This is a genomic window from Bacillus sp. BD48 (assembly GCF_046566805.1).
In the GTDB taxonomy this organism is placed as follows: domain Bacteria; phylum Bacillota; class Bacilli; order Bacillales; family Bacillaceae; genus Bacillus; species Bacillus safensis.
Map to the genome: position 1 here is coordinate 167,865 of NZ_JANGFM010000006.1, position 57,671 is coordinate 225,535.

Genomic DNA, 57,671 nt, shown 5'->3' on the forward strand with positions numbered 1-57,671 from the left:
ATGCCGTTGAAAATATTGTCGTATTTTTCGGCTAGTTGTTTTTTTGAAAAGTCATTGGCTTTCAAAGATGCACTTGTCACCTCATCTGCCAGCTTCGTAAAGTCTTTCTTCTCCATATGTTTCGTAAAGTTTTGAGCGGCTTTTAAAGCCTCTTTTTCTTTTGAGAAAAGAGTATCTTTTAAGAAAAAGAAAGCAGCAGCAACGACGATGATGCTAAGAAGAGGGATGATGACTTTTTTCTGTTTCCAAAATGATTTTTTTTGATCCGTATACAATGAAAACACCTCAATTTTTGATTAGATCCTCTATATTTTACAGTGATTGGTCATGATTTGTATAGTTTCTCCTATGAAAATAGACCAAGGGATCAAGTCATGGTTTGGGTAATGGGAGTAAAATAACAGCTATTCCTAATGAAATATATCTTCATTTTTTCTTATGATTTAAAGGATTTCTTAAAAGATCATCGAATGTGGAAAATTAGAAAAAATATGACAAGCGCTTTCATTAGGGGGAATTGTTATCGTTTATAAAAAGGTGAATTTGATTGGACTTGTTCTTGGACCGACACTCTTTTTAATCGTTCTTTTTCTCATACCTGAAGATGAATTGACCTATGCTGCGAGGGTAGTCTTGGGCATTACGGCTTGGACGGCCACATGGTGGGTGACTGAAGCACTTCCCATTCCTGCTACATCTTTATTGCCCATCATCCTTCTGCCGACACTTGGCGGGCTTTCTATGGAACAGACATCAAGGTCTTATGGAGATCCAATCGTCTTTATGTATATGGGAGGATTTATGATCGCAATTGCCATTGAAAAATGGAAATTACATAGAAGAATGGCCTTACACATTTTGAGGGTGATTGGCACAAGAAGTGACCGCATCGTATTAGGTGTCATGATCGCGACTGCTTTTTTATCTATGTGGATTTCGAATGCAGCGACAGCACTAATGATGCTGCCAGTGGCACTTGCAGTGATTAAAGAGGTTAAGACAAATGAAATTTTATCTGGTCCATCTCTCGATCGATTCAGTAAAAGCATCTTATTGTCGGTAGCGTATTCAGCTTCAATAGGTGGTTTGGCGACACTTGTCGGGTCTGTGCCAAATGCGGTGTTTGCTGCGATGTCAAAAAAACTGCTAGATCGAGAGATTATGTTTTTCGAATGGTTTTTGTTTGGTTTTCCTGTTGCGATGATTCTGCTCATTCTCTTATTTTTGTATCTGACGAGGGTACAGTTCAAGGTAGAGCACAAAGGTGAAATGAGTGCAGCGTTCATTCAAAAAGGATTAGAGGATCTAGGAAAAATGAAAAGAGAGGAAAAATGGGTATTTGTTGTTTTTCTCATGACGGCGTTCTTATGGATTTTTAAGCTCTTTTTGTTTGGAGGGGTGACTGTATCTGATACGTCTATCGCCATTTTCGGTGCCATGCTGTTGTTTCTCATTCCAGCAACAAATGGAGAGAGAATATTAGAATGGCAGGATATGAAGGAATTGCCGTGGGGACTTTTGCTTTTGTTTGGAGGAGGGCTTTCGCTCGCTACTGGCTTTGCAGAAACCAATCTAACAGGATGGATCGGAGAAAATTTACAGCATTTAAACGGGCTTTCGTATATCATGCTGTTGATTATTTTAACGGGAGCGATTCTGTTTATGACTGAAATTATGTCAAATACGGCTGTTGCCAATATGATTATTCCGATTACGGTAGGGCTTGGGCTTGCGATCGGAATCGAGCCGTATGGTTTAATGGCCGCGGCTGCTTTGGCTTCCTCCTGTGCGTTTATGCTGCCGATTTCCACACCGCCAAACGCCGCTGTCTTTAGTGCGGACGTGCTGAAAATATCTGATATGGTCAGGGCGGGTTTTTGGTTAAATATCATCAGTATTGTGGTGATTGTTCTTGCGGTTTATTTCTGGCTGCCGATTGTGCTGAAAAGCTGAGCGTCTTAAGAAGAGGAAGGCTTTGATCGAATCGAGACGACCGGTGTTTTTGTTTCTTTTGGCTTCGGTGCTTGTGTGGACTTTTTGATGCGCGTTTCCTTTGGCGTGTAATAGGTTGCCCCAATATTGAGCCTGCCTTGAAGCTGGTCAATAGAAAGCTCCCCAAATTCTAAGTGGTAATCAATTTTGTCCACGCGCAGGGATTCGATATGGATGTGTGTATCCTCTGAGACAGGAGCAGCTGGTGCAGACATTTTTTGCTCAAGAGCAGCGAGTCTTTTTTCTAGTTCAATGACAGATGGGGATGGATTGGATTCAGTTTTTTTAAAGAGTGATTGAATGAAATGTTTCAAGTAGACCACAACCTTTTCTTCCGCCTTGCTCTAGTCTATGGAAAAGCTGCCCGGTATATACTTATAGAGATGACAAGAAAGGGGAGAATCATATGCTGCCTACTCAGATTCACATTGCCCATATGAAAACGAATTCAATTGGCACAGGATCATCTATGACGTTTAGCTCGACGTTTGTTCGCAATCATTGCAGTACGATCAAACGAAACAATGGCTTTGGGGAACAGAATGCTGATGGCGTGATCACGATCCTGCCGATTGAAACAATTGATGATCGTGATCAAATAGACGCAGTGAGTATCAATATTCGTCATCTATGATGATAGCAGTCGCCTTTCCTTCATCCTTTTGCAGACGGATGTAAAGTACACCGTCTTTAAAGGCAGCATTCATTTGACCAAGAATCATTTCTGGAAGGCGGATTTTCTTTTCAAACGGACCATACTTCCCTTGCTTTTGGCGAAAGTCCTGCTCGTTAAAAAAAGAAAAACGCTGTCCTTTCACAACCAAATATTCACCATATGATAACACCTGCACATCTTCCTTTCTGTAGCCAGGCAAGTAAATTAAGTATTGAATTTCTGCATGGGTTTCTACCATGTCGATTGGTGGAAACGACGCATCTGATCCCCGCTGATCCTGCTGTGTGAATGTAAATGGAGATGGACCGTTTGCCATAAAGGGGGATCTTTGCTCATCATCGAAGATCATTTTCCAAAAATCATCTCCATGCATTTGCTGGGCAATATCCATCCACTGCTTCATTTTTTCGAAGTCCATGTGAAGACCTCCCGTTAACATACTTGATGGGTGCTTGCATATACCTATAAAAAGGAGGTTTATCTGTGGTTCAACCAACTCCGTATATCAATATTAATATTTTCATGTTAAAAATTAATTCCTTTGAAAATGCGTCGGCGGTGAATGTCGGACAAAATTTGTTAGCAGAGTGGCAAAACTCAGATAAAAAAAATCAGGGTTACGGACAGAATTTTGGAGATGCCAGCGGTTTTGTCGGTACAAAAAGCCATGTAGATGATCGAGATCAAGTGGACTCACCTGCCTCTTTTTCGCCAGCAGCTAAACCCATTCAAAGGAAGTGACGTGTGATGTTATTCTCACCCTCAGTCGTCAATGTCGGTGCTTTTAAAATCAATGCAATGGATCGAGGTGCATCACTGACGCTAGGACCTTATCAGCAGATTGATTATTTTCTCTCGATGAAATTGAATCAAGGTTTTGGTGAGGACAATGGAGATTGTTCACCGCTTGTCATTCCGATTTCAAGCGTGTTAGATCCAGATATGGTGGACTCAAATTCAGTCAAAAACAGCGTGATTTAAGCAAAAAAAGAGACCGGGAATCCCCGTGTCTCTTTTCTAATGTGTTTCATTGAGATGGCTTTTTCGTCTTGCATAGGTGAAATAAACAACAACACCGATGGCGATCCAGATGAGGAAGGCTCTCCATGTGACCCAAGAAAGTGTTGTCGCAAGTGTGATACAAATGATCGCACTGATAATCGGAAGCACAGGCACGAATGGCACTTTAAATGCTGCTGTCACATTCGGGTGTTTTTTCCGTAAAATGATGACCGCAATGGAAATCACCGTAAAGGCTGCAAGTGTACCGATGCTGACTAAATTCGCAAGCGTCGACAAATTCACAAAACCTACGATACATGCTGCGACTGCACCTGTCAGCCAAGTGTTGGTAACAGGTGTTTGTGATTTTGGATGAACCTTTGAGAAAACCTTTGGCATAAGTCCATCGCGGCTCATCGCAAAGGTTAAGCGAACCTGTGCATATACTAGGGCAATGAGTACCGTTGTAATCCCGATAATGGCACCGGCTGATATGATACCCGCCACACTATTTAGGCCAACGACTTGAAGAGCAAATGCGACAGGATCACTGACATTTAGTTTCGTATAGTGAACCATGCCTGTTAAGACAAAGGAAACACCGATGTATAAAATGGTACAAACCCCGAGCGCTCCCATAATCCCAATTGGCATTGCTTTTTGCGGATTTTTAACCTCTTCAGATGCATTGGCGATTGCATCAAATCCGAGGTAAGCAAAAAAGACCGTTGCTGCGCCTGCGACCACGCCTTCAAATCCCATTGGCATAAACGGTGTCCAGTTTTCAGGTTTGACGTAAGCAAAGCCTGAAATGATAAAGAGAAGGACGATGGCAATTTTGATCAGCACAATAATGTTATTCAGCTTTGTGCTTTCTTTGACGCCTCGTGAGACGATAAAGGTGATGAGCAAAATGATAAGTGCGCCTGGAAGGTTAAAGACGGCCCCATCAGCGGCTCCAGGTGCAGCTGATAAAGCCTTCGGTATGTGCAGACCGAATCCGCTGAGCAGTGATTGAAAATAGGACGACCATCCACTTGCTACAGCAGAGAGCGCAATGACATATTCAAGCATGAGATCCCAGCCCATTAAGAAGGCGAGAAATTCCCCAAGTGTTGCGTAGGAATACGTATAGACGCTTCCTGACACAGGAATGGACGAGGAGAATTCAGCGTAGCAAAAAGCAGCAAGGGCGCATGCAATCGCAGCCAAAATAAAAGATATAATAATCGCAGGTCCCGCATCATTTGCCGCAGCAACCCCCGTAATGACAAAAATTCCAGTCCCGACCACACAGCCAATGCCAAGCAAGATTAAATCAAACGTATTCAAGGAACGGCTGAGCCGCTTCGTTTGACTTTCAAGCATGAGCTGGTCGAGAGATTTTTTTCGAAATAAAGAACTCATGTTGACCTCCTAATGGATAAATCTTTTCGTAAGACGAATGTTAGTATATGCGCAAAAGACAATTTAGTCAATTGGTTGAAAAACGCTTTAAATCACTAAAGTGTTGAACGTCACAACCGAATAAGTGTATAAAAAGAGACATCCGCCGGAAGATCGAAGGCGGATGTGTGTCAGACGATCTATGTCTGTTCAGCAAATATTTTTTCATTGTACAGCACACTTGGATGAGTCGGGTAATGGGCGGATGAGGCAAGGTGATGTGTTTTGGCTTGCTCCAGATCGCCGAGCTGATAATAACAGTAGCAAAGCTGAAGATGAGGATACCATGTTTTATATTGTGTAAGTGTGAAGGCTGTTTCATTTTCAGGAGCCTTCAGCGCCTGCTCATACCAAAAGATGGCTGCCTGATGTTTATTTTGTATTTTTAGATGATCCCCGATCCGGCAGCAAAATTCTGGCCGGGGCTGATCATATAAGAAGGAACGTAATAATGAGGATAAGGCCGCTTCCTCAAAGCCTGCCGCATAATAGCAGTCCGCTAAATATTGGCATGTGCGAATTTCGTCCTCAATCCAGCACTGTTTTGTGTTTAAAAATTCATGATAAAAACGAATCGCCCTGACATGCTGTCCGTTGTCTCTTAATTCATTGGCAAAATAAAAGAGATCACGGGGCGTCATATCCTCTCCTTTTGCCAGCATGTCTTCATAAATTCGCAAGTTGCGCCCAGGCTCTCCAGCGGTTGTTTTCTTACGCTTTTGATGGGTGACGGCGATGTCAGCCGGTAAGATGTTTCCATACACTTGAAGAAACTCATGAACGGCTCCATACCACTGAAAGTTCAAGGCACGCTTGACGAGCCGATTTCTTCTATATTTAAAATTCACCTGACCGTCCTCACTAAATCCAACGTGGTAAAACATCGAGACGGCATCTACTGCGGGATCAAGCGTCTGTTTGAGCTGAAGCAGTTTTTGCTGATCCTCTTCAAGTAGGACATCGTCGGCATCCAGCCATAAGATATACTCTTTTGTCGCATGGGAAAAAGCGAAATTACGTGCTTTTGCAAAATGCTGGACCCATTCAAAATCCAGCACCTTTGCTGAAAAGGAATGAGCGATCTCCTTCGTTTGATCTGTTGATCCCGTATCAACGATGATCATCTCATCGACAATGTCTTGAACAGAAGAAAGACAGTCCGCCAGCACTTCCTCTTCATTTTTCACAATCATACATAAGCTAATGGTTATCATCTTTAGATCACCTCTTCATAGTGTATCGAGCATCAAAAGGAAACATTCTTTTCAGCAGCGGGTTTTTTAAAACTAGTTTTCTGCTACTGGCTGATTTAAAATAAAGGAAGAATCTATGTAAGGGCTGATAAAATGAGTTTATTGAATGTTGAAGGATTATATAAAACCTATGGCGAGAAAACGCTGTTTGATCATATTTCTTTTCATATAGAACCGAAGGAACGCATTGGTTTGATTGGACCAAATGGAACAGGGAAGTCAACGCTTCTAAAGGTTATCGCAGGACTTGAATCGTTTGAGGAAGGTGACATCACGAAAGCAGGGACACTTGATATCGAATTTCTTGAGCAAGATCCTGAAATGACCGGAAATGAAACGATTCTTGACTACATTTTTTCTGGAACGGCACCAATGATTCAAACGATGAAGGCGTATGAACAGGCACTCGCCGATTTAGAGCATGACCCGCAAAATGAGGCAAAACAAGAGGCGCTGATGCGCATGCAAAACCGAATGGATCAGGAAGACGCTTGGGATGCGAACCTTTCAGCAAAAACGATTTTGACAAAGCTTGGCGTGAAAGATGTGGGCCGCTCTGTACATGCATTATCAGGCGGACAGAAGAAGCGTGTCGCCATTGCTAAAAATTTAATTCAGCCTGCAGGTTTGCTGATTTTAGATGAGCCAACCAACCACCTTGATAATGCCACCATTGAATGGCTTGAAGGATACTTAAGCCAATATAGCGGTGCTGTCATTCTCGTGACGCACGATCGTTATTTCTTAAACCGGGTGGCCAATCGGATTTATGAGTTAAATCAAGGACAGCTTTATACGTATAAAGGAAATTATGAAGTCTTTTTAGAAAAGAGAGCGGAGCGAGAAGCAGAAGCTCAGGTGAAAGAAACGAAGCGTCAAAACTTGCTTAGACGAGAGCTAGCATGGCTCAGGCGAGGAGCAAAAGCAAGAACGACAAAGCAGAAAGCACGTATCGGGAGAGTCGAAGAGCTGAAGGATCAAAAAGGACCTGATGCGAAGGGAGAGCTTGATTTTGCCATCGGCTCGCACCGCTTGGGAAAACAAGTGATAGAGGCAGAAGACTTATCGATTTCATTTGCTGGCCAGACCCTTGTGGAGCGGTTTACAGATTTAGTTGTGCCGGGTGATCGTATCGGATTTATTGGACCGAATGGAGTCGGCAAAACTACTTTACTGAACTGTTTAGCGGGTAAAATCGAACCGACCTCAGGACAATTGACCATTGGACAAACCGTTCGTATTGGTTACTACACGCAGGATCACAAGGAAATGAATGATGAGCTGACCATCATTGAGTATATCAAGGAAACAGCTGAGATCGTCAAGACGTCTGATGGCGCCATTGTCACAGCAGAACAGATGCTGGAGCGCTTCCTTTTCCCAAGATCGATGCAGCGGACGTATATTCGTAAGCTGTCAGGGGGAGAACGCCGCAGATTGTACTTATTGAAGGTCTTAATGGAAGAGCCGAATGTTCTCTTTTTAGATGAGCCGACGAACGACCTTGATACAGAGACCCTCAGTATTTTAGAGGATTATTTAGAGCAGTTCCCTGGCGTCGTCATCACCGTGTCCCATGATCGATATTTCTTAGATCGAGTGGTTCACCGCCTGCTTGTCTTTGAAGGAAATGGCCGCATTTCACACTTCCAAGGTGCTTACAGCGATTATATGGAACAGGAAAAAGAGCAGAAGCGGACAGAGACAAAGCCTGCTGAGAAACAAGTAGAAGCCGCACCTAAAAAGAGAAAAAAACTTTCTTATAAAGACCAGCTTGAATGGGACGGGATTGAAGACCGGATACAGGCATTAGAGGAAAAACATCAGCAGCTTGAAGCCAGCATTGCAGAGGCAGGCAGTGATTTTGGAAAAATTCAAGAGCTGATGGACGAACAAAAAGCCGTCGCGGAAGAATTAGAACAAGCAATGGACCGCTGGACAGAACTGTCTATGATGATTGAGGAATTAGAAAGTAATTAATTGTATCGACAAACCGCAAAAATAAAACGAAGTGCTCTTAATGAGTCCTTGATCAACTATTTCGAACTGTAGAGAAGCTCTACAGTTCTTTTTGATAAGAGGACTTGGTTAAGCGTTGTGCTAATAAATGGATTCTTCCTTTTAGCACTCGACTTGAAAGTCTATGAGCCAGTTTTAAAAGCATAAATGAATTAAATTGCAATTTGGAAGTTTTATATCACATTAGGAGTACTATTATTTAGACATGCAAACTGTGCTAACAACTGAGGATTTGAATTCACGTACTAAAATTTAATTTGGATAAATAGAAAATAAGGTATATACAAAATTTCTAAAGAATAGAAATTCAGAAAAATATGTCGATTATAATGATATAGGAGCAAAATAAATGTGTGACCACAATAATTAAAGGAGAATTATATGTATATATCTAATGTTCATATTGAAAACTTCAGGTGCTTTAATGATTTTAAAATAAGCTTAAATAAAGGATTATCCATAATAATAGGTGAAAATAATGTTGGGAAATCAAATTTTTTAGAAAGCCTCAATTTAGTTTTTAATAGAAATTATTCATTAGCTAAAAAGACTTTACAGCAAGAAGATTTTTGGAGTGGTTTAACCATTAAGGATAAATGGCCAGAGATCAAAATAGAGATAACGCTGAGTGGCATTAAAACAGAAGATGAATTAGCTGTGACTAGTAAGTGGTTAACTAGGAATCCAGAAGAAGCAAAGCTCACTTATAAATATAGACCTAAGTCAAATATTTCTGTCAAACTGCCCAAAAGCCCAAAGCTTATTAGTGAAATCCAACTTCCATTACACGAATACGAGTGGGTGATTTATGGAGGGGAAATTGAAACAACTGATGCATTTGATTTTAACATGTTAGCTAAGTTTGGGATTGAGTACGTAGGAGCACTAAGAGATGCAACTTCTGAATTAAAAAAGTCATCCGGACAGTTACAACAGATATTAAAAAGTCTGGAGGTAAAAGAGAGTGAATTAGATAAAATAGCTAAAAAGTTAGAAGCACTTAATAAAGAAATTATAAAAGGCAAAGGTGTGCAAGAGACACAAGCTTATATTAATAGCTTTTTGGGGAAAATTACTGGTTTTTCGAGACAAGAAGTAAAGATACAAATGAGCGAAAATGATTATGCTTACCTCTTAAAGGATTTGAAAGTTTTAATTGGATCGGTTGGTGAAAATGCACATCCAGTTAATATAAACGGATTAGGCTACAATAATTTACTTTACATAAGCATGCTATTAACAAAGTTTACAACCTTAAAAGAGTTAAACCGGAATTCAAACTATCTTTTTCCGATTTTAATCGTTGAAGAACCAGAAGCTCATCTTCATACGCATTTACAAAAATACTTGGCTAAATATTTTTTTGGGCAAGAAGTAGTTGGACAAGTAATTATGACAACCCATTCTACTCATGTGAGCGCTCATGCAGATTTAGATAGTTTAATAGTTTTTTATAAGAAATCTAAAAAAACCTATTCAAGACGAATTGGTACAATTTTTGATTCAAGCATTAAAGAGCAAAGGGAATATAAACAACACTTGAAAAGATGGCTGGATGCAACTAAATCCGACATTTTCTTTGGAAAAAAAGTTTTATTATTAGAAGGGATTGCAGAACGACTATTAATGCCAAAGTTTTTTTCTATATTGTACAACACTAAAGATAATGTTTCGGGATGGGAGAATTCTTTAGAAAGCGAGGGAATATCTTTAATTTCGGTAGACGGGGTAGCATTTAGGCCATTCTTACAGTTGTTTAGCGATAAAGGATTAGATATAAAATGTGCTGTTCTAACAGATAGTGATCCTGAAGCTATTCCAGTAACAAATGAAAACGGAGAAGAAGTTCGAGGAACTGATGGTAAGGTTCTTAAGGAAAAAGTTTATCCATTTGAAGAAGGTCAATTCGAAATATGCTCAAGAACAGCGAATCTTAAAGCAGACTATTGCGAACAAAAAAATGTATATATATCATCTAATTTAAAAACATTTGAGTATGATTTGATTTTAGAAAATAATCAACAATTCTTTCTTGAATTAATTGAGAAACACAAAATAGGGACAACAAAAGATCGAGCAATGATTAAAAGTTTAAATAGTCATGAGTTTGCCAAAGAAGCTTATGAATTAATCTCAAAAGAAAAAGGGCAGTTTTCTCAGTATATATTAGATGAAATAAATGATGGGAAAGTTATTAATATACCTTTATATATTAGAACAGCGTTTGAATTTCTTATGGAACGGAATGAATATGATGCTACTAGCAGATAATGAAAAGTACAGGCGAGAAATTATAGAACAACCAATAGAGAATTCAATTGTTGTACATGCAGGACCTGGGAGTGGCAAAACAACTCTATTGATCCAAAGGTTGAAATATATTATAGAGAATCGTGAAAAATCTTATTCTGGAATTGCATGTATTACTTATACAAATGCAGCGAAAGACGAGATTATATTAAGATTGCAAAAGGAACAAATTGTACTGCCAAAAGAGTTATTCATTGGAACAATTCATTCCTTTCTATATGAGTATGTTATAAAACCGTATTCTCATTTGTTCAATCAGAATGAACAATTTAAGGTTACTCCAATTGGTTTTGCAAGAGCGTTAAAGAAAGAATTAGGCGAGTTGTTAAAGAAGTCTCAATTCACTATAAAAGAAAGTGAGTTTGCTGCTATTGAAAGTTTGGGGCATGATGAAGCAGGCCATCCTCATTGCTTTAGGGGGAAAATATCTTCACAAGTAGCTCGGAAATGGAAAGAAATATTGAAACAGAAGGGGTACATAGATCAACAAACAGCGATTTATCTGACTTATATAATTTTGAAAAAATATGAGCATATAAAAAAAGCTTTTAGTTTGCGTTTTCCTTTTATATTAATGGATGAATATCAAGATGTTACATATTATCAAGATAAGGTGTTTTCCTTGTTGACTCATTCTTCATTTTTTTGCGTAGGAGATGCTAACCAATCTATATTTAGTTTCACTGGAGCAGATCCATTTATTTTTACTTCTAAGGATAAGGATAAAAAATTCAAGAGGTACAATTTAATCAATAATTATCGAAGTACGAGTGATATTATACATTTTACCAATCGGAAAACGAATATTATTCAAAATAATGCTAGTGAACATAGATCATTTGAGGGGAGCGTTTTGTTTATAACTAATAAAAAAGAAATGAAAGATGTTATCGAAATTTTTCAAAGAGAACAAGCAAAGATAGACATTGATGAAGGTAGAATTCCGTTTCTAATATTAACAAGGAGAAACAAACTTCATAAGCAGATAAACCAAATTATTAAAGAAAATAATTTAGAAGTGAACCCTTTTTTAGATAAATTAAAGAATAATCACTATAGAAGATATCTTATATTAAAAAAACTATTAATTGCTATTGCTCATAAAAGGAGCAACAAATTGGATGAGGCTATAAATTATATTTCAGAAAGTTTGAGCTATCTCTTCTTCAATACTCATCCAGCTTATATTAAGTTAACCGACATTCAATATGATGCTTTTATGTGGAAGAGATTAAATGTATACACACTTCTCTATATAGATAGCTTAGACATTAATCAAGTTACCCCTGATAAACTGTTTGTAGAGTTGAAAGAATTTATAAGTAAAACATCAGAAAAAGTATTTGAGAGAAAAATAAATAGAAAGTTACGGATGCTCGATTATGATTGGAAGGGGACAAAAAGAACAGTAAAAGCAATTAAGCTGTCTGAACTGGTTGAAAGCCTAATGCATGAAGCTCAGTACACTCAGAAACTGAGTAATATTATGAGTATACATACAGCTAAAGGTTTGGAAGCAGAATGTGTATTAGTAATAGCTGAATCACAAAGTGAAATTAACGAGTGGTTGGCTTTTAATCAAAAATCAGAAGAGGCCAGAATAGGGTATGTAGCTTTTTCTAGGGCAAGAAAACTCCTATGTATATGGGCGCCATCATTAGAAACTGAAAAAATCGAGTGTTTGTATGACAATGTAAAGTTTATATAGCTGTACTAAATGAGAATCAATTTTCTTAACCATATTTGGGTTAAATAACAAACGAAACGATCTTCTAAGTATACCCTTAAAGAATATAATAAGATGGTGGAATCATGAAATATATTAATGACGATGAAATGTGGATGGAAGTTACTAAAAGAATAGAAAGACAACTTCATGAACAATATGAAGCCAATAGAAAGTATCAACAAAGTTATCCAATTGATATTCCGAATGATGTATGTAATCATGCTATCTTAAATGGAATTCAGATTGACAATAATTTTAATCCTAAAGTACATGACTTTGTGCCATTTATGAAATTGGATGATGAAGAATTATTCATTTGGACACATAAAAAAAATTCGTATTCCGCACTTGTTTCCAAGGTTTCTAAAGATGTAAAGAATGAAAATTTGTGGAAAAATATTGGGGCTGTCATTAGTCTAGCATACTCTTATTCCACAACTTTTGAGCACTCAATGAAGCTGGATTATAAGTGGTGTTATTATTTTGATTCGAATAAATTATTATTAGAACACACTATATATAATAAAGGTTATTATGAAAGTTTACCTATTGGGACTGTTCTTAAGCTTAATGACTTGTACGCTATTTCACCACTTATAGAATTGCTTTTACGAGACGAAAAGGCTTTTACTTCTATAAGTCTTTTTTATGCCTCATTGAATACTCACTTCTGTTGTTTAATATGTGAACTCAACAAAAAAACGTTAAAAAGTCACCCGAGTCATGAACCGGAATTGTGGGAGCAGGCAAGTCAAATATCCGATTATGAGGCAGCAATTGTACAGGCATGTAGGTGTGTAGAAGCACTTTTAGGAAAGCCACCTAATAAACAGAAACAAAAGCGTTTTTCAGAACATAAAGAAAAGTGGATTAAACAATTTGATATAGAACCTGATGAAGATTTTTTAGAGACTGGAACTACATTTATAGATTTTTACTATGAACTTTTTAATCTTAGAAACAAAGCAGCACATAGTTATGGAACGATTTCTTTTGAATTGGAAAGAAAACAAACTGTAGATGCACAATGTTTTGCATACTTAATACTTAGAGCATATGTTGAAAAGCACGTTTTAACACATGATAGAGTAACTAAAGCTCTAAGTATTGATTATCAGTTAATAAAGAAAACTGACGACCGCTGGGGGACCAATCAGACGTTTAAAGGTGATAACTAACACTGGCTTTCTTTCATCAGGTCTTTTGAGTACAGGATACAGCGGTGCGCTCGTATTTGATTCAATGATATGTAAAAGCGCTGTTTTCGTGTCGTCTGGAAGTGATGCTTGTTCAAACAACTCTACCTGAATGGACACAGAGCTACGCTGATTATGTGCACCATATTCGCTTATTTCTTTAGAACAAGGACACAATGTTGTGACCTGTGCATCACAGCCAATGTGACAGGTCCTTCCCTCCTTTAAAATTAATGTTATATGTGATCGTCACATGCATCAAAACTGATTTTGTACCAAGGGAAGTAAACTTGAACCGAGGCAGATGGCTGTTTCATTTGGCGAGCAAGCGCAGCAGTCAATTTCACATCAAGTGGCTTCCCGCTTTCATAAAACGAGTGCAGCTGTTCAGTGAGAAGGCTCTCATACGAATGCCTTTTTCATGAGCTGGCAGGGACGTACTCAGTGCAAAGTCAGCAGAAGTTGTTTGGTCCTGCGGCTCCGTTTCGATAAAATTCGTACATGAGAAGATACACGGCAGATTCCGACTTGTTCAAGATGAAAATAAAAGTCCTGTTCTGTTTTTTGAATATCCGTCATGTCTTCTTTTTGCCAAGGCTTTGTGCCAAGACTTGGCGGTACAGATCCGAATAGCTGGTGCCGTTCTTCTTTAGATGGAAATGAGCGCATATTGTACCTCCTTCAAATCGTAATTATTCCTATTTATTTTGCGATAAAACACGAAGGAAATCAAGGGTTAAAACTTTGACGTTTACGTTAAGGTTATAAAGGTGTATAATAAAACATGAATTGATGAGCAGGAGGCACTGGCGATGGAATGGATGAAAATTGATCAAGTGGCGAAAAGAAGCGGACTAACAAAACGGACGATTCGTTTCTATGAAGAGATTGGTTTATTATCAGCACCAAAGCGGACAGAGGGCGGCGTCAGACTTTACTCAGAAGACGACATGGAAGAGCTAGAGAAAGTGATGCAGGCAAAAGAGGTACTCGGTTTTTCTTTACAGGAGCTTCAATCGTTTATGGAAATCGGAAAGCAGCTAGAGCTGAATAAAGAAGGTTACTTGCTGTCGCTTGATCCGAAGGAACGATTAGAGAAGCTGTTAGATATTGATGCTCAGTTGGCTATCCAGCATCAATTAATTACAAAAAAGCTTGAAACGATTCAATCCTTTAAAAAGGATCTTGAAGCGATGAAAGAAAGAGCGGCTCATGCAATTGAGCAATTACAAAAATAAACACCTCTGCGTGTTTATTTTATTTTGTCAACATTTGAAGGAAAGGTTCTGATGGAATGAAGGAAGAAGAAGTGTTGAAACAGCGTACAAGTCTGCTTAGGCAGCCAAAAGCCGTTTGGGCTGTTGCCTTTGCGTGTGTGATTTCGTTTATGGGAATAGGACTCGTCGATCCGATCCTGCCAGCCATTGCATCACAATTACATGCATCTCCAAGCCAGGTGTCTCTTTTATTTACTAGCTACTTACTTGTGACCGGCTTTGTGATGTTTTTTACCGGCTTTATTTCTAGTCGGATTGGTGCGAAATGGACGTTATTAGTAGGACTCATTTTTATTATTGTTTTTTCTGCTTTAGGAGGTACTTCTTCAACGATTAATGAATTAATTGGCTTTAGAGGCGGATGGGGCATTGGGAATGCTTTATTTATTTCAACTGCACTCTCTGTCATTGTCGGTGTGTCTGTTGGAGGAAGTGCGAAGGCCATTATTTTATACGAGGCAGCACTAGGTCTTGGGATATCGGTTGGACCGCTGCTTGGCGGTGAGCTTGGAACAATTTCTTGGCGCGGGCCATTCTTTGGCGTTGCCGTGTTAATGCTTATTGCTCTTTTAGCGATTACCTTTATGCTACCACCTATGCAAAAGCCTCAGAAAAAAGTGAAATTATTTGAGGCTGTCGGAGCATTAAAATATAAAGGACTTTTAACGATGGCATCTGCCGCTTTCTTATACAATTTCGGTTTCTTTGTGCTTTTAGCGTATTCGCCATTTGTGCTCCATCTTGATGAGCATGGTCTTGGCTATGTCTTTTTTGGATGGGGATTATTTTTGGCTGTGACATCTGTCTTCTCAGCGCCGGTCATTCATCGCAAATTGGGTACATTAACAGCTCTTGTGGTTCTCTTTGCTTCGTTTGCTGTGATTTTATTCGGCATTGGAATTTGGACGTCTCATGTTGTGGTCGTGATCTGCGGAATTGTCATTGCTGGGGGAATTCTCGGTATGATTAATACGGTGCTCACAACAGCTGTGATGGGGTCAGCACCGGTTGAACGTTCAATTGCTTCATCCTCCTACAGTGCTGTACGGTTTATTGGGGGCGCGATTGCTCCTTGGATTGCCGGAGTTCTCGCTGAATCGTATACAGCAAGTACACCTTATTATGTCGGGGCTGCTGTTGTTCTTCTAGGCATGATTATTCTGCTCCTTGGACGTAAGCATTTGGTGAATATTCAAGCAGGTCATTAATTAGAAAAAAGCTCAGCGTGTAGACAAACCCTCGCATTCGGTGTCAGTCCTGTGCGCCGATGCTCACGAATGTCAAATTCGCTCCGCTTCGGTACTCGCCCTTCCTAGGGCTGCAAAGGTTTTCTATCACGCTGAAAGAAGACAAAGGGCTAAAATAAAGATCATTTTAGCCCTTTGTCACAATCATCTGAGCCTTATATCTTTAGAAGATATAAGGCTTTTTTGCCGTTATAATACTTTTGTCGTCCAAGATTCGCAATTCCAAGTTACGGTTGCCACATCTTGATAAAATTCAGGCTCGTGAGAAATCAATAAGACGCTGCCTTTATATTCTTTTAACGCACGTTTTAGTTCTTCTTTTGCATCGACATCTAAGTGGTTTGTCGGCTCATCGAGAACAAGTAAGTTGGTTTCTTCGTTGATCAGCTTGCAAAGACGGACCTTTGCTTTTTCTCCTCCGCTTAAAACAGACACACGGCTTTCAATATGTTTTGTCGTTAATCCGCATTTTGCAAGAGCGGCTCTGACTTCATATTGCGTGTAAGAAGGGAAGGTGCTCCACACTTCTTCAATACAAGTATTACTGTTTTGCTCTTTTACTTCTTGCTCAAAGTAGCCAATATGCAAGAATTCCCCACGTTCCACCTCACCAGAAATAGGTGTGATTTCCCCAAGAAGACTTCGGAGCAGCGTCGTTTTTCCGATACCGTTAGCGCCGTACAACGCAATTTTTTGCCCGCGTTCCATTTTCAAATTCAATGGGCGGGAGAGAGGTTCATCATAACCGATGACTAAATCTTTCGTTTCAAAAATCAGTTTCCCAGACGTACGTGCCGGTTTAAAGTGGAATTCTGGTTTTGGCTTCTCTGCTGCCAGTTCAATCATATCCATCTTATCCAGTTTCTTTTGACGGGACATTGCCATATTTCTTGTGCTGACACGTGCTTTGTTTCTTGCAACAAAATCCTTTAGTTCAGCCACTTCCTGCTGCTGTCTTTTATAGGCCGCTTCAAGCTGCTGCTTTTTGACTTCGTACACTTGTTTAAATTGGTCGTAATCACCAACATAGCGCGTGAGCTCTTGATTTTCAACATGATAAATCAAGTTAATAACACTGTTTAAAAACGGAATATCATGTGAAATGAGGATAAACGCATTTTCATATTCCTGTAAATAGCGCTTCAGCCACTCAATATGCTGCTCATCCAAATAGTTGGTCGGCTCATCGAGAAGGAGAATTTCTGGCTTCTCTAACAGCAATTTCGCTAGCAGCACCTTCGTACGCTGACCACCGCTGAGCTCCGTCACATCACGATCCAGTCCGAGATCCGTTAAGCCAAGACCTCTTGCAATCTCCTCGACCTTAGAATCAATGATATAGAAATCATTGTTTGTCAGTGCGTCCTGAATGACGCCCACTTCCTCTAACAGCTTTTCCAGCTCATCAGGATCGGCTTCACCCATTTTGCCATAAATGTCATTCATCGCGGCTTCCATGGAAAATAAATAATGGAATGCATCCTGAAGGACTTCACGGATCGTTCTGCCCTTTTCTAGCACGGTATGCTGATCAAGGTAGCCGACACGGACATTTTTCGCCCATTCGACTTTTCCTGCATCTGGCTCCAGCTTGCCAGTAATAATATTCATAAACGTTGACTTTCCTTCACCGTTGGCGCCGATTAAGCCGACATGCTCGCCTTTTAATAAACGGAAGGACACTTCGTGGAAAATGGCTCTGTCGCCAAAGCCATGACTTAAATCTTTAACAGATAATATCATTTTTTACACCTCAAATAGATTCAAAACGGCTAGTGCCTCTCATGATTATATCGAACTGTCCGGCTCGATAAAAGCATCAAAAGAAAAATTGCGTTTCAAAGCTGATTTTGAGATACTAAAGGATAGATTGAATGAGGATAAAGGAGATCGACATGACGGAAAATTGGGCATTTTTGAAAGAAGCAAAGCCATTTATTCAGGAAAACTTTCAAGCGGCTGGCTTCGAAAAACCAACAGCTATACAAGAAAAAACAGCAGAGTGGATTACGGAGAAGCGTGATGTGATCGCAGAATCACCAACTGGAACGGGGAAGACACTTGCGTATGTACTGCCGCTTTTAAATAAAATTGATGTCAATATCAAGCATCCGCAAGTCTTAATCTTGGCACCTTCAAGAGAGCTTGTCATGCAAATCTTTGATGTCGTGCAAGAGTTCAAACAAGGATCAGACATCAAAGCAGTTTCCTTGATTGGTGGAGCGAACATCAAGAAGCAGCAAGAAAAACTAAAGAAACACCCGAACATCGTTGTGGCGACACCTGGCCGTGTACAAGAATTAATCAAAATCAAGAAACTGAAAATGCATGAAGTCAAAACGATTGTATTAGACGAAGCAGATCAGCTTCTTGTGCCAGAGCATATGAAAACGATCCAAGGGATCATTAAGTCCACATTAAAAGAAAGACAAATCCTTTGTTTTTCTGCAACTTTGAAAGAAGAAACCGTTCAGCTGATCAAAGAAATGACAACTGAACCAGAAGTATTGAAAATTGCTAGAAGCGAGGAAGAAGCGCAGAAAGTGGGTCACTATTATCTGTTATGTGATCAGCGTGACAAAGTGAAACTGCTGCAAAAGCTATCACGGCTTGAGGACATGCAGGCGCTCGTTTTTGTGCGTGACATTACGAACTTAAGCATTTATGCAGAGAAATTAGCGTACCATCATGTCGACCTTGGTGTCCTTCATAGTGAAGCAAAAAAAGCTGAGCGTGCTGTGATCTTAAAATCATTTGAACAGCGTGAATTCCCGCTCCTCCTTGCAACAGATATTGCAGCAAGAGGAATCGATATTGATGATCTGCCATATGTAATTCATGCAGATATGCCAAATGAAGAGGGCTACATCCACCGTTCAGGCAGAACCGGACGCGCAGGAAAAGAAGGCGCAGTCATCAGTCTTGTCACACCTCAAGAGCAATCAATGCTGAAAAAAATGGCGAAAAAGCTGAATCTTTCGCTTGAAGAAATTGTGTATAAGCAAGGCCAGCTACACCTTGCGCCCAAGCAAGCATAAGAAAAGGACCCTCCATTATTGGCAGGGTCCTTTTTTGTTATGAAATTTTGACTAGCTGTTTTCCGACATTTTCCCCTTTGAATAGTCCAAGGAATGCATCAGGAATGTTGTCAAAGCCTTCTATGATTGTTTCTTTATATGTGAGTTTGTCTTCTTTTACCCATTGTGCGAGATCCTTCGCAGCCTCTCCAAAACGATCTGAATAGTTGGCAACGATGAAGCCTTGCATCAATGCGCTTGTTTTAATGAGTTTTGTTTGCACACGCGGTCCGATGTCCTCGCTTGCACTAATGTTATAAGAAGAAATGGCGCCGCACACTGGAATGCGTGCAAAGCGGTTCAAATGATTCATCACCGCATCTGAAATCTCGCCGCCCACATTGTCAAAGTAAACATCAACGCCGTTAGGACAGGCTTTTGCAATGGCATCATCTAAATTCTTTGTTGTTTTATAATTGATCGTTTCATCAAAGCCCAGCTCTTTTAAATAAGCGAGTTTATCATCAGATCCGGCAATTCCCACGACGTGTGCGCCTTTGATCTTAGCGATTTGCCCCACAACGGAACCAACGGCACCTGCGGCTCCAGAAATGACAACCGTCTCGCCTTCTTTTGGCTGGCCAATCGCAAGCAGGCCGAAGTAAGCGGTTTGCCCTGGCATGCCCAAAATCCCTAAATAATAGGACAATGGCGCAATGGACGGATCAATTTTAGTCAGAGATTCAGCTTTGGCAGTGGAATATTCTTGCCATCCAAGGAATCCAAGGACAAAATCACCTTTTTCAAATTGAGGCGATTTCGACTCAACGACTTCTCCGACAACACCGCCCTGAATCACTTCATTTAGCTTGAACGGAGGTGTATAGGATTTTGTATCCTGCATTCGCCCTCTCATATAAGGATCTACAGAAACATATTTCGTTTGAATCAAGACCTCTCCATCTTGCGGCACAGGTATATCGACTGTTTCAAAATGAAAAACATCTTTTGTAGGTAATCCTTTTGGACGTTTCGCTAATTGAATTTGCTTTTGTTGACTCATGTCAAATCCTCCCTTTCACTTGCAGCCTAGATTTACATTAACATGATGCTTCTTTTCGTTCAAAACATACGGTCTTTTCAAAACACATACAAAAAAGCAGCCACCATCTCAACGAAGGGGACTACTTTTTCTGAAAAGATACAGAGAGGAGCGGCGGGAGACAGCCAAACAGCTGATACACATCCGCATCACGTTCTTTTAACAAATATTCGTTTGCATTTTGCATGGAGGCTTTCATCATATCGCGCGTCACAAAAGGGAAAAGGATATTCAAGTATGAGGACAACAGGTCTTGTGGATCTTGTTCAATTGACTCGATATCTCCAATGTTAATAATGATGGAAAAGAGATAATCAATGGAGATGCGAAAGTGCTGTTCGGCAAACAATGTAAGCGGCTTTGAATTTGCTTCTTCAGGATTCCACTTTTGAAAAAGCTGTTTCACCAAATCACTGACAACCCAAGCATTAAACTGCTGCTCCGCTGAAAAGTAATACATCAGCTCTCCCTCATTTCTAGCCTCCAGTATAAGAATTGTACAACAAATCCACAGCAATGAACACGATATTTCAGAAAATTTAGTCATTTTTAAGCGATTTTTGTCAAAAATAAGCCAATAGGCACGGTCAGTACATCATGTAAATTGGATGTGCTCGTAGAAGGTTTAATGGCAAAAGTGACGGGTAAAAGATTCGTAAGACGTTAAAGGAGGAATATAAAATGAAACCTGTTGTAAGAGAGTATTCAAATGATGAAACACTTCAAAGAGATGTAGAGCAATTAAAATCACTCGGTGTTGCAAGAGAGGACATTTATGTTCTGTCCCATGACGATGACCGAACAGAGCGTATTGCAAGTAATGCAGATGCCAATACGATAGGTACAAGCGAAGTTGGACTTAAACATGCGGTTGGAAACATCTTTAGTAAAAAGGGAGATGAGCTCCGCAATAAAATTCATGAAATTGGTTTCTCCAAAGAAGAAGCTGAAACATTTGAAGAACATTTAGATGAAGGGAAAGTGCTTCTCTTTGTGACAGATCATGAAAAAGTGAAAAACTGGGCATAAACGCCAGCTGAAAAAGCCTCTTACTTTTGTAAGGGGCTTTTTTTCATGCCGCCATGTCTGAAGGAGAGATGACCATCTTTTTTACTATAATAAGTAAATACTGAAGTATGGAATAAATAGTAAACTCTCTAATTGAAAATGCCGTTATACCAATGAAAATCATGGAGAATCAGAAAAAAATAGTCGAAATATCACAAAAAACCATTCGGGAAATAATCATTGTATCTTTCTATTTTGAATCAAAATTAAATAAAAAACTTGTGTAATTTAGTAGATAAATTTCTTAGTTCTATTGGTTTAAATTGTATTTTTATGTAGAAATAAGTGTTTTAAGGTCAAAAAACCACGAAAAATACCTGTATTTTCAATTAGAAAATTCATTTTAATGTTTAGGAAATAATTTGTTGACAAAATAAACTAAAAACAATATATTTGGCTTAATCCAGTCATTATGGAATTAGTTGTTAAATTTCTGACGGGTTTATTCGAAGCATAATCTAGTAAAGGGGGTGGCAGGAACCAAGGCGTAAGCGCCTCTTAGATACAAAAATGTCTACTAGAACAGAGCAAATATCGTTTACTTGAAGAAAAAATGATAGCCATTCTAAACAGTAGATTGATCTTTCTACTATGTGCACTTTACAAGAGATAGTCAAAAGGCGTTAAGTCCTTATACAAAAGAGAAAGCGTTTTCAATGAAAATTGTGAGTTGATCGAACGGTGAAGGAGGTGAGCTCATATGAAAAAAAGAGAGAACAAGCTGAGGCGATGCGGCCTTCGAACGGCTGCATATGAGGGTGAATGCTGAAAAAGAAGAGTGAACATGTGGGATGCTTCTCTCCTTTTTCAGAAAAACAGATTTTCCTAAAAAATCCATCTTTCATTTTATCATAAGGTTTTTGGCTTGAAAACCACCTTTGCCCGAAAAGAAGATTGTGAATTGAAGGAGGTTTCATGATGAAAAAGGCTTTGTACCATGAAGACAGTGGGCTTTATTTAGAAAAGATGCGCATGGCATTCCAAGAGCATTATGAGCAAAGAACAGATATGTGGTCCACTGATCCATCCTTAACAGACGCAGCAGTGATGTCATTAAAGGCATGGCGTTCAAGGGAAAAGAATGCACTTGCTTCTGTGCTGGATATCGGGTGCGGCAACGGCCGTGCACTTGAACATTTAAGCGGGCTTTCCGCATATGTCGGTATCGACCTGTATGAGCATGAGGAATGGGAAGGGTTACAGAAAAGAGAAACGGTTCCTGTCCAATTTGTTCATCAAGATTTTATGTCATGGTCCATGGATCAGGGACGCGGGATGCAGTTTGATTTAATTTTAGATCATGGCTGCTTTCATCATCAACATCCTGATGATCATGAACGTTATTTAAAACAGGTCTCTTCTTTGCTTCATGAAGGCGGTGTCTTTTCACTTGTTGTCTGGGGAGAGCAGTGGAAAACAGGATTAATCGGAGAAGATGGCCGTTTCCATTTTTCATTTTCAGATTCTCAGCTTGGAGAAAAAATTTGTACATCAGGTCTTGAGCTTGTATCCATATCACCACTACAAGCGAAGGCCGGAATCAGCCAGCATCATGTCATTGCTGTCAAAATCTAGTACAAAGGTGAGTGGTTCAAGCAGAGGTGTTCATGGTAAGAAAGAGCGGCTGCCAATCAAGGGCGTTTGCTGCTCTGATAGAAAATAAAGCATATGAACCAAGATTTCTGCTCCTTTGTACTGGAAAAGGACAAGGTCTAAAACGATGAGAGACACTGCACATCCATTTCCTTCTGCGGGAACACACAGGCTGATGGAGTGCGTACACATATTCATCACTCCATCACTGCGCTACGGGAGTCGATTTGGGTGCAGTGATGAATAGGGGGGAGACAAATGAACAAGTTTGTAGATGAATTACAATCAATGATTCATCATTTTACCTTTCAAGAAAAACACTATTTGCTCGTGGGACCTGTGAATTTGCCAATTTCCATTCAACATGAAGAAGTGCCATTTAAGTGGTATGCCTTCGCGCCTGTTGAACGGGATACAAAGCCAACGATCGAATCTATTGTCCAAATGAGTATTGCGCAGCAAACCTTTTCCTCTTGTCTCTTATTTGGCGACTTTGAAAATGAACTGCCGCCGCTTGTGCGAATCCATAGTGTCTGCCAAACAGGGGATGTGTTTGGGTCACTGAAATGTGATTGTGGTCCTCAGCTTGCGTTATCGCTGAAGAAAATCACCGATTATGGAAAAGGCATGCTTGTGTATATGGCCAATCAAGAAGGGCGGTCTATTGGGCTGATGGCAAAAGCATTGACGTATAAATTACAGGAAATGCAGCTGGATACTTTTGAAGCCAACCGCCTGATCGGCTGCGGGGATGATGATCGGCATTACGAGGAAGCAGCAGCTGTTTTGCACTATTTAAACAAAGGGAAACCATTGCATTTACTAACGAACAATCCAGATAAAGTCGATTCTATTGCAGCTTACGGTCTTCCTGTTTTGCGGTTTGATCATACAGTCGAAGCCTCTCTCTACAATGAAGCCTATTTAAAGGCAAAAGCAGCCTCAGGGCATATGGTCGATGAGAAGAAATTAATTAATCAATAGACGAGTTTACTTTAAAGAAGGCGGGAGAAAAGCGTGAAACCTGATATCAATTGGATTAAAATCCCAAGCGGCTATGCAACGATTGGAAGTAATGAAGAAGATATGAAAAAGGCATCAGAATTCTGGAAGGACAAGCTGCTCAATCCAACCTATGGCCGGGAGAAAAAATTTCAAAAATGGCTGTACAAAGAATTCCCTTCCTATCAGCCGTATATCAACGAATTTTTTATCTCAGATACGGTCGTCAGCAATGAACTGTATCAAAGCTATTGTGATGAAACAGGCCAGACATACCCGGAGAGTTTAACGAACGAAGAGCTTGGCGGGGGACAAGATCATCCAGCTTGGGGAATGGACATTGAGGAAGCCTTCTCGTTCTGTCAGTGGCTGAGCGGGAAACTTGGGATTGATGTGTCGATTCCTACTGAAGAAGAATGGGAGTATGCTGCCCGGGGCAACACGAGAAATCAATACCCGTGGGGAGATGAGTTTGATCCTTCTTACTGCAATACACATGAATCAAATATTGAAAAAACGACGCCTGTCCGTCATTACGAAAAGGGCCGATCCTTATTTGGGCTTTATGATATGGGGGGCAACGTCGAGGAATGGGTCAACACCAAATATCACGTATATGAAGGCGGCATCGAGGTCGTCGATGATTTAACGGAAACACTCGGAAGTGATTACTACATTTTAAAAGGCGGCTCCTTCGCAAGAGGCGGAGATTTATGCAGAGTCGCAAGAAGACACGGGAAGCACCCAGATCCCGTTTTTCGATTTACTGGTTTTCGTTTAGTGACTCGTCAAAAACAACATATAAAGGTGGGAGTGTAAAACTATGCATAGAGGACCGATTACATCTGTTTTATCAACTCAGCACGACCAAATTGTTTACACTGGCGGCTATGACCGCTGTATTTATCAGTGGAACCGGGCGACGGGAGAAGGAACGTTTATTGGCAGTCACGAGCATATCATTAACTCTTTATCTCTTTCTGAAAACGGAAAGTATTTAGCGAGTGCATCGTCAGACTATACAATTCAATTGTATGATACAGGCACACATACTCGAATCCGCACGTTGTTTGGTCATGCAGATGATGTAGAAGCCGTTGCTTTTGCGAAGCAGGATACTTTGCTTGTATCCGTGTCCAGAGATAGAAGATGCTTAGTTTGGGATATTGAAACGGGCGCTATTTTAAGAGAATTCCATGGCCATAGCAAAGATGTATTAGCTGTATGGATACATGGTGATAAAGCTTATACAACAGGTGATGATGGATATGTCCTTGTATGGCTGTATGAGACAGGAGAAATTGTAGGGGAAATCGGCCCGTTTGATTATGAGCTGGATACGATCAGCGGCAGCAATCAAAAAGAAGTATTCGCACTTGGCAGAGATGATGGTACCGTTATTATTTACGATGCAGCTACGTTACAGGAGAAGAAAATCATCAAAGCCCATTTACAGGGCGTCAAGCGAGTGAATTTTTCTCCAAGCGGCAATTACTTGCTGACGGCAGGCTACGACCATTTAATTAAGCTGTGGAATTATGAAACAGGTGATTTAGTTGATACGCTGCTGCCTCATAAATATCAGTGGGAGCGCTCGCTTGTCTGGACAGAGGATGAGAAATCAATACTAGGAGCCAGCTTTGGAAAAACATATTGTGAATGGTCGATCGAAAAAGGAAAAGTCGTATCAGATGAGATCGAAATGGCGACACCATCTATCAATGATATTGCGCTGACTGATGCGGGTGATATTATTACCGCTTCCGATGATGGAAAATTCAGAAAAAACGGGATTGAAATTGCCAAATCGACGGGCGTTTTAACAAATGGAGTAGCTGTTGCACAGGATGGAAGCTATTATGCGTGGGGAGACCATGCAAGTCAAGTGCATATTGTTCATGAATCATTACAGCAAATGGTTTCGTTCGATCTCAACACAGGTCCGGTCAACAGCGTGTATTTCCATGAGGAGGATCGTCAATTTTATATTGGAACTTACGGCGGATATGTCCATGTCATTTCGACAGAACACTTAAAGGAAATCGGCCGTTCCAAAGCACACGATTGTGCGGTCAAAGCATTAAAGGTAGAAGGAGATCATATCATCACAGCAGCAGTTGAAGGAACCATCTGTCTTTTAGATAAAAAGAGTTTGTCTTTAAAAGCGGAATACATCGGTGCGACAGAGCTGTTAAATGATGTCTTTATTGATAGTAAACGAGACCGTATCGCCATTGTCAGCCGTGACAAGAATGTGAGATTGTTTGATTTGCATACAGGAAGAATTTTAGACCAGCATAACGAACACCAGTATTCGATTAAATCGGTCACAGTTACAGACTCTGGCTATATTGTAAGCGGTGATTATTGGGGCTATATCGTTGTGTGGAATCCAGAGCTGGATGTCAACACCGGCCCAATTAGAATTGCCCAAAATGGGATTAGTGCCATCAGACAGTTAGGCAATGATGTATACGCAAGCTCATATGACGGCGGGATTTATCACGTTCGAGAAGATGGGACGCATACCGAAGTACTACGCTTATTTGAACAATTTCCGAAAGAAGTAATCTCTCATTAAGAAAAAGAATGTAAGCGGGGGATTCTCATGATAAGTGTTTGCAAGGAACATATGAAAAAAGGTCTGTCTGTACTCAATTGTCCGCATGTGCTCCTCATTAATAAATATGAATGTCGCAAATGCTGTTTTTGTAAACAACGAGCATCTTATAAACTTTTTTATTCCTTGCCTTACTATGATCGATCTGAAAAGAAACGGATGGAAAAAATATAGCACATGAGAATAGAACTCCTTCATTTGCTGAAGGAGTTCTTTCCCTTGAAAGAGAGGAAAGGAGACTTACATGAAAGACGATGTTTTTTATATGAAGCTAGCGATTGCCAACGCAAAGGCCATGAAAGGACAAACCTCGCCAAATCCGCTTGTCGGAGCAGTGATCGTCAAAAAAGGTGAGATCGTTGGAATTGGTGCTCACATGAAGGCGGGCGAACCGCATGCTGAAATTCATGCGCTGCAAATGGCAGGAGAAAAGGCGAAGGGAGCTCATCTGTATGTGACGCTCGAACCTTGTTCGCATCATGGAAAAACAGGTCCTTGCTCAGAAGCCATTATAAAGAGCGGGGTGAAACGTGTGGTCATTGCTACTCAAGACCCAAATCCACTTGTAGCAGGTAAAGGGGTCACGATGTTGAAACAAGCAGGGATAGAAGTAGAAGAAGGGATATGTAAGCGGGAAGCAGACAGCTTAAATCTTCCTTTTTTTCATTCCATTCAATCAGACCTTCCTTATGTCATATTAAAAACAGCCATTTCATTAGACGGGAAAATTGCAACAGCTCATCAAGAAAGCAAATGGATTACAGGAACAGAAGCGAGGAAAGAAGTGCAGCAATTACGTCAAGAAGCAGATGCTGTGATAACAGGCGTCGAAACCATTATTCAAGATGATGCAGGTCTTATTGTGAAAGATTCAATCGTGACACAGCCCATTCGTGTCATTTTAGATTCCACCTTAAGGATTCCGCTTCATGCGAAATGTTTAAATGACCATATGGCGGAAACCATTATTTGTACCTCAAACAAGTACGATCAAAAAAAATATCATCAACTGATGCAAAAAGGGCATCAAGTTTTTGTTACAAGCGGAGAAAATCGGACAGATCTTCAAGCGGTATTACGTATGCTGAAAAAGCGTTCTGTGATGTCGGTGCTTGTAGAGGCGGGAGGGAGTGTGAGCGCATCATTTCTAGAAGCGTCACTTGTGAACGAAGTCATTATTTATATGGCACCATTATTAATTGGAGGGAAAGATGCACCTACTTTCTTTGAAGGAGAAGGTATGAAAACATTAAAAGAAGCCATTCGGCCGGTAGATATGGATTATAGTATGGTAGGAAAAGATTTAAAAATGACGATGAGACTTTAATGAAAGAAAGACCTTGTGCATGAAGTGCAAGGTCTTTTTGATTATTTTAAAAAATAAAAGTGTACATACACCTTTCCAAGTCATGATGAATACGATGGATGGGGGTGATTCCATGAAAAGATGTAGGCAATGTGGTAAGACATATCCAACTCATTCGACAGACCACTACCAAAAAGGAAGCTGGTATGATGCGTATAAGGATGATGGCTGGGAATGTGATAGTTGTAAAAAAGGGAAATCAGAAAAGCCAAGGAAATCAGTGAAAAATCCTTGCTGCGGAAAAGATCCTTGTGTTTGTGTGATTCAAGGTCCGCCAGGCGGGAGAGGAAGAAGAGGCCCAGCAGGCCCAGCGGGTCCAGCGGGTCCGGCAGGCCCAGCAGGTCCAGCAGGTCCAATCGGTCCAACAGGCGTAGGTTTAACAGGCATCTTGGCATTTGATCCAGCAGTAGCACCAACCTACCCAGTAGGGCAAGTGGTGACATACGATGGCAGTACGTACGTGGTCAATTCAGCACCGCCATTAGGTACGCCGGATACGTCGGCAGATTATACATTATTAGCCGCTGCTGGTGAAACTGGTGCAACCGGAGCTACGGGTACAGGAGCCACAGGAGCAACAGGAGATACAGGAGCGACCGGAGTTACAGGCGCTACAGGAGCAATCGGAGCCACGGGAGCCACAGGTACAGGAGCGACCGGTGCAACAGGAGATACAGGAGCGACCGGAGTTACAGGTGCTACAGGAGCAACCGGAGCCACGGGAGCCACAGGTACAGGAGCGACTGGTGCAACAGGAGATACAGGAGCGACCGGAGTTACAGGCGCTACAGGAGCAATAGGACCTACGGGAGCCACAGGTACAGGAGCGACCGGTGCAACAGGAGATACGGGAGCCACCGGCGTCACAGGAGCCACAGGAGCTACCGGGATAACGGGCGATACTGGTGCGACCGGAGTTACCGGAGCCACAGGAGCAACCGGGGTAACGGGTGATACTGGTGCGACCGGAGTTACCGGAGCCACAGGAGCCACAGGAGCAACCGGAGTAACGGGTGATACAGGAGCCACAGGAGCCACCGGCGTAGGGTTAACCGGCATTGTGGCATTTGACCCAGCAACAGCTCCAACCTATCCAGTAGGCCAAGTGGTGACATATGAAGGTGGAACCTATGTTGTGAATACAGCTCCACCAACAGGTACACCAGATACGTCGCCAGACTATACGTTATTGGCAGCCGCAGGTGTTACCGGAGCCACAGGAGTAACAGGTGCAACGGGTGATACAGGTGCCACGGGAGTTACAGGCGCCACAGGTGATACCGGAGCAACTGGTGTAACGGGTGATACAGGTGCCACGGGAGTAACTGGAGCGACCGGAGCAACTGGTGTAACGGGTGATACAGGTGCCACGGGAGTAACTGGAGCGACCGGAGCAACTGGTGTAACGGGTGATACAGGTGCTACGGGAGTAACTGGAGCGACCGGAGCAACTGGTGTAACGGGTGATACAGGTGCTACGGGAGTAACCGGAGCGACCGGAGCAACTGGTGTAATGGGCGATACTGGTGCGACCGGAGTAACCGGTGTAGGATTAACTGGCATTCTGGCGTTTGACCCAGCAACAGCTCCAACCTATCCAGTAGGCCAAGTGGTGACATATGAAGGTGGAACCTATGTTGTGAATACAGCCCCACCAACGGGTACACCAGATACGTCGCCAGACTATACGTTATTGGCAGCCGCAGGTGATACCGGAGCCACAGGAGTAACCGGAGCGACCGGAGCAACCGGAGCAACTGGTGTAACAGGTGATGCCGGAGCCACAGGAGCGACCGGAGCAACTGGTGTAACAGGTGATGCCGGAGCCACAGGAGCGACCGGAGCAACTGGTGTAACAGGTGATGCCGGAGCCACAGGAGCGACCGGAGTAACTGGTGTAACGGGTGATACCGGAGCAACTGGGGTCACAGGAGCGACCGGAGCAACTGGTGTAACGGGTGATACCGGAGCAACTGGGGTCACAGGAGCGACCGGAGCAACTGGTGTAACGGGTGATACCGGAGCCACAGGAGTCACAGGAGCGACCGGAGCAACTGGTGTAACGGGTGATACCGGAGCAACTGGTGTAACGGGAGCCACAGGAGTTACGGGTACCGGAGCCACCGGAGCAACAGGAGCCACAGGAGTAACCGGAGCCACCGGAGCAACAGGAGTCACAGGAGCCACCGGAGCATCTGGTGTAACAGGTGATACCGGAGCAACAGGAGTCACAGGAGCGACCGGAGCAACCGGCGTCACGGGAGCCACAGGAGTCACAGGTACAGGAGCAACAGGCGCCACCGGTCCAACAGGAGTGACAGGATCGAGTGCGATCATTCCGTTTGCTTCAGGTACACCTGCTGTATTGACAACAATTGCAGGCGGTCTCGTTGGAACATCCAGCTTGATCGGATTTGGTAACTCAGCGACAGGTGTCAGTATTGTAGGTGGAATCATTGATTTAACAGGCGCTGCAGGCACTTTACTCAACATGGCGTTTTCAGTTCCGAGAGCCGGAACAATCACGTCATTTGCCGGCTATTTTAGTACGACAGCAGCTCTTTCTTTGGTCGGCACGAGTATTACCGTAACGGCTAGTTTATTCGCTTCACCGACACCAAATAACAGTTTCACTCAAGTAGCGAGTGTCACTTTAGCACCAGCTTTAACCGGTGTTTTAACGCTGGGTGCGATTGCAAACGGTATTGCGACTGGTCTAAATGTACCAGTCACACCGGAAACACGATTGCTTGTTGTATTCTCCGCATCAGCTACAGGTCTATCCTTAGTGAATACCGTAGCAGGCTATGCGAGTGCTGGTTTATCTATCACGTAATAGGCATACAGGGGCGACTCGATTTTGAGTCGTCTTTTTGTTTGAAAGAATTTTCTCTTAACTTAGTAAGAAAAAATGATATCATTTTCTTAGAGTCTATTCGGGTGAATCTACTGAATTAGGGGTTGTAGCGGTGAGGATGGGCAAAAGGAAAGTCACTTTGCAAACGAAAATTTTGGGGTTAATTATCGGGCTTTTGCTTGTGGTCATTGCATTATTAACCATTTGTTTTGGTTTTTTGCAGACATCAGAAAGGCAGGGACAAGCTGAACAGCTGGCGGTGCAGACCGCTAGAACGATATCATATATGCCGCCCATTAAAGCATCGGTGGCTCTATCAGCGTCCCAAAATGAAGAACAGGCAGTGCTTGAGCAAATGAAGGAGCAAGTAAGAGCACATGCCATCTTCATTACCAATCGAAAAGGAAAGGTCCTTGTTCATACGAATCATGAGGACGTAGGGAAAACCATCAGTGTTTCGGAAGGAAGAAGTACCCTCTTATTTGGAGGAACCTCCATATCAACTGATGATTCTAATGGTGAAACCGTTGTCAGAGGCAGTGCACCCATTATGAAAGAAACAGAAGGGCATGAAGAAATTATTGGGACAGTCACCGTCGAATTTTTAAAAAAGGAAATTGATCAAGCGACAGCTCATCAGCTATCGAAGCTTAGCTATATTGCCCTTCTTGTGCTCTTGCCGGGCATATTCGGTGCGATTTTTTTAACAAAGAGTATTCGCAAAGATACATTAGGACTTGAGCCGCATGAAATTGCTTCGTTGTATCGAGAAAGAGAAGCGATGCTGCTCGCTATAAAAGAAGGGATTATTGCGTTTGACCAGAAAGGCGCGATTACGATGATGAATACATCAGCTGAGCAAATGCTGCGCGTCTCATCAGAGCTGCCCCTTCATATTGATCAAGTCTTGCCAAATGCCAAACTTCTTCTCTATTTAAAGTCAGAGACGATTGAACCTAACATCGAAACCGTCGTCAATGATAAAACCTATGTCTTAAATGTGAAAAAAGTAATGCAGGACAATCGAGTATTCGGAGGGATTGTGAGCTTCAGGGAGAAAACAGAGCTGACGAAGCTGCTGGATACATTAACAGAGGTCAGCCAATATTCGGAAGACCTGAGGGCACAAACGCACGAATTCTCAAATAAGCTGTACGCCATCTTAGGCCTGCTTGAGCTGAAGCAATTCGATGAAGCGATCGACTTAATTAAAGAAGAATATCATCTGCAAAACCGTCAGCACGATTTACTCATGAAGCAGATTCGTTCTCCTAAAATACAAGCCATCTTACTTGGCAAGTTAGGGAAAGCATCTGAGAAAAAAGTCCATTTCCACATTGATGAAAATAGCTCACTAGAGCCGCTTCCAGCTCATTTAAGTCTATCTCACTTTATCACCATCATTGGCAATCTCGTAGATAATGCCTTTGAAGCTGTAATAAATAAGGAGAAACGCGAGGTAGACCTGTTCATCACAGATATTGGGTTTGATATTATCATAGAAGTGTCAGATTCAGGTGATGGAGTGAATGAAGAGGAACTGTCACAGATTTTCACAAGAGGCCATTCGTCAAAGGGAGAAGGGCGAGGCTATGGGCTTGCGAATGTGAAAGAAGTATTGGACGAGCTTGGGGGCTGGATTGAAGTTGCGAACCAAAAAGAAGGCGGTGCCATCTTCACTGTATACATACCGAAAGGCACAAAGGGGGAATAGATGGTGATTAAGGTACTCATTGCGGAGGATGATTTTCGAATCGCTGCCATTCATGAATCTTATATACAAAAGATAGAAGGGTTTAAGGTCGCCGGAAAGGCAAAGAGCGCAAAGGATATGTGGGAGGCGCTCCAGAGGGAACAAGTTGATCTCATCTTGCTTGATGTCTATATGCCTGATGAACTTGGCACAAATTTGCTGCCGCTTTTAAGAGAACGCTGTCCGGAAGTAGATGTGATCATTATCACGGCTGCAACAGAAACAACGCTTTTAAGGGATGCACTTCATTACGGAGTGGTTCATTATTTAATCAAACCGGTGACCGCACAAAAGTTTGCACAAGTCTTAACCGAATATAAAGAAAAGAAAGACATCATCAATTCAAAGGATGAAGTCAATCAAACGATGATCGATCTGTTTTTTGGGCAAATGCAGGAAGAGCCAAAACAAAGGGATGACAGAGATCTCCCCACAGGCATCAATTCATTGACCTTGGATAAAGTGAAAACATTGATGGCATCAGAGAATAGCGGGATTACAGCAGAAGAACTCGGAGAAAAGATGGGTGCATCACGTACAACGGCGAGACGGTACGTAGAGTATCTCGTGACAACAGGGGAATGCCGGGCAGAGCTTGCATACGGAATCATTGGCAGACCTGAACGGAAATATTACCCTGCCAAACAAGCGGAGTCTTAAAAGATGAAAAAAGGAATACTTTTTGTTATCGTGCTCTGCCTTTGTATGACGCTCACCTTTAATGAAAAAAAGGCCGGTGATTCTTTCCTGCAGCAAAGCTCCTTATATATTGTGGTGTCGGGTGTACCAGAGGGGGGATTTGACCAAACGGCTCAGGTGATGAAATCAGTGCTTGAACAAGAGAAGCTGGTGAACCGGCCTGTGAACATTCTTTATCAAAGAGGCGGAACGGTGGATAAAGGATGGACATACATGATGGAGCGAGAAGCCAACTATATCAGTTTAAATTCAAGTTTATTGTTAAGCCGTAATTTACTTGGCAGCAGTAACGTGACGATGAATGATGTGACACCGCTGGCAATTCTTGCAGAAGAGTGGCAGGTCGTCGCAGTCCCAGTAGATTCTCCTTTTTCAAATGGGAAGGAGCTGTTACACGCACTCAAGAAAAAACCAGATTCCTTAAAAATTGGGTTTGCCCCTGACTTTGGAAATGATGATCAAATCTCATTCGCCCGGGCAGCAGAAATGGCAGGGATTGATCCATATCGCATTCAATTTTTGAAATTTGACAGTGCAGATGATTTATTTCAGGCGCTCATTAACCATGAGGTGGATGCAGCAACGACTACCATTACAGAGGTTCGTCATGATTATGAAAAAAAGAGGCTGAAGCTCGTAGCGACGACAACCAGCCAGCGCTTAGATGGATTTGAAGATGTGCCGACATGGAAAGAGCAGGGCATTCCGCTCATCTTTTCCCATTGGCGCGGTGTGATGGGCCCAAAACAAATGAGTCAGCATGACATTCGTGAATGGGATCAGCTTCTTCAAAAAATGACGAAAACGAAGTCCTGGAAAAAGCGATTAAAGCAAAAGGGCTGGACAAGTCGTTATATGAACAGCAAAGAGGCAAAGCTCTTTATGGAAGATCAATTAAGGCAATATGAGCAATTGATACAAGGAGAACAAGCGGTCGAATAAGACCGCTTCCAGCGTGTAGCCAAACCCTTACATTCGGTGTCAGTCCTGCGTGCTGGTGCTCACGAATCTCACATTCGCTCCGCTCCAGTACTCGTCCTTCTTAGACTTCAAAGGTTTTCTATCACGCTGAAAAGAAGACAAAGGGCTAAAATAAACATGATTTTAGCCCTTTGTCAACAATCTGTAAGCGGTCTATTAAGACCGCTTTTTTTCATTGAATCAAAAAAGCCCAATGGTTGAACAAAATGAACAAAAAGCATTTATCGACCGAAAAAGAATTAAAATTCATAATATTTACTTCAATTCCCACCTCAGATATGATGACAAAAAGGGTTGGAAATGGGATACCAACACATTAATGAAAGCGTATACAACATAAGGGGTGAACAATATGTTAGCGATCTTAGGATTTCTTATGATGATTGTATTTATGGTTTTGATTATGACGAAACGTATGTCTGTTTTAACGGCATTGGTGTTAACACCGATTGCATTTGCTCTTATTGCAGGTTTTCATTTTACTGAAATTTCAGACATGATTGTCAAAGGCGTGCAGCAAGTCGCACCAACAGCGGTCATGATTATGTTTGCGATTTTGTACTTTGGTATTATGATTGATGCGGGTTTATTTGATCCAATGGTGGCGAAGATTTTAAAAATCGTCAAAGGCGATCCTTTAAAAATCGTGGTCGGAACAGCTGTCCTGACGATGCTTGTTGCACTTGATGGTGACGGGACAACGACGTACATGATTACAACAACAGCGATGCTTCCATTATTTACGCTGCTTGGCATCCGTCCAATTATTTTAGCGGGAATTGCCGGAGTTGGCATGGGAATTATGAATACAATTCCATGGGGAGGAGCCACACCTAGAGCCGCGAGTGCACTTGGCGTCGATCCTTCACTTTTATTTGGCCCGATGATTCCAGTCATTGGTGCAGGGGTTCTCAGTATGATTGTTGTGTCTTATTTTCTTGGAAAAGCCGAAAGAAAACGTCTCGGTGTCATTGAACTTGAACAGCCGATTCATGCAAATGAAATGGCAGCGGCACTGCAAGACGACATTAAACGGCCGAAGCTTTGGTGGTTTAACCTGGCGCTGACTTTGTTATTGGTGCTGCTGCTTGTATCAGGTAAAGTCAGCTTAACTGTTCTATTTGTTCTTGCTTTCTGTGTGGCGATTATCGTGAACTATCCGAACTTGGATCAGCAGCGTGAGCGAATTGCGGCTCACTCAACAAACGTTTTAGCCATTGCTTCGATGATTTTTGCGGCAGGTGTTTTTACAGGTATTCTAACTGGAACGAAAATGGTCGATGAAATGGCGATTTCGATTGTATCTGCAATTCCAGAGCAGCTTGGCGGCTTTATTCCAGTCATTGTCGCATTAACAAGCGGGATCTTTACTTTCTTTATGCCGAATGATGCATACTTTTATGGCGTACTGCCGATCCTATCAGAAACAGCGGCAGCATACGGTGTCGATAAAATTGAGATTGCGAGAGCCTCTATTATTGGACAGCCGATTCATATGTTAAGTCCACTTGTTCCATCGACTCATTTACTTGTTGGGCTTGTTGGCGTATCACTGGATCAGCATCAGAAATTTGGGATGAAATGGGCTGTGCTGGCAGTCGTCGCTATGACTGTAGTGGCGGTTCTCATTGGGGCCATTTCCATCTGGTAAACAAAAAAAGTGTCTGCTGTGAGCAGGCATTTTTTTTAGGTCATATTGCCGGGCAGGCTCCATTCATTTGCCCTAGACAAAGATATACCTGTTCCTCCAAAAGATTTATTTTTGAAAAATAATGACACTTTTGCTGTTTTTTTCTTTATAATGCAAATCAACGAAGGGAGAGGATAGCATGTCCAAACGAAAAGGCACGATTCTTTTTGCTGCTGTATGCCTCATGGCAGGCATTTTGTCGATGGTGAGCCCAGCTTCAGCTCATGCAGAAACCCCTTATTATGGAAAGAGTTATGAACAGCCGGCTTCAGTGAAAAAGCTATACCCTGAGCCTGGCGAGACGTTTGATACCCCTGCCTTTCAGAAAAAAGGAGAAGCATTTACGACACAAGAAGAGCTTCAAGCTTTCATAAGAGACATTGTCCGCAAAAGCCCATATGCCACGCAGAAACAGATTGGAACATCCATTGAAGGCAGGTCCATTCCGGCTCTGTACTTTACAAAGGATCGCTCCATCACTCCACTTTCAAAAAAGCCAACAATCTGGCTCCAAGCCCAAATACACGGAAATGAACCAGCCTCCGGTGAATCTGCTCTCGTCATTGCAAAACGATTAGCAGGTGAAGAAGGAGAGCGTATACTCAATCATGTCAATATCATCATTGTCCCAAGAATCAATCCTGATGGTTCTTATGCATTTGACCGCAGACTTGCAAACGGATTAGACGGAAACCGTGATCATATGACATTAGAATCTCCAGAACTGATAGCCCTGCATCAAGAATTTAATCGATATGCGCCAGAGGTGGTTATTGATGCCCATGAATACGATGTGGGTCAAAAGCAGTTTGAAGATATTGGTTCATCAGGTGCTCTCAAATATCATGATTTGCTTATTCTTTCAGGGAAGAATTTAAACATTCCTGAAAGCATCCGGCTGACATCAAATGAGTTATACGTTAACGGAGTTCGTGAAACGCTGACGAATAAAGGGTTTTCTAACGATTTGTATTATACAAACACAAGAGGAAAGGATGGAAAGATCGACATCTATGAAGGTGGAACGGATGCGCGAATTGGCCGTAATGCCCTTGCACTTTCGCCAGCCCTGTCATTTCTTGTAGAAAGCAGAGGGATTGGGATTGGAAGAGAGGATTTTGCCCGCCGCGTCGCTGCACAAGTAGCTACCCATGAAAAAATCATTGAAACTACAGTGAAACATGCCAAACAGGTGAAGCAGCAAATGGTGACGGAGCGGCTGAAGCTGGTCAAAAAAGGATTGCAGCCAAATGATGATGATCAGGTGGTCATTCAAGACGATTTCGAAACACCTGTCAATGACTCGCTGGAAATGGTTGATATTGAGAAAGGACAAACGACTCAAGTTCCTGTACGCTTTCACAGTGCGAGCGATGCTGTTCCTGTCTTAACAAGAGAACGGCCGACAGCTTATCTCATTCTTCCGGGGCATGAAGGAGTAGAAAGGAAACTCAGAACATTAGGATTAAAAAGTGTCACATTGCCGGTTGGTATGAAAGTGCCGGTACAAGCCTATCAGGTGACAAAGCGAGAGGAAAAGAGCAAAACAGATATCCAGCTTGAAACAAAACTCGTTGACAAGAAACGCCAGCTGCCAAAAGGAACAAAGGTATATGTCACGGCACAGCCGCAAACCAATTTGCTGTCACTTGCCCTTGAACCAGAATCAAAGGACAGCTATATGTCATCAGGGTTTATTGCTTCAAAAGAAGGTGATGAACTGCCAGTCTATCGTTTCATGCTTCCTCAAAAGACGTTGGGCATTCAATAAAAAAGGGCTAAAATGATAGCCCTTTATCAAATGTAAAAGCGGCACTAGGCGTGCCGCTCAGCGCGCGGACAAACCTTCGCATTCGGTGTCAGTTCTGCGTGCCGGTGCTCACGAATGTTCAATTCGCTCCGCTCCGGTACTCGGCCTTCCTAGACTGCAAAGGTTTTCAGATCACGCTGAAAAGAAGAAAAAAGGCTAAAATAAAGATCATTTTAGCCCTTTTTCAACAATCTAAAGCGGCACTAGGCGTGCCGCTTTTTTTATTTTCGTCCAGCTCTTATTTCATCTGTCATGCCTTCATATGGTGCTTCTGCGATAATGGTTTCGTCATTCACACCTGCATGATGGATATACGTAATGTCCGCAAATTCTGGGACAACATATTTCGGATAGGTTTCGTATTTTTTACGAGATTCTTTCATGAGATCGATGTAGTCATTTTGATAGCAGACGGTGATGTCTGGACGTTCATGCACCCATTTTGGGAAGAAGATGACGCCATGCATGCGTTTTTCTTCAGGCATAAAGTTCAGAGAGACGTCTGTCCCAGTTGGTTCTGTCCAAGAGACTTTGTATACGCCTTTTGTCAGCTTCACAATATTTACTTCTTGATCACGGACCCAGCGTCCACCAACCATTCCGCTATGAATGCGGTAATCAATGGTGTGATCGTTTTTAATGTAAATCTCATATTCCCAGCCATTTTCATACGTATAAATCATATGAAGTCCAACGAATTGATCCATGTTTATTCCTTCTTTCATTAGAATGATGTTTTTTCAAACATGTTGTGATTTACATGTTTATTTTAAAGTCTATGGTATACTAATGTCAAAGAATAAGCGTTGGAGGCCCATCATGAGAGTACTGAAATATGCCATTCTTGGCTTACTAGATCAGCGTGAGCTGACGGGATACGATATCACGAAACATTTTAAGGATTCCCTTGGACAGTTTTGGAGTGCGAAGCACAGTCAGATTTACCCTGAGCTGAAGCGTCTTACAGAGGAAGGGTTTATTGAATTTGATATTCACATACAGGGAAAAAAGCTGGAGAAGAAGGTCTATCAAATCACAGCGGAAGGAAAAGAAGAATTGCGTCAGTGGTTAAAAACAAAAGATCCGATTCCAGAAACAACGAAGGATGAATTCATGCTCAAAACCTTTTTCATCTCCTCCATGGACAAAAAAGAAGCGGCGGACCTGTTTGCATATCAACTGCTAGAGCGTACTAAGAAAGTAGACATGCTGGAACAGAAGCTGCACGCTTTGACAGAGGAAGACCCTTCTGCTGAATCGCTGCATTCAGCGCAATTTGGGCATTACTTAGTGCTGACAAGAGCAATTGAAAGAGAAAAAGGCTATGTCCGCTGGCTCCAAAAGACCCTTAAACGTATTGATTCATCTATGGTCTAAGGACAATGGTCGGATGATATGATAAAAAATGGTTTGAAACGAGTGAATTTATTAATAGAAACCGCTACAATGGATATATTCGTATTAAAGTGAGGCGAGTATGTTTGAGTAATCAAGAAGCGTTGTGGAATGAAGCAGAAGCTTTTATTTCTGTATGCTATGAAGAATTAAACAAGTCAAATGAAGAGAAAGCAGCACGTCTGCATGAAATAAAAAAAGAAATTGAGGCTGAAGGTATTTATACGCATACACTAGAGGAATTAGCTCACGGGGCGAAAATGGCATGGCGTAACAGTAACCGCTGCATTGGCCGTTTGTTTTGGTCGACCCTGCAAGTGCATGACTGCCGGCATGTAAAGACAGAGGATGAGGTGAAAGAGGCGCTCTTTCATCATATTGAGTATGCGACAAATGGCGGGAAAATCAAACCGTCCATTACGATCTTTCCCCCAGAGAAAAACAGACAGAAGGAAGTCGTCATTTATAATCATCAGCTCGTTCGTTATGCAGGCTATGAGACGGAATATGGCATCATCGGCGACGAGGCATCTCTTGAATTAACAAAATTATGTGAAGCCCATGGCTGGAAAGGGGAGGGCACACATTTTGATATTCTGCCTCTCATGTTTCAGCTAAAGGATCAGCCGCCTGTTCTGTATGAGCTTCCGAAAAAAATCGTCCAAGAGGTAGAGATCACCCATCCTGAATATGATGGATTCCGTGATTTAGGACTGAAATGGTATGCGGTTCCGATTATTGCTGATATGAAATTAGAGATTGGCGGTATTCATTACAACGCTGCACCGTTCAATGGCTGGTATATGGGCACAGAAATTGGCGCCCGCAACCTAGCAGATGAAAACCGCTACAATATGCTGAAAAAAGTCGCTTCCCTGTTAGGCCTGGACACAACAAAGAATTCGTCCCTTTGGAAGGATAAAGCCATTGTCGAATTGAATGTGGCGGTTCTCCATTCTTATCGCGAAGCAGGGGTAACTATTGTTGATCACCATACAGCAGCACATCAATTCAAGCAGTTTGAAAAGCAGGAAGAAAAGGCTGACCGCAAGCTGACTGGGGACTGGACATGGCTGATTCCCCCAGTATCACCAGCTGCTACCCACATATTCCATAAGCATTACGACAATACGATTGTGAAACCAAACTATTTTTATCAAGACAAGCCCTATCACGGGACAGAAAAAGCCTAGCGAGAGCTAGGCTTTTTTATGAACGTATTCGAAAATCTTGATAGTGAGCAAGCTCAGTGAGCGGCTCCATTTGCATGTCGGTGACTTTTGAAAAAGGACTTCCTTTCCGGACAGTCTGTAAGAAATCAATCACTTTCTGCTGCTCACCTTCTACCTTTAACTCGACATGACCTTCATCTGTGTTGCGTACCCAGCCTTTCATTCCACGATTGACGGCTTCTCCCTGAACAAAATAACGAAAGCCGACTCCTTGTACACGTCCTTTTACAATGGCGTGATAATGAATCATGGTCATCACTCCTTTTTCACATCGTACCATAGCCTGCATCTGATCTTCATGCATCGACTATGATTTGATTGTCAAACGATGTAAAATAAAAGCCAGTAGACAACCAAAGGAGATGGCCATCGTGGGACAAAAGAGATATGACATAGAAGGAATTCAAGTGGGACAGCCTATCATCACCTATGCGAACGGAAAAGAAATCAAAACAGCCATCAACAAAAGGCGCATTCATGAGCCTGTGTATTTAAATCAGGTCAATTTTGAAGGAGATGGTCAGGGGGATTTGGTTCATCATGGGGGCTATGATAAAGCCGTCTGCGTCTTTCCGTATGATCATTATGCTCACTTTGAACAATTTTTAGGGGTTCCATTACAGGAAGCTGCCTTTGGCGAGAATGTAACAGTACGCCAGCTAGTCGAGACGAATGTGCGTATTGGCGATGTGTTTCAGCTTGGAGAAGCACTTGTTGAGGTAAGCCAGCCAAGACAGCCTTGTGTGAAATTATCTCTTAAGCATGGCAACATGAAGCTTGTAAAGGAAGTACAGAAAACAGGGTATACAGGCTTTTATTTACGTGTACTGAAAGAAGGTATGGTGCCGCCTGATGCTGCGCTTGTACTAGTAGAAAAAGCATCCCATCAGATTACGGTCCATGAAGTCAATGAAGTCAAATATCGTCAAACAAGTCCAGAGAGACTGAAAGCTGTTCTTAAAGTAGATGCCTTAGCAGATGTGGTCAGGAAGTCTTTAGAAAAACGAATTCAGCACATTTAAAAAAAGCCGTACAGAAGTACGGCTTTTCAGCGCTTATGAGCTGCGTTTCTTTTGCTCAAGAAGATTTGCAAGGAAATATGTTTTTAAGCTTTGAAGCTTTCTTCCTTCATGCTTGGTCACACCAAGCTTCTTTAATTCTTCGACATACCAGCCTTTGCTACCATAATGCATGATAGAAAACTCCTTTCAATTGAAACTGCCTGCATTGTAACATCTCAAAAAAGGACGTGAAAAGTGTGCAGGTGTCAAGAAATGAAAACTGATTCTATCTGCCTATGATCCATGTATATGCTGGAAATATTGATTTATGAATTTGGCGGGTTGAGGGTAACGAGGATCATGCCGACCGTCATAATCATGATGATAACACCAAGATAGGTCATCATGGATTGTTTTTTCTTAATCCCTACAACCGTTAAGATAATACTTTCGATGAAAAAGATAACACCTATGATGATGAACCACATATCAAATAAGACCCCTTTCGCATATCTTTGCCTATTTTACCACAGGCTTTTTTGTTTAGTCGTGACAGATTCGTGAAACGGGCATGAAAAAATCCCCTCCAGTGAAGGAGGGGACCCGTTTGGCTTACAGCTTTGTTAAAATAATCGGTTCGTCTTTAGTGATCACAATCGTATGTTCAATCTGTGCCACTAGACTTTTATCTGGTGTTTTAAATGTCCAGCCATCATCAGCTTGATAAATTGATTCAGCATTTGTTGAAATGAAAGGTTCAAAGGCAATGACTGTGCCATTTTTAAACAAAGCATTATCGAATGGATCATAGTAGTTCAAAATATGGTTGGGTGCTTCATGCAGATTCTTCCCAATGCCGTGTCCTGTTAGGTTTTTAATAACAGTAAATCCTTGTTCTTTCGCTGTATTGTAGACCGCACGGCCAATTTGGTTTTGTCTTTTACCGGCTTTTGCATGCTTTAATCCTTCAAGGAACGCATCCTCCGCACACTTACATAATGCTTCAAGACGAGCATCACCTGTTCCTAAAACGAATGAAATACCTGTATCGGAATAATATCCGTCAAGCTCTGCTGAGATATCAATGTTCACGAGGTCGCCCTCTTGTAAAATGGTTTTTTCACTAGGGATACCGTGTGCAACTTCATCGTTTACGCTGATACAAGTGGTACCAGGAAAGTCATATTCCTTTTCAGGTGCTGAATTGGCACCGTGCTCTTCTAATATTTTTTTCCCAATCAAATCTAATTCTTTTGTAGACATGCCTGGTTTCGCTTGGCTTTTCATTTCTTCTCTTGCCAAAGCGACAATTCGGCCGACTTTTTTTAAGGCTTCTAACTCATGATCATGTTTGACAATCACTGTTCATTCCCGCTTTCTATATCTTCATTCTATTCAATAGCTTACCACATTTTACGCAAAAAGAGTAAAGAGCGGAATTCAAATGGATGTGGACAAATTGGTATAGATAACTAGACGTGCATATGATATATTTTTTATGAACATCATGAACGATTTAGTCATGATGATGACAAAGGGGGGAGAAGTCAGATGGTGTTTCAGTTTTTTCAAAAGCTAGGAAAATCATTTATGCTTCCAATCGCTGTACTTCCAGCAGCAGGGATTATTTTGGCCATTGGGCGGGAGGATGTATTCAATATCCCGTTTATTTATGAGGCAGGGAATGCAATTTTTGCGAACTTGGCTTTAATTTTTGCAATGGGTGTAGCGATTGGTATTTCAAAGGATGGGAACGGGGCAGCGGCATTATCAGGTGCGATCTCTTATTTTATTTTGTCAGCCGGTACAACGTCGATCAACTCAACCAACAATATGGGGGTATTGGGCGGTATTTTATGTGGGCTTTTGGCAGGTTATGTTTACAATAAATTTAAGGATACGAAACTGCCGGAATACTTAGGTTTCTTTAGCGGAAGGCGGCTTGTGCCTATTATGACGGCACTTTTCACCATTCTATTAGCAGCCGTTTTCGGATATGTATGGCCTCCGATTCAAAGTGTGATCAATGATCTAGGGGAATGGATCTTAAGTCTTGGTGCAACAGGTGCAGGGCTGTTTGGTTTCTTTAACCGATTGCTTATTCCATTGGGACTTCATCATGTATTAAATAATTTATTTTGGTTTCAATTTGGCGAATTCAACGGGGTAACAGGGGACTTAGCGCGATTCTTTAAAGGAGATCCAAGCGCGGGTGTCTTTATGACCGGATTCTTCCCAGTGATGATGTTTGGTCTGCCAGCGGCATGTCTAGCCATGGTTGTGACTGCAAAGCCTGAGAAGCGAAAAGCAACAGCTGGTCTGATGATTGGGATGGCGCTTACATCATTTATAACAGGGATCACTGAACCAATTGAATTTTCTTTTATGTTTTTATCTCCACTTCTATATGGTGTCCATGCTATTTTGACGGGGCTTTCGCTTTTTATTGTGAACACCCTCGGGATTCATAGCGGCTTTGCCTTTTCAGCCGGTGCGATTGATTACGTCTTAAGCTTCGGTATTGCACAAAAACCGATCATGCTTCTTGTAGTCGGAATCATTTATGGCGTCTTGTACTTTGTCGTTTTCTATTTCCTCATTAAACTATTAAAGCTGAAAACACCAGGCAGGGAAGATGATGACATGGAAGATATCGCAGCGGATGATACGGTGACGGCAGGAGGAGCGAGTATGCTCGTAGAGGGACTTGGCGGCAAAAACAATATCACCACGATTGATCATTGTGCCACACGTCTTCGCTTAACAGTAGAGGATACAAATTTATTAAATGAAGGTACATTGAAAAAAGCAGGTGCCAAAGGGGTGCTGACTTCTGGAAAAACATCCGTACAAATCATCATTGGAACGAATGTAGAATTTGTCGCAGATGATCTCCGTAAGGAAGTTGATCGAGATTAAAAAAAGCGTTCAGCCAGGTCAAATGGGCTGAACGTTTTTTTGTTTACGCTGTTCGATCACCAGTACAATGCTGATGACAACAAGTAAAAACCACGAACTGATTTTACCAAGATGGACGAGAGACCAAGCATGCTGCTGATTTGGATATTGCCATGCGCCTAAAAAGGTCGTGACATTTTCGGCCACCCAAATAAAAAAGCCAATCAGGAGAAATGAAACAACAAGCGGCATTCGAAAGAAAGATGGACCAACCTGAAACGAAACCGACGTTTTCCGAAACACAACAACAAGAAGACATGTCAGCCACCATCTGACATCATAGAGCCAGTGATGTGTAAAGAAATTGAGATAAATGCACAAACTGATGCCAATTGAAAGAAATGGATGAGGCCAGTTGGTCACTTTTACATGAAGCCGTGAAAATGCCTGATAAATATAACTAGCCACACTCGCATACATAAAGCCGCTATAAAGTGGAACCCCAAATATTTTTGTATAAGCTTCTTCTGGATAGGACCAAGAGCCCATATGTACTTTATAGATTTCTAAACAGATTCCTATGAGATGAAAGAGACAAATGACCTTTAGCTCCGCCCAAGTTTCCAGCCGCAGCGTAAGCATCAGGATCTGAGCTGCAAGACAAAGCAGTAGAATGAAATCATACCGGTGAAGAATAGGAATAGACACCGTCTTTGATAAGGCAAGCGCCGCAAAGATCATGACAGGGAATAGACATGAGATGGCCTGTAAATAAGCAAAATGAAATAGTGTTTTCATACAAAATTAAACCCCTTTTCACTGTCTGAAATGACTTAGACGGTTTTAGCAAGAGAAAAGTTTACCTCAACTAGATATTCATGAACAATTTGTGAATATATATGTGAAAAGGATCACAAATAACATATTGCATAGTATAATAAGATCATAAAGAAAATGTGAAATATTTCACATAATTTAAAAGAGGAGGCATCATCATGTTTACAAAATTCTTACAAACGAATGTATGGGCAGCCGTTATCCTTTTGGCAGCAAGACTTTATATCGGATGGGCTTGGCTGACATCTGGTATTGGAAAACTAACAGGTGGATTTGATGCATCAGGATTTTTGCAATTTGCGATATCTGAACCAGTCGTCAAAGATGGTCATCTTGTGTATCCGTTCTATGTATGGTTTTTAGAAAATGTCGCTTTGCCGAATGCCGGACTATTCAGTGCTATGGTCATGTGGGGAGAAATCTTAGTAGGCCTAGGATTAATTGTTGGATTGTTTACAACAACGGCAGCCTTTTTTGGAAGCGTGATGAATGTCTCTTTCTTACTAGCTGGAACTGTCTCTGTGAACCCGCTACTTCTGCTCATTGCTATCGTTATCATGGCAGCGAAAGGGAATGCAGGCAAATTTGGACTTGATTATGTCGCAGGTCCAGTCCTCAAAAGAACAATGAAAAGAAAGCCGCACTTAGAAGTGGCATCATAATAAAGAAAAGCATCCAGAGCCTCTGCTCAGGATGCTTTTTTACTTAAGAATCGGCTTTAATGAGATTGATATGCAGGACGGTGAGCTTCTGCTGATTTATATCTGGGTCATGGCCGACGATAAATTCCAGCTCATAATTTCCAGTACGATACACATATTTTTTCTCTTTTGTCTGCGGAATGGTGCTTACTGAATCCGCTGGTCCAAGCTGTTTCTTTAGTAACGAAGGGGTCATACCGCCAATATTCGTTTCTTTTTCTACATTTGTACCGAAATAACGGATTTCATCAATTTTGCCTTTCGCATCATAGTGAAAAGCAAATCCGGGATTCCCCATTTCCGCATGATACAAATCAAAGCTGCTTTGACCTGTTTCTGGATATGGATTTCCGAGCTGATGATGAACGTCTTTTTTGGTTTGAACGCCTATTTTCAATCCCTTAGCATAGTAGGGCATCTGTCCTTTATGTGCCAGCTCATAAATGCTGTTAAGCACGGCTTTTGGACCTTGAGGAACGGATTGTTCTGCTGCTGGTTTGACCATGGCGTGTGCTGAGACAGCAGGGCTGAAACCGAATAGGGCAGACGAAGCAAGTGAGGCAGTCACGACAAAAGCTGCTGTTTTCTTCATGATAAATCCCTCCTTCTTCTCCTATACCCGGTGCCATCATGATCAAACGTGAAAAGAACCAGCTGATCAAGGATCGGCTGGTTCTTAGCATGAGAACGTTATTTTGAAGAAGAGCTGGATTCATCTTTGGCGGAAGAGGAATCCTTTTCATCCTGTACTTTCTTTGTATAGTCATAATCGTTGCGGTCAATCGGTGTAAAGCCTTTAGGTTTGTAGAAACGGAGTAAATCTTCGGTGACAATCTTATCGGATGTCTCCAGCATCTTTTTCACCGTTTCGTTTTCTTGTGATGCCTTGTCAGTTGGCTCGATTTTCTCGCCTGTTTTGTTGCTGTAATAGTTATTGCCTACTTTCGTGTAGTCTTTAGACACGAAGTCACCGTTTCTAAATGGCACAAGCTCTTTAAAGTTCTTCGATAAGATATCAGAACCAGACATTAAATAGTTCTTCGTATCATCGCCAAGCAGGTGCAGAAGGGTTGGTGCGACATCGACTTCACCAGAGTATTTATGAATCTGTCCGCCTTTTACGCCAGGAACATGGATAAAGAGCGGCACACGCATGAGCTGCGCATTTTCATAATCTCCAATTTTTTGTCCTGTCACTTTTTCCATCGCTTCATTGTGATTTTCAGAAATGCCATAATGATCTCCGTACATAATGACGACTGTATTGTCATAGAGACCTGACTTTTTCAAATCGTTGAAGAACTGTTCAATCGCTTCATCTAAATAATGAGCTGATTGGAAGTAGTTATCGACGACAGAGTCTCCGAAGTCACCAGGTTCGAAATCAGTATCACCTTCATCCATTCCAAATGGGAAATGGTTCGATAATGTAATGAATTTCGAATAAAACGGCTGCTTCATGTTTTTAAGGATTGGCATGGATTCTTTGAAGAACGGTTTGTCTTTCAGTCCATAGTTCTTCGTATCCTGCTCGTTCATATCGTAGTACTCAGAATCGTAAAATCTGTCATATCCAAAGGATTTAAACATTTCATTACGGTTCCAGAAGGTTTTCGTATTGCCATGGAATTCTGCTGACGTATATTGATCCTTCTTCAGAATACCAGGAAGAGCTTGATATGTGTTTTGCGCTTTGTTAATAAAAACAGAGCCCTGTGATAATGGGAATAATCCAGTATCCATCATAAATTCAGCATCAGACGTTTTTCCCTGTCCTGTTTGATGGAAGAAGTTATCAAAGTAAAACGTTTTGTTGTCGTGTGCCAATGAGTTAAGGAATGGCGTTACCTCTTTTCCATTCACCTTATAATCAATAACAAAGTTTTGCAGAGATTCAAGAGAAATCGTAATGACGTTCATGCCTTTCGCTTTCCCGTAATAAGCCGGGTTAGGATCAGCGCTGTTCGCTTTTAAATAGTTCTCTACATCTGTCACGTCATTTGAATTTGCCAGAGCACGCTGGCTGTTTGATTTCACATTTTGAATGGCATCAAACACAGTAAAGTTATAAGCACCTAAATATTTAACTAAATAATTGCGGTCGAACGATCTTGATAAAAGCTCTGGACGATCGATTTCTGCAGCAACTAAGTTTAAAACAAAGATTACAACAGAGGACACAAGGACGAGTCTAAACGATTTTGACTTTTGAACAGGTACAGTGGCTGTACTTGTTTGCTGCTGCCTTTTCATGCGGACTGCAAGTACGATCAAAATGATTGTATCTATAAAGTAAAACACATCAGTCCAACGCATGAGTGAAAATGCACTATCACCTAATTGTCCGCCATTCGTTCCTGCCTGCATCACTGTAGGCAGCGTGATAAAGTCATTGAAGAATCGATAGTACACGATGTTTGCGTATAGTAAAAAAGACATGAAAAAGTGAATCACAATGATAGCGGCAGGCTGCCATTTTTTCTTGAACAATAAAGCAAAGCCAAGAAAGAACAAGCTGGAGCTAATAGGATTCACGAAAAGCAAAATATGCTGAAGCACATTTGATATACCAAGTTTAAATTCGATTAAATACGCTGAATACGTTTTGAGCCATAGTAAGATGGCTGCAATCAGAAAGAAGCCGAGACCTCTTTTTTGAATAAATGTTTTCATATAAACACTCCTTTTCTCCGATACACGGAAGAGGCGGAACGAAAGAAAACGAACCATTAGAATATACCACGAAATGCACAAATAGAAAAGTCATAACCGGTGAAGAGCCTTTGGAAGCCTGTCCGAGCAATAAAAGGGGAGAAAATGAAAATATTCGCCCATCGAAAAACTTTTTATGAAAATCGTCCTATTATTAACAGAAAATTCAGTAATTTTCCAGTTGCTATATCAATAAAACAGGTAAAAAGGCACGAGTCTAAAGAATTAATTTTGTTTCTACAATGATGATTTAGAGAGTATTTCCAGTGTTTCTTAATGTTTATGCAGGTTAAGTAAAAAAAATGAGCAATGGAATGGAACAAGACCATGGATAAAAATTCCTCTTATATGATATATCAATATATTTTGTTATTACATCAACATAATGGTTTTGATTTGTTTTGTAAGGGTTTTATTTATTTTGATGAATGAACAAATTATCTAAATATACTTAAGTGAACATATTGAGACTATAAACTTCTGAATTGGGGTCGATATAGACAGTGACAGGAAATCTTCCATTGAAAGGATTGATAGTATATGACTGTACGAGCAGAGAACCTCGTTCAGAACTGGTTTCCGAGTGAGGACGGAAATGTAGGAGAGCGTAAAGAACTCGTCAAATTGATGGAGCAGATCATTTCAGGGGTCGATTACCTGAAGGATCCCAACCGTGCACACCTTAAAGGTGAAAAGAATCGTGGGGAGGACTTTTACAAAAAGCTCACTGAAACAAGTCAAATTCCGATGAACGGCCAGCAAGCGGAACTTGTGAATGAAGAATTACTGAAGCTTTTACATAACCATCCATACCACACCAAGTATTTCTTCACGAACATTTTGCCAATGGCAAGTACACCAGGAATTTTAGGCATGCTGACGGCGATGCTGGTAAACGGAAACAACCTATGGGATGTTTATGGACCAGCAGGTGCAGAAGCTGAGGTCAGAGTGGTCTCAATGATGTCTAAGCTCATCGGATATGATCCAAATGTGAGCGGGGGATACACAACATGGGGAGGTCAGGGAGCCATTTTCTCAGGACTTCGTTTAGCGATTGCAAAAGTTGCGCCGGAGTCACTGCGAAAAGGAGTTCCGCAAAATCTTTATGCGTTTTGTTCTGATGCCGCACATTACAGCTTATTTAAGTCAATGGAAGCAACAGGACTTGGCACAGACAACTTAATCAGAATTAAGACGAATAAAGATCATTCAATGGATATGGGAGATTTGCGCTGTCAAATGGAACGTGTTGCACAAAATGGCGGAATTCCCGTTTATATTGTCGCAACAACAGGAACGACAGATGCCATTGCAATTGATGATGTAAAAGGGGTACGTGAAACAGCACAAGCTGTGGCTGAGGAGTATGGTCTAAAGGTGCCGCATATTCATGCGGATTCGGCGCTGGGTGGATTCTTTGCTTTCTTTAATGAATATGATGTATCTGTAAACCCGCTGCAATTCTCAGACGGTGTTCTTCGAATGCTAAAAGAAATCAAAGCGAAATTCCAGCATCTTTCTCTTGCTGATACGATGTGCTTTGATTTTCAAAAGCTCGGCCAAACACCTTACACATCCAGTTTATTCTTAGTGAAAAACGCTGCTGACTTAAAGCGTTTAGACCTGGAAGAAAAAGAGACACCTTATGTGGGACATAGAGGCTACGGCGAATACCATACGGGTTATACACTGGAATGCACAAGAATGGGAAGCTCAATTAGTATGCTGAGCGTGCTGTTAACGTTTGGAATTGAAGGCTACCAGCGCTTGCTCGGGCAATTCTTAGAGGTGAACCTTGCCTTCAGAGAAGCACTTAGTAGGGAAATTCCGCAAGCAGAAGTCGTGAATGATGACAACGTCGGAATGGCTACATTATTTAGAATTTACCTAGACGGCTCACCGCGTTTTCAAGAAGAGATTTCTGGTGTAGCGACTTCAATGGAAATTGAGCGGAACAATGAATTGAACAAAATGCTGTTTGAAAAGCTTGGAGAGAAAAGAGACGAGATGTTCTTTGGTGATACAACGAAGTTTTTACTTGTAAATTCAAAAGAAGGTCAAGAATTTTATCTAAGTGTTAGTAAGTTTTTTGTTATCTCACCTTATACGTTACCAGAGCATATCCCTCATATCGTATCTTATTTAAAAGATGTGATTGCATCTGTTTGTGAACAATTTGAACATGTACATGCTTAAATTAAATCTGAGAGTGGAGATGTAGGAAAAAATGGCGAAACAAAGGAAATTTGGAGGATACACGATATCCTCCAAAATCATGTCAGTCGTTGTCGTAACATTACTCGCAACCGTTGCATTATTCGTTCTAACATTTTATCTAGTCAGTCAGGATTTATCATCCCAGTTATTAAAGCAATTTGATTATCGATTAACAACAGATATTGATACAGCCAAAAAAGAAATCGATAACATTGATGGAAACGTGCTCAGCATTAGCGGGAAGGATGATCCCATTTATGTCGACATCAAAAAGAAATTCACAGAGCTTCAAAAAGATCATACGCTTGAGAACTTATACGTGTTATCTAATAAAGGCGGTAAAGAAAGAATTATCGTTTTAACTGGAGAAGACAATGATTTTGACCAGGATTATGCATTCTCAGATGAGATGAAACAAGCTCTTTCTGAAGATAAAATGGTCAAAAGTGATATTTACAAAGATTCATACGGAACACATAAATCAGTCTTTTTGCCAATTAAAGATTCAGGCGGTGAACTGACAGGGATTCTTGGGATTGATTTAGATGCATCAATTGTTCCAGCTACAACAAAGAAGCTGACACTCTACATTACGGTTGCATCTGCTATTGTGCTCATCGGTGGATTGCTCTTCTCCTTTATCATGGGAAGAAGAATTGCGAAACCAGCACGTTCATTGATGGAATCAGCGAACCGAATTGCTGACGGTGATTTAACTGGAATGGTAGAAGTTGAAAGTAAAGACGAGATCGGCCAGCTTGCCGCATCCTTCCAAAAGATGCAGGGGCGGATCAAAGAGCTCATTTCGAAAATCTCGCACTCATCTAGTGAAGTGTCGAAAATGTCTTCACAGCTTCGTACGGTGACGAACGAATCAAGTCAAAGTGCGCAGCAGGTATCAGAAGCTATGACGAATATGAGTGAAGGAATCAATGATTCTGTCGCAAATATTACGGATTGTACGACATCCGTTGCTGAGATCGATACTCAAATCGAAGGCGTCACAAAAGAAGTTGATGAAATGAAATCTGTTTCATCTGACGTACAAGAGCAGTCTGAATCTGGTCAAAAATTAGTGACCCATGTGCTTGATCATCTGAATATGCTACATGACAAGATGACCAACTCAAAGCAGGCAGCAGAAGAATTACAATCTCATTCAACGGAGATTGAAAGTGTCATCTCGATTATTACAGACATTTCAGCACAAACGAATCTGCTTGCACTGAATGCTTCAATTGAAGCGGCCCGTGTTGGAGAAGAAGGAAAAGGCTTTGCTGTTGTGGCAGATGAGGTGCGCAAGTTAGCTGAGCAATCAGCGGATGCGGCTAAAACCGTTTCAGACCTTGTCATCGGCACACAGGAAAACAGTCAGCGCGTTCTTGAAAGCGTAGAGGAAAGCAGTAAAGCAGTGGAAGAAGGACGTGAGCAAATGGAAGGCACGTCACAAAACTTCGCTTTGATCTACGACGGTGTTTCTCAGTTTTCAAGAAGAACGAACAATTTGCTTGCTTCTATTAAGCAAGTGGAGCAAGCATATCAAACGATTTCTACATCGATTGAGCAAATTTCTGTTGTATCGGAAGAACATGCAGCGAGCTCTCAAGAAGTGGCGGCAGCAACAGAACAGCAAAGTGCTGGTATGCAGCAAATTTCAAGTGCGATTGAACAGCTCTCTGATATGTCGGATGACTTAGCACAAATGGTATCTACTTTTAAAATAGACAATAAATAAAGAAAAAGCTGACTCTTGTGAAGGAGTCAGCTTTTTTGCTATGCTTAATCAAATTGTTACGGACGAAAGGAGAAACGCTTTGGATTTTGCGCAGAGATTATCAGAAGAACGGATCAAAAAAGCGATGGATAAAGGGGCTTTTGAAGGATTATCTGGTTTTGGGAAACCTTTGCCAAAAGATGACGCTGCTCATGTACCAGAAGAACTTAGAATGGGCTACCGCATCATGAAAAATGCTGGCTTTGCTGGGGAAGAAACAGCACTGAAAAAAGAACTCATGACTGTCAAAGAGCTTCTTCACTCCAGTATAGACGGAGAGGAGAGAAAAAAGCTTTCTCTCATATGTGAAGAAAAACAAAAACGTCTGGATGAACTTACATCTAAGCGCCAAACTTTTGCCCGCCCAGCCTCCTCCTTTTACAAAAACAAGGTCTATGAGAAATTAACTGAGCATAAAAAAAGATGATGACACGCTGCCTCACCTGAGCACATTGAGGGAGCTTTTTTTATGAAAGCGCTGCAATTTGTTGTTGACTACATGTATATACAAATATAAAATAAGAATCAAACATGTATATACAAGTTTTTTGGTTCTTTTTTCTTATATAAAAAAACGATCTCGGAGGGGATAGTATGGCTGATTATCAGGCAGCAGCAGATCAGATTGTGAAAGCCATCGGCGGCAAAGAAAATATTGATCAAGCGACACATTGTGTAACCAGGCTGCGCTTTGTGCTGAAAGATGAAGACAAGGTTGATGAGAAAGCACTTGAACAAATTGAAGAAGTGAAGGGATCTTTCTCAGCGAACGGTCAATACCAAGTGGTCATCGGCCAAGGAGTCGTCAATCGAGTATATGCCGAAATGGTGAAACAGACGGGGATTGGGGAAGCCACAAAAGAGGACGTGAAGCGTGCCTCTGATCAAAAATTAAATCCATTGCAGCGTGCTGTGAAAACGCTTGCGGATATCTTTATACCGATTCTTCCTGCCATCGTCACAGCCGGTTTATTAATGGGAATTAATAATATTTTAACAGCTCCTGATATTTTCTTTGATCAAAAATCGATAGTAGATGTGTATCCGGCATGGGCTGATTTAGCGAATATGATCAACTTAATTGCAGGTACTGCCTTCACCTTCCTGCCAGCATTAATTGGCTGGTCAGCTGTGAAGCGGTTTGGGGGGAATCCGCTTTTAGGGATGGTCCTAGGTCTGATGCTCGTACACCCGGACTTGTTAAACGCATGGGGCTATGGTGCGGCTGAAAAGACTGGTGACATTCCTGTTTGGAACTTGTTTGGTCTTGAAGTGCAGAAGGTAGGCTATCAAGGACAGGTTCTTCCGATACTCGTTGCCTCTTATTTACTTGCAAAGCTCGAATTGTTTATTACAAAACGGACACCTGAAAGTATTCAGCTGTTAGTTGTTGCACCAATTACGTTATTAGTCATTGGATTTTTATCATTTATCGTGATTGGACCTGTTACATTTGCAATCGGAAACGTTTTAACATCTGGACTTGTAGCCGTATTCCAGCAATTCGCAGCACTTGGCGGTCTATTATACGGCGGACTGTATGCAGCATTAGTCATTACAGGAATGCATCATACGTTCCTCGCTGTGGATATTCAATTGATTAACTCAAAGCTGCACGGCACGTTCCTATGGCCGATGCTTGCACTGTCCAATATCGCACAAGGATCAGCTGCACTGGCAATGATGTTTGTCTTAAAAGATGAAAAGCAAAAAGGACTTTCGCTGACATCAAGTATTTCTGCTTATTTAGGAATTACCGAACCGGCCATGTTTGGGGTCAACCTGCGTTATCGATTCCCGTTTATTTTTGCACTGATCAGCTCAGGGTTAGCCGGTATGTTTATCGCCTCTCAAGGGGTACTGGCAAGTTCAGTTGGGGTTGGCGGTATTCCAGGAATCTTCTCCATTATCCCGAAGTATTGGGGTGCATTTGCAATTGGAATGGTGATTGTCCTCATCCTCCCATTCATCGGTACTCTTTTATATGCAAAACTAAAAAAGAAGAAGGATTTTTCAGAAGAACTTAACTAGTGGTGGTGAAGGAAATTGAATCAGCAGACAAATGAACCGTGGTGGAAAAAAGCGGTGGTCTATCAAATTTATCCGAAGAGCTTTTTAGATACAACGGGCTCTGGTACAGGTGATATCAATGGCGTGACGAAAAAACTTGATTACATTAAAGAGCTTGGGGCGGATTGTATTTGGCTCACGCCAATGTATGAGTCCCCGCAGCATGACAACGGCTATGATATTAGTGATTATACAAAAATTCATGACATGTACGGGACAATGACAGATTTTGAACGCATGCTGAAGGAAGCGCATGAGAGAGGAATACGGGTCATCATGGATCTAGCCGTTAACCATACATCCATTTTCCATGAGTGGTTTCAAGCCTCGCGTGAGTCAAAGGATAACCCTTACCGGGATTATTATATTTGGAAGGAGCCAAAAGCGGACGGATCTCCTCCGAATGATTGGCAGTCGAAATTTGGCGGTCCAGCCTGGGAGCTGGACGAAGTAACAGGAGATTATTATCTTCATTTATATGATGTCACTCAGGCGGATCTCAATTGGGAGAAGGATGAGGTGCGCGGGCAAGTATATGACATCATGCACTTTTGGTTTGAAAAAGGAATTGATGGGTTCAGGCTCGATGTCATCAACAACATCTCAAAGGATCAGCGTTTCTTAGATGACGCAGGACAATCTGTGCAAGGCGACGGCCGCATGTACTATACGGACGGGCCGAGAATTCATGAATTTCTGCATGAAATGAACGAGGAGGTTTTTTCAAAATACGATAGCATGACAGTTGGAGAAATGTCTTCAACGAATATTGCAGACTGCATTCGGTATACAAGACCTGATCGGCAGGAGCTGGATATGACGTTCAATTTCCATCATTTAAAGGTGGATTATCCAAACGGCGAAAAGTGGGCGATCGCACCATTTGATTTTCAAGAATTGAAATCGATTCTGTCTGAATGGCAGACAAAAATGCATGAGGGCGGCGGCTGGAATGCGCTGTTCTGGTGCAATCATGATCAGCCGCGTATCGTCTCAAGGTATGGTGATGATGACACGTATCATCAGCAATCAGCGAAGATGCTGGCGACCACGATTCATCTGATGCAGGGAACTCCGTATATTTATCAAGGTGAGGAAATTGGCATGAAGAATCCTCGCTTTGAAGACATTTCGTCTTACCGTGATATCGAATCACTCAATATGTACGAAGTCATGCTTGAAAAGGGAAAATCAAAGGAAGAAGCACTTGCCATTTTACAGGTTAAGTCAAGAGATAATGCAAGAACACCAATGCAGTGGACCTCAGAGAAGAATGCAGGTTTCTCAACAGGAACGCCTTGGATTGAGCCAGCCCATAACGACATTTCGGTCGAAGCTTCATTAAAGGACCGGACGTCCATTTTTTATCATTACCAAGCCCTGTGCAGACTGCGTAAAGAACTTGACGTGATCACATATGGCAGCTTCTCTTTACTCCTAGCAGAAGATCCAAAGATTTTTGCTTATGTTAGAGAAACCATGAATGAGAAGCTCCTCGTGATCAACCACTTTTATGCAGGAGAGGCGGACTTTACGCTTCCTGATGAGCTTGTGCAGGCTGTAGATGAGATGAAGGGTCAAGTGCTGTTATCGAATTATGAGGATGTGCCGGCACATATCAAGGGATTTACGTTGCGCCCATATGAGTCAATCGTTTATCATTTAACCAAACGCTAGAAAATGGGGCGGAGGGAAAATGAAAGAGAATAAGTTTCGAGTGATTTATGATCAGCTCGCAAGACGAATTGAGCAAGGTGAATGGCAGGATAAAGGCATCCTCCCATCAGAGCATGAGCTTTCTATCATGTACGACACGTCCCGGGAGACAGTGAGAAAGGCATTAAATATTCTTGTGCAAAATGGCTATATCCAAAAAATCCGCGGGAAAGGCTCTGTATTGCTGAATCGGGAGAAAATGCAGTTTCCTGTATCAGGTCTTGTCAGCTTTAAAGAACTTTCTCAAACGCTTGGCAGAAAGACGGTCACAACGGTTCATGAATTTGGTTTAATCAAACCGGATCAGTATATTCAGTCTCAGCTGAAAATTGATGAACAGACGGACGTCTGGAAAGTCATTCGATCTCGCAATATTAGCGGGGAAGAAGTGATTTTAGACAAGGACTACTTTTTGCAAAAGCATGTTGAAGTGTTGTCTAAAGACATATGTGAAGGATCAATCTATGAGTATATTGAAGGAGAACTCGGTGTATCGATCAGCTATGCTCAAAAGGAATTTGTGGTAGAGCCATGTACAGAAGAGGACGCCAAGTACCTTGATTTGAAGGGATTTGACCATGTCGTTGTGGTAAAGAATTATGTGTTCTTAGAGGATACGAGTCTATTTCAATACACAGAAAGCCGTCACCGATTAGACCGCTTCAGATTCGTTGATTTTGCTAGAAGAGAAAAATTGGACAGAGCATAGGCTCTGTCCTTTTTTTTTAGGATGAAACATTTTTTCTTGTACGCTTGCGCTGGTAGTAATATAGGATACCGCCTGAGGCAAGCATGAGTACGCCAATCAATACAGCTGTATACATCATCGTTGCTGTATTTGGCAGTGTGCCGCCTGGGAGTCCGGTTCCATCTTGGCTTGGATCTGTATCTGTACCTCCGCCTGGCGCTGAAGTTCCGCCGTCTCCGCCAGTTTGATCCGGCGTTGTTCCAGCTGCCCCGCTTTGGTTGAGTACGGTATATTCGCTGAAATGCTCAGTTTGACCTGATACGACCCCATTTTCGAACGATCCGTTACTTGTTTTGGCATAACGGTTTTTCTTGCGGTCTACATAGTATATACCAGGTTTCTTCGCCTTTTGAGGCTCATCTAATGTAAAGGATAGTGTGACAGGATCTTTAAAGGTAGAAACCTTTTTCTGATCTTGTTTGATTTGGAAATCATACGTATCCGTTAATGCATTTTCCACCTTATCCGTCTTTGTCATCCATATATCTGCGCTTTTCTCGGACAAGTTAGAGAGCGGTAATGTGAGTCCCACTTTATCATGATAGATGGTGACGTTTGGATCTTGCTCTCTTTTCTTCAGCTCGGCTACCTGCGCTTTTGATAGTGACAATTGAACGTTTTTCGCTTCGCTCGCTTTGTCTAAATAGAGCAATGCTTTGTTT

At 41.7% G+C, this 57,671-nt stretch carries 54 protein-coding genes (2 of these 54 cut by a window edge); 34 read left to right on the forward strand and 20 right to left on the reverse strand.

The window, feature by feature from the left end; all coding sequences use genetic code 11:
* A protein-coding gene (gene pbp4 / locus ACLGGR_RS17375; protein WP_410973565.1) for a penicillin-binding protein PBP4(5) crosses the window boundary here: on the reverse strand, window positions 1-275 show its 5' end (the start). Its footprint begins 1,765 nt before the window's first position; 275 of the gene's 2,040 nt are visible here — the first part of the coding sequence; it begins with the start codon at window positions 273-275; its stop codon lies beyond the left edge, outside the window.
* Window positions 276-537: 262 nt separating this feature from the next.
* Between pbp4 and ACLGGR_RS17380 the strand changes: the two genes are divergently transcribed.
* Entirely contained in the window at window positions 538-1,953 is a 1,416-nt protein-coding gene (locus ACLGGR_RS17380; protein WP_410973566.1) for an SLC13 family permease, read from the forward strand.
* A gap of 5 nt (window positions 1,954-1,958) precedes the next feature.
* Here ACLGGR_RS17380 and ACLGGR_RS17385 read toward each other — a convergent pair whose 3' ends face one another.
* Window positions 1,959-2,315 (reverse strand): hypothetical protein, encoded by a 357-nt coding sequence (locus tag ACLGGR_RS17385; protein ID WP_142946391.1) that lies wholly within the window; start codon window positions 2,313-2,315, stop codon window positions 1,959-1,961.
* Window positions 2,316-2,398: 83 nt separating this feature from the next.
* On the opposite strand from ACLGGR_RS17385, the gene ACLGGR_RS17390 reads away from it, so the two are divergent.
* Entirely contained in the window at window positions 2,399-2,626 is a 228-nt protein-coding gene (locus ACLGGR_RS17390; RefSeq protein ID WP_410973567.1) for a hypothetical protein, read from the forward strand.
* Here ACLGGR_RS17390 and ACLGGR_RS17395 read toward each other — a convergent pair.
* Window positions 2,607-3,086: an Hsp20/alpha crystallin family protein gene (locus ACLGGR_RS17395; RefSeq protein WP_024424582.1), complete on the reverse strand. Its 480-nt coding sequence runs from the start codon at window positions 3,084-3,086 to the stop codon at window positions 2,607-2,609. The genes ACLGGR_RS17390 and ACLGGR_RS17395 overlap by 20 nt on opposite strands.
* A 65-nt stretch (window positions 3,087-3,151) precedes the next feature.
* On the opposite strand from ACLGGR_RS17395, the gene ACLGGR_RS17400 reads away from it, so the two are divergent.
* Window positions 3,152-3,409, forward strand: a complete 258-nt coding sequence (locus ACLGGR_RS17400; protein ID WP_003213975.1) for a hypothetical protein — start codon at window positions 3,152-3,154, stop codon at window positions 3,407-3,409.
* Window positions 3,410-3,415: 6 nt separating this feature from the next.
* On the forward strand, window positions 3,416-3,649 hold the full coding sequence (locus tag ACLGGR_RS17405; protein WP_008344178.1) for a hypothetical protein: 234 nt from the start codon (window positions 3,416-3,418) through the stop codon (window positions 3,647-3,649).
* 36 nt (window positions 3,650-3,685) lie between these two features.
* Here ACLGGR_RS17405 and bcaP read toward each other — a convergent pair whose 3' ends face one another.
* On the reverse strand, window positions 3,686-5,077 hold the full coding sequence (gene bcaP, locus ACLGGR_RS17410) for a branched-chain amino acid transporter BcaP (RefSeq protein ID WP_142946389.1): 1,392 nt from the start codon (window positions 5,075-5,077) through the stop codon (window positions 3,686-3,688).
* 179 nt (window positions 5,078-5,256) lie between these two features.
* The gene (locus ACLGGR_RS17415) at window positions 5,257-6,330 is read right to left on the reverse strand and encodes a tetratricopeptide repeat-containing glycosyltransferase family 2 protein (RefSeq protein WP_410973568.1); all 1,074 of its coding nucleotides are present in this window, start codon (window positions 6,328-6,330) and stop codon (window positions 5,257-5,259) included.
* Window positions 6,331-6,462: 132 nt separating this feature from the next.
* Between ACLGGR_RS17415 and ACLGGR_RS17420 the strand changes: the two genes are divergently transcribed.
* The 4 genes from ACLGGR_RS17420 (at window position 6,463) to ACLGGR_RS17435 (ending at window position 13,605) form a co-directional block, all read left to right on the forward strand.
* The gene (locus ACLGGR_RS17420) at window positions 6,463-8,349 is read left to right on the forward strand and encodes an ABC-F family ATP-binding cassette domain-containing protein (RefSeq protein WP_410973569.1); all 1,887 of its coding nucleotides are present in this window, start codon (window positions 6,463-6,465) and stop codon (window positions 8,347-8,349) included.
* Window positions 8,350-8,769: 420 nt separating this feature from the next.
* The gene (locus tag ACLGGR_RS17425; RefSeq protein ID WP_410973570.1) at window positions 8,770-10,659 is read left to right on the forward strand and encodes an ATP-dependent nuclease; all 1,890 of its coding nucleotides are present in this window, start codon (window positions 8,770-8,772) and stop codon (window positions 10,657-10,659) included.
* A complete protein-coding gene (locus tag ACLGGR_RS17430; RefSeq protein ID WP_410973571.1) occupies window positions 10,571-12,406 on the forward strand; it encodes a UvrD-helicase domain-containing protein in 1,836 nt (611 codons plus the stop codon). The genes ACLGGR_RS17425 and ACLGGR_RS17430 overlap by 89 nt, the downstream gene beginning before the upstream one ends.
* Before the next feature lie 104 nt (window positions 12,407-12,510).
* Window positions 12,511-13,605 carry a hypothetical protein gene (locus ACLGGR_RS17435; protein ID WP_410973572.1) on the forward strand — a complete coding sequence of 365 codons (1,095 nt, stop codon included), beginning with the start codon at window positions 12,511-12,513 and terminating at the stop codon, window positions 13,603-13,605.
* On the opposite strand, the gene ACLGGR_RS17440 is transcribed toward ACLGGR_RS17435, so the two are convergent.
* Together ACLGGR_RS17440 and ACLGGR_RS17445 are read right to left on the reverse strand one after the other, a co-directional pair.
* The gene (locus ACLGGR_RS17440) at window positions 13,546-13,863 is read right to left on the reverse strand and encodes a GTP cyclohydrolase, FolE2/MptA family (RefSeq protein ID WP_410973639.1); all 318 of its coding nucleotides are present in this window, start codon (window positions 13,861-13,863) and stop codon (window positions 13,546-13,548) included. The genes ACLGGR_RS17435 and ACLGGR_RS17440 overlap by 60 nt on opposite strands.
* A gap of 201 nt (window positions 13,864-14,064) precedes the next feature.
* The gene (locus ACLGGR_RS17445; RefSeq protein WP_410973573.1) at window positions 14,065-14,292 is read right to left on the reverse strand and encodes a hypothetical protein; all 228 of its coding nucleotides are present in this window, start codon (window positions 14,290-14,292) and stop codon (window positions 14,065-14,067) included.
* 143 nt (window positions 14,293-14,435) lie between these two features.
* Here ACLGGR_RS17445 and ACLGGR_RS17450 point away from each other — a divergent pair, with 143 nt between their 5' ends.
* Both ACLGGR_RS17450 and ACLGGR_RS17455 read left to right on the forward strand, forming a co-directional pair.
* Window positions 14,436-14,861 carry a MerR family transcriptional regulator gene (locus tag ACLGGR_RS17450; protein WP_142946385.1) on the forward strand — a complete coding sequence of 142 codons (426 nt, stop codon included), beginning with the start codon at window positions 14,436-14,438 and terminating at the stop codon, window positions 14,859-14,861.
* Between the two features lie 56 nt (window positions 14,862-14,917).
* Complete coding sequence (locus ACLGGR_RS17455; RefSeq protein WP_410973574.1) at window positions 14,918-16,108, forward strand: MFS transporter; 1,191 nt, start codon at window positions 14,918-14,920, stop codon at window positions 16,106-16,108.
* A gap of 228 nt (window positions 16,109-16,336) precedes the next feature.
* Here ACLGGR_RS17455 and ACLGGR_RS17460 read toward each other — a convergent pair whose 3' ends face one another.
* Window positions 16,337-17,890 carry an ABC-F family ATP-binding cassette domain-containing protein gene (locus ACLGGR_RS17460; RefSeq protein WP_410973575.1) on the reverse strand — a complete coding sequence of 518 codons (1,554 nt, stop codon included), beginning with the start codon at window positions 17,888-17,890 and terminating at the stop codon, window positions 16,337-16,339.
* A gap of 152 nt (window positions 17,891-18,042) precedes the next feature.
* On the opposite strand from ACLGGR_RS17460, the gene ACLGGR_RS17465 reads away from it, so the two are divergent.
* Window positions 18,043-19,185, forward strand: a complete 1,143-nt coding sequence (locus ACLGGR_RS17465; RefSeq protein ID WP_410973576.1) for a DEAD/DEAH box helicase — start codon at window positions 18,043-18,045, stop codon at window positions 19,183-19,185.
* 37 nt (window positions 19,186-19,222) lie between these two features.
* Here the strand turns inward: ACLGGR_RS17465 and ACLGGR_RS17470 are convergent, their stop codons facing one another.
* A complete protein-coding gene (locus ACLGGR_RS17470) occupies window positions 19,223-20,227 on the reverse strand; it encodes an NADP-dependent oxidoreductase (protein WP_410973577.1) in 1,005 nt (334 codons plus the stop codon).
* Window positions 20,228-20,348: 121 nt separating this feature from the next.
* Window positions 20,349-20,726, reverse strand: coding sequence for a YfmB family protein (locus ACLGGR_RS17475; protein ID WP_251217053.1), 378 nt, complete (start codon window positions 20,724-20,726; stop codon window positions 20,349-20,351).
* A gap of 221 nt (window positions 20,727-20,947) precedes the next feature.
* Between ACLGGR_RS17475 and ACLGGR_RS17480 the strand changes: the two genes are divergently transcribed.
* Both ACLGGR_RS17480 and ACLGGR_RS17485 read left to right on the forward strand, forming a co-directional pair.
* Window positions 20,948-21,295 carry a YflT domain-containing protein gene (locus tag ACLGGR_RS17480; RefSeq protein ID WP_251217054.1) on the forward strand — a complete coding sequence of 116 codons (348 nt, stop codon included), beginning with the start codon at window positions 20,948-20,950 and terminating at the stop codon, window positions 21,293-21,295.
* Window positions 21,296-22,252: 957 nt separating this feature from the next.
* Window positions 22,253-22,909: a class I SAM-dependent methyltransferase gene (locus ACLGGR_RS17485; protein ID WP_142946380.1), complete on the forward strand. Its 657-nt coding sequence runs from the start codon at window positions 22,253-22,255 to the stop codon at window positions 22,907-22,909.
* A gap of 30 nt (window positions 22,910-22,939) precedes the next feature.
* Here the strand turns inward: ACLGGR_RS17485 and ACLGGR_RS17490 are convergent, their stop codons facing one another.
* Complete coding sequence (locus ACLGGR_RS17490; protein WP_410973578.1) at window positions 22,940-23,125, reverse strand: hypothetical protein; 186 nt, start codon at window positions 23,123-23,125, stop codon at window positions 22,940-22,942.
* 60 nt (window positions 23,126-23,185) lie between these two features.
* Between ACLGGR_RS17490 and ACLGGR_RS17495 the strand changes: the two genes are divergently transcribed.
* From ACLGGR_RS17495 to ACLGGR_RS17540, 10 genes are all read left to right on the forward strand, one after another.
* On the forward strand, window positions 23,186-23,911 hold the full coding sequence (locus ACLGGR_RS17495; RefSeq protein ID WP_410973579.1) for a GTP cyclohydrolase II: 726 nt from the start codon (window positions 23,186-23,188) through the stop codon (window positions 23,909-23,911).
* A gap of 33 nt (window positions 23,912-23,944) precedes the next feature.
* Entirely contained in the window at window positions 23,945-24,748 is an 804-nt protein-coding gene (locus tag ACLGGR_RS17500; RefSeq protein WP_142946378.1) for a formylglycine-generating enzyme family protein, read from the forward strand.
* Between the two features lie 4 nt (window positions 24,749-24,752).
* Window positions 24,753-26,510 carry a WD40 repeat domain-containing protein gene (locus ACLGGR_RS17505; RefSeq protein WP_410973580.1) on the forward strand — a complete coding sequence of 586 codons (1,758 nt, stop codon included), beginning with the start codon at window positions 24,753-24,755 and terminating at the stop codon, window positions 26,508-26,510.
* Window positions 26,511-26,793: 283 nt separating this feature from the next.
* Window positions 26,794-27,876 (forward strand): bifunctional diaminohydroxyphosphoribosylaminopyrimidine deaminase/5-amino-6-(5-phosphoribosylamino)uracil reductase RibD, encoded by a 1,083-nt coding sequence (gene ribD / locus ACLGGR_RS17510; protein ID WP_410973581.1) that lies wholly within the window; start codon window positions 26,794-26,796, stop codon window positions 27,874-27,876.
* A 112-nt stretch (window positions 27,877-27,988) separates the two neighbouring features.
* Window positions 27,989-30,751, forward strand: coding sequence for an exosporium glycoprotein BclB-related protein (locus tag ACLGGR_RS17515; protein WP_410973582.1), 2,763 nt, complete (start codon window positions 27,989-27,991; stop codon window positions 30,749-30,751).
* A 139-nt stretch (window positions 30,752-30,890) separates the two neighbouring features.
* Window positions 30,891-32,486, forward strand: coding sequence for a sensor histidine kinase (locus tag ACLGGR_RS17520; RefSeq protein ID WP_410973583.1), 1,596 nt, complete (start codon window positions 30,891-30,893; stop codon window positions 32,484-32,486).
* A 3-nt stretch (window positions 32,487-32,489) separates the two neighbouring features.
* Window positions 32,490-33,185 carry a response regulator gene (locus ACLGGR_RS17525; protein WP_025092679.1) on the forward strand — a complete coding sequence of 232 codons (696 nt, stop codon included), beginning with the start codon at window positions 32,490-32,492 and terminating at the stop codon, window positions 33,183-33,185.
* Between the two features lie 3 nt (window positions 33,186-33,188).
* Window positions 33,189-34,166 (forward strand): tripartite tricarboxylate transporter substrate-binding protein, encoded by a 978-nt coding sequence (locus tag ACLGGR_RS17530; RefSeq protein ID WP_410973584.1) that lies wholly within the window; start codon window positions 33,189-33,191, stop codon window positions 34,164-34,166.
* Between the two features lie 391 nt (window positions 34,167-34,557).
* Window positions 34,558-35,856, forward strand: coding sequence for an Mg(2+)/citrate complex secondary transporter CitM (gene citM / locus ACLGGR_RS17535; protein WP_410973585.1), 1,299 nt, complete (start codon window positions 34,558-34,560; stop codon window positions 35,854-35,856).
* A 178-nt stretch (window positions 35,857-36,034) separates the two neighbouring features.
* Window positions 36,035-37,666: a M14 family metallopeptidase gene (locus ACLGGR_RS17540; protein ID WP_410973586.1), complete on the forward strand. Its 1,632-nt coding sequence runs from the start codon at window positions 36,035-36,037 to the stop codon at window positions 37,664-37,666.
* Window positions 37,667-37,926: 260 nt separating this feature from the next.
* Here the strand turns inward: ACLGGR_RS17540 and ACLGGR_RS17545 are convergent, their stop codons facing one another.
* A complete protein-coding gene (locus ACLGGR_RS17545) occupies window positions 37,927-38,412 on the reverse strand; it encodes a phenolic acid decarboxylase (RefSeq protein WP_410973587.1) in 486 nt (161 codons plus the stop codon).
* A 112-nt stretch (window positions 38,413-38,524) separates the two neighbouring features.
* On the opposite strand from ACLGGR_RS17545, the gene ACLGGR_RS17550 reads away from it, so the two are divergent.
* Both ACLGGR_RS17550 and ACLGGR_RS17555 read left to right on the forward strand, forming a co-directional pair.
* The gene (locus ACLGGR_RS17550; protein ID WP_410973588.1) at window positions 38,525-39,082 is read left to right on the forward strand and encodes a PadR family transcriptional regulator; all 558 of its coding nucleotides are present in this window, start codon (window positions 38,525-38,527) and stop codon (window positions 39,080-39,082) included.
* A gap of 104 nt (window positions 39,083-39,186) precedes the next feature.
* Window positions 39,187-40,293 (forward strand): nitric oxide synthase oxygenase, encoded by a 1,107-nt coding sequence (locus ACLGGR_RS17555; RefSeq protein WP_410973589.1) that lies wholly within the window; start codon window positions 39,187-39,189, stop codon window positions 40,291-40,293.
* Between the two features lie 16 nt (window positions 40,294-40,309).
* On the opposite strand, the gene ACLGGR_RS17560 is transcribed toward ACLGGR_RS17555, so the two are convergent.
* On the reverse strand, window positions 40,310-40,582 hold the full coding sequence (locus ACLGGR_RS17560; protein WP_142946370.1) for an acylphosphatase: 273 nt from the start codon (window positions 40,580-40,582) through the stop codon (window positions 40,310-40,312).
* A 121-nt stretch (window positions 40,583-40,703) separates the two neighbouring features.
* On the opposite strand from ACLGGR_RS17560, the gene ACLGGR_RS17565 reads away from it, so the two are divergent.
* Window positions 40,704-41,354, forward strand: a complete 651-nt coding sequence (locus ACLGGR_RS17565) for an MOSC domain-containing protein (protein WP_410973590.1) — start codon at window positions 40,704-40,706, stop codon at window positions 41,352-41,354.
* A 33-nt stretch (window positions 41,355-41,387) separates the two neighbouring features.
* Here the strand turns inward: ACLGGR_RS17565 and ACLGGR_RS17570 are convergent, their stop codons facing one another.
* The 3 genes from ACLGGR_RS17570 to map all read right to left on the reverse strand — a co-directional run bounded on the left by ACLGGR_RS17570 (window position 41,388) and on the right by map (window position 42,695).
* Window positions 41,388-41,525 (reverse strand): YflJ family protein, encoded by a 138-nt coding sequence (locus tag ACLGGR_RS17570; RefSeq protein WP_064497716.1) that lies wholly within the window; start codon window positions 41,523-41,525, stop codon window positions 41,388-41,390.
* Between the two features lie 134 nt (window positions 41,526-41,659).
* A complete protein-coding gene (locus tag ACLGGR_RS17575) occupies window positions 41,660-41,821 on the reverse strand; it encodes a hypothetical protein (protein ID WP_087976421.1) in 162 nt (53 codons plus the stop codon).
* Window positions 41,822-41,945: 124 nt separating this feature from the next.
* Window positions 41,946-42,695, reverse strand: coding sequence for a type I methionyl aminopeptidase (gene map, locus ACLGGR_RS17580; RefSeq protein ID WP_024424611.1), 750 nt, complete (start codon window positions 42,693-42,695; stop codon window positions 41,946-41,948).
* Window positions 42,696-42,884: 189 nt separating this feature from the next.
* Here map and nagE point away from each other — a divergent pair, with 189 nt between their 5' ends.
* Window positions 42,885-44,252, forward strand: a complete 1,368-nt coding sequence (gene nagE / locus ACLGGR_RS17585) for an N-acetylglucosamine-specific PTS transporter subunit IIBC (protein WP_251217066.1) — start codon at window positions 42,885-42,887, stop codon at window positions 44,250-44,252.
* An 18-nt stretch (window positions 44,253-44,270) separates the two neighbouring features.
* On the opposite strand, the gene ACLGGR_RS17590 is transcribed toward nagE, so the two are convergent.
* Window positions 44,271-45,029 carry a DUF817 domain-containing protein gene (locus tag ACLGGR_RS17590; protein ID WP_410973591.1) on the reverse strand — a complete coding sequence of 253 codons (759 nt, stop codon included), beginning with the start codon at window positions 45,027-45,029 and terminating at the stop codon, window positions 44,271-44,273.
* Window positions 45,030-45,226: 197 nt separating this feature from the next.
* On the opposite strand from ACLGGR_RS17590, the gene ACLGGR_RS17595 reads away from it, so the two are divergent.
* A complete protein-coding gene (locus ACLGGR_RS17595) occupies window positions 45,227-45,730 on the forward strand; it encodes a DoxX family protein (protein ID WP_410973592.1) in 504 nt (167 codons plus the stop codon).
* A gap of 43 nt (window positions 45,731-45,773) precedes the next feature.
* Here ACLGGR_RS17595 and ACLGGR_RS17600 read toward each other — a convergent pair whose 3' ends face one another.
* Together ACLGGR_RS17600 and ltaS are read right to left on the reverse strand one after the other, a co-directional pair.
* The gene (locus ACLGGR_RS17600) at window positions 45,774-46,361 is read right to left on the reverse strand and encodes a YjgB family protein (RefSeq protein ID WP_410973593.1); all 588 of its coding nucleotides are present in this window, start codon (window positions 46,359-46,361) and stop codon (window positions 45,774-45,776) included.
* 98 nt (window positions 46,362-46,459) lie between these two features.
* A complete protein-coding gene (gene ltaS / locus ACLGGR_RS17605) occupies window positions 46,460-48,442 on the reverse strand; it encodes a lipoteichoic acid synthase (RefSeq protein ID WP_056767679.1) in 1,983 nt (660 codons plus the stop codon).
* Window positions 48,443-49,021: 579 nt separating this feature from the next.
* Here ltaS and ACLGGR_RS17610 point away from each other — a divergent pair.
* The 6 genes from ACLGGR_RS17610 (at window position 49,022) to treR (ending at window position 56,970) form a co-directional block, all read left to right on the forward strand.
* Window positions 49,022-50,680 carry a pyridoxal phosphate-dependent decarboxylase family protein gene (locus ACLGGR_RS17610; protein ID WP_410973594.1) on the forward strand — a complete coding sequence of 553 codons (1,659 nt, stop codon included), beginning with the start codon at window positions 49,022-49,024 and terminating at the stop codon, window positions 50,678-50,680.
* Window positions 50,681-50,711: 31 nt separating this feature from the next.
* The gene (locus ACLGGR_RS17615) at window positions 50,712-52,436 is read left to right on the forward strand and encodes a methyl-accepting chemotaxis protein (protein ID WP_251217071.1); all 1,725 of its coding nucleotides are present in this window, start codon (window positions 50,712-50,714) and stop codon (window positions 52,434-52,436) included.
* 79 nt (window positions 52,437-52,515) lie between these two features.
* Complete coding sequence (locus ACLGGR_RS17620) at window positions 52,516-52,902, forward strand: DnaJ family domain-containing protein (RefSeq protein ID WP_410973595.1); 387 nt, start codon at window positions 52,516-52,518, stop codon at window positions 52,900-52,902.
* Window positions 52,903-53,069: 167 nt separating this feature from the next.
* Window positions 53,070-54,506: a PTS system trehalose-specific EIIBC component gene (treP, locus tag ACLGGR_RS17625; protein WP_142946360.1), complete on the forward strand. Its 1,437-nt coding sequence runs from the start codon at window positions 53,070-53,072 to the stop codon at window positions 54,504-54,506.
* A gap of 15 nt (window positions 54,507-54,521) precedes the next feature.
* On the forward strand, window positions 54,522-56,222 hold the full coding sequence (treC, locus tag ACLGGR_RS17630; RefSeq protein WP_410973596.1) for an alpha,alpha-phosphotrehalase: 1,701 nt from the start codon (window positions 54,522-54,524) through the stop codon (window positions 56,220-56,222).
* Between the two features lie 19 nt (window positions 56,223-56,241).
* Window positions 56,242-56,970, forward strand: coding sequence for a trehalose operon repressor (treR, locus tag ACLGGR_RS17635; RefSeq protein WP_267587984.1), 729 nt, complete (start codon window positions 56,242-56,244; stop codon window positions 56,968-56,970).
* Between the two features lie 16 nt (window positions 56,971-56,986).
* Here treR and ACLGGR_RS17640 read toward each other — a convergent pair whose 3' ends face one another.
* Window positions 56,987-57,671 carry the end of a multifunctional 2',3'-cyclic-nucleotide 2'-phosphodiesterase/3'-nucleotidase/5'-nucleotidase gene (locus tag ACLGGR_RS17640; RefSeq protein WP_410973597.1) on the reverse strand. The gene runs 3,608 nt beyond the window's last position, so only the last 685 of its 4,293 coding nucleotides appear in the window; the start codon falls outside the window, past its right edge — the gene reads right to left on this strand; its stop codon occupies window positions 56,987-56,989.

Bases quoted from the DNA above. Each gene is read 5' to 3' on its own strand.
- ACLGGR_RS17390 (WP_410973567.1), top strand. From the start codon at position 2,399: ATGCTGCCTACTCAGATTCACATTGCCCATATGAAAACGAATTCAATT.
- ACLGGR_RS17395 (WP_024424582.1), bottom strand. From the start codon at position 3,086: ATGGACTTCGAAAAAATGAAGCAGTGGATGGATATTGCCCAGCAAATG.
- ACLGGR_RS17405 (WP_008344178.1), top strand. From the start codon at position 3,416: ATGTTATTCTCACCCTCAGTCGTCAATGTCGGTGCTTTTAAAATCAAT.
- bcaP (WP_142946389.1), bottom strand. From the start codon at position 5,077: ATGAGTTCTTTATTTCGAAAAAAATCTCTCGACCAGCTCATGCTTGAA.
- ACLGGR_RS17415 (WP_410973568.1), bottom strand. From the start codon at position 6,330: ATGATAACCATTAGCTTATGTATGATTGTGAAAAATGAAGAGGAAGTG.
- ACLGGR_RS17420 (WP_410973569.1), top strand. From the start codon at position 6,463: ATGAGTTTATTGAATGTTGAAGGATTATATAAAACCTATGGCGAGAAA.
- ACLGGR_RS17425 (WP_410973570.1), top strand. From the start codon at position 8,770: ATGTATATATCTAATGTTCATATTGAAAACTTCAGGTGCTTTAATGAT.
- ACLGGR_RS17430 (WP_410973571.1), top strand. From the start codon at position 10,571: ATGGGAAAGTTATTAATATACCTTTATATATTAGAACAGCGTTTGAAT.
- ACLGGR_RS17435 (WP_410973572.1), top strand. From the start codon at position 12,511: ATGAAATATATTAATGACGATGAAATGTGGATGGAAGTTACTAAAAGA.
- ACLGGR_RS17445 (WP_410973573.1), bottom strand. From the start codon at position 14,292: ATGCGCTCATTTCCATCTAAAGAAGAACGGCACCAGCTATTCGGATCT.
- ACLGGR_RS17450 (WP_142946385.1), top strand. From the start codon at position 14,436: ATGGAATGGATGAAAATTGATCAAGTGGCGAAAAGAAGCGGACTAACA.
- ACLGGR_RS17455 (WP_410973574.1), top strand. From the start codon at position 14,918: ATGAAGGAAGAAGAAGTGTTGAAACAGCGTACAAGTCTGCTTAGGCAG.
- ACLGGR_RS17460 (WP_410973575.1), bottom strand. From the start codon at position 17,890: ATGATATTATCTGTTAAAGATTTAAGTCATGGCTTTGGCGACAGAGCC.
- ACLGGR_RS17465 (WP_410973576.1), top strand. From the start codon at position 18,043: ATGACGGAAAATTGGGCATTTTTGAAAGAAGCAAAGCCATTTATTCAG.
- ACLGGR_RS17470 (WP_410973577.1), bottom strand. From the start codon at position 20,227: ATGAGTCAACAAAAGCAAATTCAATTAGCGAAACGTCCAAAAGGATTA.
- ACLGGR_RS17475 (WP_251217053.1), bottom strand. From the start codon at position 20,726: ATGTATTACTTTTCAGCGGAGCAGCAGTTTAATGCTTGGGTTGTCAGT.
- ACLGGR_RS17480 (WP_251217054.1), top strand. From the start codon at position 20,948: ATGAAACCTGTTGTAAGAGAGTATTCAAATGATGAAACACTTCAAAGA.
- ACLGGR_RS17485 (WP_142946380.1), top strand. From the start codon at position 22,253: ATGAAAAAGGCTTTGTACCATGAAGACAGTGGGCTTTATTTAGAAAAG.
- ACLGGR_RS17490 (WP_410973578.1), bottom strand. From the start codon at position 23,125: ATGAATATGTGTACGCACTCCATCAGCCTGTGTGTTCCCGCAGAAGGA.
- ACLGGR_RS17495 (WP_410973579.1), top strand. From the start codon at position 23,186: ATGAACAAGTTTGTAGATGAATTACAATCAATGATTCATCATTTTACC.
- ACLGGR_RS17505 (WP_410973580.1), top strand. From the start codon at position 24,753: ATGCATAGAGGACCGATTACATCTGTTTTATCAACTCAGCACGACCAA.
- ribD (WP_410973581.1), top strand. From the start codon at position 26,794: ATGAAAGACGATGTTTTTTATATGAAGCTAGCGATTGCCAACGCAAAG.
- ACLGGR_RS17515 (WP_410973582.1), top strand. From the start codon at position 27,989: ATGAAAAGATGTAGGCAATGTGGTAAGACATATCCAACTCATTCGACA.
- ACLGGR_RS17520 (WP_410973583.1), top strand. From the start codon at position 30,891: ATGGGCAAAAGGAAAGTCACTTTGCAAACGAAAATTTTGGGGTTAATT.
- ACLGGR_RS17530 (WP_410973584.1), top strand. From the start codon at position 33,189: ATGAAAAAAGGAATACTTTTTGTTATCGTGCTCTGCCTTTGTATGACG.
- citM (WP_410973585.1), top strand. From the start codon at position 34,558: ATGTTAGCGATCTTAGGATTTCTTATGATGATTGTATTTATGGTTTTG.
- ACLGGR_RS17540 (WP_410973586.1), top strand. From the start codon at position 36,035: ATGTCCAAACGAAAAGGCACGATTCTTTTTGCTGCTGTATGCCTCATG.
- ACLGGR_RS17545 (WP_410973587.1), bottom strand. From the start codon at position 38,412: ATGGATCAATTCGTTGGACTTCATATGATTTATACGTATGAAAATGGC.
- ACLGGR_RS17550 (WP_410973588.1), top strand. From the start codon at position 38,525: ATGAGAGTACTGAAATATGCCATTCTTGGCTTACTAGATCAGCGTGAG.
- ACLGGR_RS17560 (WP_142946370.1), bottom strand. From the start codon at position 40,582: ATGATTCATTATCACGCCATTGTAAAAGGACGTGTACAAGGAGTCGGC.
- ACLGGR_RS17570 (WP_064497716.1), bottom strand. From the start codon at position 41,525: ATGCATTATGGTAGCAAAGGCTGGTATGTCGAAGAATTAAAGAAGCTT.
- ACLGGR_RS17575 (WP_087976421.1), bottom strand. From the start codon at position 41,821: ATGTGGTTCATCATCATAGGTGTTATCTTTTTCATCGAAAGTATTATC.
- nagE (WP_251217066.1), top strand. From the start codon at position 42,885: ATGGTGTTTCAGTTTTTTCAAAAGCTAGGAAAATCATTTATGCTTCCA.
- ACLGGR_RS17590 (WP_410973591.1), bottom strand. From the start codon at position 45,029: ATGAAAACACTATTTCATTTTGCTTATTTACAGGCCATCTCATGTCTA.
- ACLGGR_RS17595 (WP_410973592.1), top strand. From the start codon at position 45,227: ATGTTTACAAAATTCTTACAAACGAATGTATGGGCAGCCGTTATCCTT.
- ACLGGR_RS17600 (WP_410973593.1), bottom strand. From the start codon at position 46,361: ATGAAGAAAACAGCAGCTTTTGTCGTGACTGCCTCACTTGCTTCGTCT.
- ltaS (WP_056767679.1), bottom strand. From the start codon at position 48,442: ATGAAAACATTTATTCAAAAAAGAGGTCTCGGCTTCTTTCTGATTGCA.
- ACLGGR_RS17610 (WP_410973594.1), top strand. From the start codon at position 49,022: ATGACTGTACGAGCAGAGAACCTCGTTCAGAACTGGTTTCCGAGTGAG.
- ACLGGR_RS17615 (WP_251217071.1), top strand. From the start codon at position 50,712: ATGGCGAAACAAAGGAAATTTGGAGGATACACGATATCCTCCAAAATC.
- treP (WP_142946360.1), top strand. From the start codon at position 53,070: ATGGCTGATTATCAGGCAGCAGCAGATCAGATTGTGAAAGCCATCGGC.
- treR (WP_267587984.1), top strand. From the start codon at position 56,242: ATGAAAGAGAATAAGTTTCGAGTGATTTATGATCAGCTCGCAAGACGA.